The sequence below is a fragment of the Agarivorans gilvus genome (genome assembly GCF_001420915.1).
GTDB classification, from domain to species: Bacteria; Pseudomonadota; Gammaproteobacteria; order Enterobacterales; family Celerinatantimonadaceae; genus Agarivorans; species Agarivorans gilvus.
Map to the genome: position 1 here is coordinate 3271075 of NZ_CP013021.1, position 57120 is coordinate 3328194.

Annotated in this window: 55 protein-coding genes and 5 pseudogenes (2 of these 60 cut by a window edge); 19 read left to right on the top strand and 41 right to left on the bottom strand. The window is 45.7% G+C overall.

The window, feature by feature from the left end; genetic code table 11:
• Window positions 1-24: the end of a Crp/Fnr family transcriptional regulator gene (locus AR383_RS15480; protein WP_055733948.1), read on the top strand. The gene continues 570 nt to the left of window position 1, outside the view; only the last 24 of its 594 coding nucleotides appear in the window; its start codon lies beyond the left edge, outside the window; its stop codon occupies window positions 22-24.
• A gap of 52 nt (window positions 25-76) precedes the next feature.
• On the opposite strand, the gene AR383_RS15485 is transcribed toward AR383_RS15480, so the two are convergent.
• From AR383_RS15485 to AR383_RS15525, 7 genes and pseudogenes are all read right to left on the bottom strand, one after another.
• Complete coding sequence (locus AR383_RS15485; RefSeq protein WP_198150255.1) at window positions 77-823, bottom strand: phosphatase; 747 nt, start codon at window positions 821-823, stop codon at window positions 77-79.
• 166 nt (window positions 824-989) lie between these two features.
• Window positions 990-1537, bottom strand: a pseudogene (locus AR383_RS22175) (GGDEF domain-containing protein).
• Window positions 1522-1944 (bottom strand): hypothetical protein, encoded by a 423-nt coding sequence (locus AR383_RS15500; RefSeq protein WP_055733952.1) that lies wholly within the window; start codon window positions 1942-1944, stop codon window positions 1522-1524. The pseudogene AR383_RS22175 and the gene AR383_RS15500 overlap by 16 nt, the downstream one beginning before the upstream one ends.
• A gap of 112 nt (window positions 1945-2056) precedes the next feature.
• A complete protein-coding gene (locus tag AR383_RS15505; protein WP_055733953.1) occupies window positions 2057-2575 on the bottom strand; it encodes a hypothetical protein in 519 nt (172 codons plus the stop codon).
• Between the two features lies 1 nt (window position 2576).
• Window positions 2577-3059, bottom strand: a complete 483-nt coding sequence (locus tag AR383_RS15510; protein ID WP_157051756.1) for a hypothetical protein — start codon at window positions 3057-3059, stop codon at window positions 2577-2579.
• 158 nt (window positions 3060-3217) lie between these two features.
• A protein-coding gene (locus tag AR383_RS15515) for an IS3 family transposase (RefSeq protein ID WP_157051611.1) occupies window positions 3218-4326 on the bottom strand; the annotation gives its coding sequence in 2 pieces (ribosomal slippage) (window positions 3218-4077 and window positions 4077-4326; 1110 coding nt in all).
• Between the two features lie 412 nt (window positions 4327-4738).
• Window positions 4739-5311, bottom strand: a pseudogene (locus tag AR383_RS15525) (PHP domain-containing protein); the annotation flags it as partial.
• 222 nt (window positions 5312-5533) lie between these two features.
• Between AR383_RS15525 and AR383_RS15530 the strand changes: the two are divergent.
• Window positions 5534-6450: pseudogene (locus AR383_RS15530) on the top strand (IS5 family transposase).
• Between the two features lie 217 nt (window positions 6451-6667).
• Here the strand turns inward: AR383_RS15530 and AR383_RS15540 are convergent.
• Window positions 6668-8770, bottom strand: a complete 2103-nt coding sequence (locus tag AR383_RS15540; RefSeq protein ID WP_055733958.1) for an immunoglobulin-like domain-containing protein — start codon at window positions 8768-8770, stop codon at window positions 6668-6670.
• 629 nt (window positions 8771-9399) lie between these two features.
• On the opposite strand from AR383_RS15540, the gene AR383_RS15545 reads away from it, so the two are divergent.
• Window positions 9400-9606 (top strand): Arm DNA-binding domain-containing protein, encoded by a 207-nt coding sequence (locus AR383_RS15545; RefSeq protein WP_157051757.1) that lies wholly within the window; start codon window positions 9400-9402, stop codon window positions 9604-9606.
• Between the two features lie 45 nt (window positions 9607-9651).
• Here AR383_RS15545 and AR383_RS15550 read toward each other — a convergent pair whose 3' ends face one another.
• Window positions 9652-10569 carry an IS5 family transposase gene (locus tag AR383_RS15550; RefSeq protein ID WP_055733960.1) on the bottom strand — a complete coding sequence of 306 codons (918 nt, stop codon included), beginning with the start codon at window positions 10567-10569 and terminating at the stop codon, window positions 9652-9654.
• A gap of 211 nt (window positions 10570-10780) precedes the next feature.
• On the opposite strand from AR383_RS15550, the gene AR383_RS15555 reads away from it, so the two are divergent.
• Both AR383_RS15555 and AR383_RS15560 read left to right on the top strand, forming a co-directional pair.
• Complete coding sequence (locus AR383_RS15555; protein WP_055733961.1) at window positions 10781-11692, top strand: tyrosine-type recombinase/integrase; 912 nt, start codon at window positions 10781-10783, stop codon at window positions 11690-11692.
• A complete protein-coding gene (locus tag AR383_RS15560) occupies window positions 11692-12114 on the top strand; it encodes a hypothetical protein (RefSeq protein ID WP_055733962.1) in 423 nt (140 codons plus the stop codon). The genes AR383_RS15555 and AR383_RS15560 overlap by 1 nt, the downstream gene beginning before the upstream one ends.
• A gap of 16 nt (window positions 12115-12130) precedes the next feature.
• On the opposite strand, the gene AR383_RS15565 is transcribed toward AR383_RS15560, so the two are convergent.
• The 3 genes from AR383_RS15565 to AR383_RS15575 all read right to left on the bottom strand — a co-directional run bounded on the left by AR383_RS15565 (window position 12131) and on the right by AR383_RS15575 (window position 13835).
• On the bottom strand, window positions 12131-12625 hold the full coding sequence (locus tag AR383_RS15565) for a hypothetical protein (protein ID WP_055733963.1): 495 nt from the start codon (window positions 12623-12625) through the stop codon (window positions 12131-12133).
• A gap of 320 nt (window positions 12626-12945) precedes the next feature.
• Window positions 12946-13404, bottom strand: coding sequence for a hypothetical protein (locus tag AR383_RS15570; protein ID WP_055733964.1), 459 nt, complete (start codon window positions 13402-13404; stop codon window positions 12946-12948).
• A complete protein-coding gene (locus AR383_RS15575; protein ID WP_055733965.1) occupies window positions 13401-13835 on the bottom strand; it encodes a hypothetical protein in 435 nt (144 codons plus the stop codon). The genes AR383_RS15570 and AR383_RS15575 overlap by 4 nt, the downstream gene beginning before the upstream one ends.
• A gap of 178 nt (window positions 13836-14013) precedes the next feature.
• Between AR383_RS15575 and AR383_RS15580 the strand changes: the two genes are divergently transcribed.
• Window positions 14014-14478, top strand: coding sequence for a hypothetical protein (locus AR383_RS15580; RefSeq protein WP_055733966.1), 465 nt, complete (start codon window positions 14014-14016; stop codon window positions 14476-14478).
• Here the strand turns inward: AR383_RS15580 and AR383_RS15585 are convergent.
• Window positions 14461-15569, bottom strand: a protein-coding gene (locus tag AR383_RS15585; RefSeq protein WP_157051611.1) for an IS3 family transposase whose coding sequence is annotated in 2 segments (ribosomal slippage) — window positions 14461-15320 and window positions 15320-15569 — 1110 coding nt in all. Because the reading frame shifts where the segments join, the coding sequence is not laid out codon by codon here. The genes AR383_RS15580 and AR383_RS15585 overlap by 18 nt on opposite strands.
• Before the next feature lie 90 nt (window positions 15570-15659).
• Here AR383_RS15585 and AR383_RS15595 point away from each other — a divergent pair.
• From AR383_RS15595 to AR383_RS15605, 3 genes are all read left to right on the top strand, one after another.
• On the top strand, window positions 15660-15947 hold the full coding sequence (locus AR383_RS15595) for a hypothetical protein (RefSeq protein WP_055733967.1): 288 nt from the start codon (window positions 15660-15662) through the stop codon (window positions 15945-15947).
• 13 nt (window positions 15948-15960) lie between these two features.
• Complete coding sequence (locus AR383_RS21590; RefSeq protein WP_157051758.1) at window positions 15961-16128, top strand: hypothetical protein; 168 nt, start codon at window positions 15961-15963, stop codon at window positions 16126-16128.
• A gap of 43 nt (window positions 16129-16171) precedes the next feature.
• Window positions 16172-17349, top strand: a protein-coding gene (locus AR383_RS15605; protein ID WP_157051634.1) for an IS3 family transposase whose coding sequence is annotated in 2 segments (ribosomal slippage) — window positions 16172-16442 and window positions 16442-17349 — 1179 coding nt in all. Because the reading frame shifts where the segments join, the coding sequence is not laid out codon by codon here.
• A gap of 3 nt (window positions 17350-17352) precedes the next feature.
• Here AR383_RS15605 and AR383_RS15610 read toward each other — a convergent pair.
• The 10 genes from AR383_RS15610 to AR383_RS15655 all read right to left on the bottom strand — a co-directional run bounded on the left by AR383_RS15610 (window position 17353) and on the right by AR383_RS15655 (window position 26472).
• Window positions 17353-18075 carry a competence protein CoiA family protein gene (locus tag AR383_RS15610; RefSeq protein WP_055733968.1) on the bottom strand — a complete coding sequence of 241 codons (723 nt, stop codon included), beginning with the start codon at window positions 18073-18075 and terminating at the stop codon, window positions 17353-17355.
• 241 nt (window positions 18076-18316) lie between these two features.
• Window positions 18317-18616 carry a DNA-binding transcriptional regulator Fis gene (fis, locus tag AR383_RS15615; RefSeq protein ID WP_055733969.1) on the bottom strand — a complete coding sequence of 100 codons (300 nt, stop codon included), beginning with the start codon at window positions 18614-18616 and terminating at the stop codon, window positions 18317-18319.
• A gap of 37 nt (window positions 18617-18653) precedes the next feature.
• The gene (gene dusB / locus AR383_RS15620) at window positions 18654-19610 is read right to left on the bottom strand and encodes a tRNA dihydrouridine synthase DusB (protein WP_055733970.1); all 957 of its coding nucleotides are present in this window, start codon (window positions 19608-19610) and stop codon (window positions 18654-18656) included.
• A gap of 164 nt (window positions 19611-19774) precedes the next feature.
• Window positions 19775-20653: a 50S ribosomal protein L11 methyltransferase gene (gene prmA / locus AR383_RS15625; RefSeq protein WP_055733971.1), complete on the bottom strand. Its 879-nt coding sequence runs from the start codon at window positions 20651-20653 to the stop codon at window positions 19775-19777.
• Window positions 20654-20838: 185 nt separating this feature from the next.
• On the bottom strand, window positions 20839-21249 hold the full coding sequence (locus tag AR383_RS15630) for a hypothetical protein (RefSeq protein WP_055733972.1): 411 nt from the start codon (window positions 21247-21249) through the stop codon (window positions 20839-20841).
• Between the two features lie 212 nt (window positions 21250-21461).
• Window positions 21462-22490 (bottom strand): acyltransferase, encoded by a 1029-nt coding sequence (locus AR383_RS15635; protein WP_055735068.1) that lies wholly within the window; start codon window positions 22488-22490, stop codon window positions 21462-21464.
• A 152-nt stretch (window positions 22491-22642) separates the two neighbouring features.
• The gene (accC, locus tag AR383_RS15640) at window positions 22643-23986 is read right to left on the bottom strand and encodes an acetyl-CoA carboxylase biotin carboxylase subunit (protein WP_055733973.1); all 1344 of its coding nucleotides are present in this window, start codon (window positions 23984-23986) and stop codon (window positions 22643-22645) included.
• A 12-nt stretch (window positions 23987-23998) separates the two neighbouring features.
• The gene (gene accB, locus AR383_RS15645; RefSeq protein WP_055733974.1) at window positions 23999-24460 is read right to left on the bottom strand and encodes an acetyl-CoA carboxylase biotin carboxyl carrier protein; all 462 of its coding nucleotides are present in this window, start codon (window positions 24458-24460) and stop codon (window positions 23999-24001) included.
• Between the two features lie 33 nt (window positions 24461-24493).
• Entirely contained in the window at window positions 24494-24943 is a 450-nt protein-coding gene (aroQ, locus tag AR383_RS15650) for a type II 3-dehydroquinate dehydratase (protein WP_055733975.1), read from the bottom strand.
• Between the two features lie 143 nt (window positions 24944-25086).
• The gene (locus AR383_RS15655) at window positions 25087-26472 is read right to left on the bottom strand and encodes an MATE family efflux transporter (protein ID WP_055733976.1); all 1386 of its coding nucleotides are present in this window, start codon (window positions 26470-26472) and stop codon (window positions 25087-25089) included.
• 141 nt (window positions 26473-26613) lie between these two features.
• Here AR383_RS15655 and AR383_RS15660 point away from each other — a divergent pair, with 141 nt between their 5' ends.
• Window positions 26614-27465: a helix-turn-helix domain-containing protein gene (locus AR383_RS15660; RefSeq protein WP_055733977.1), complete on the top strand. Its 852-nt coding sequence runs from the start codon at window positions 26614-26616 to the stop codon at window positions 27463-27465.
• 9 nt (window positions 27466-27474) lie between these two features.
• Here AR383_RS15660 and AR383_RS15665 read toward each other — a convergent pair whose 3' ends face one another.
• The 5 genes from AR383_RS15665 to AR383_RS15685 all read right to left on the bottom strand — a co-directional run bounded on the left by AR383_RS15665 (window position 27475) and on the right by AR383_RS15685 (window position 33927).
• On the bottom strand, window positions 27475-27831 hold the full coding sequence (locus tag AR383_RS15665; RefSeq protein WP_055733978.1) for a rhodanese-like domain-containing protein: 357 nt from the start codon (window positions 27829-27831) through the stop codon (window positions 27475-27477).
• A gap of 144 nt (window positions 27832-27975) precedes the next feature.
• Window positions 27976-29928 (bottom strand): acetate--CoA ligase, encoded by a 1953-nt coding sequence (gene acs / locus AR383_RS15670; protein ID WP_055733979.1) that lies wholly within the window; start codon window positions 29926-29928, stop codon window positions 27976-27978.
• Window positions 29929-30218: 290 nt separating this feature from the next.
• Complete coding sequence (locus AR383_RS15675) at window positions 30219-31022, bottom strand: family 16 glycosylhydrolase (protein WP_055733980.1); 804 nt, start codon at window positions 31020-31022, stop codon at window positions 30219-30221.
• A gap of 464 nt (window positions 31023-31486) precedes the next feature.
• The gene (locus AR383_RS15680) at window positions 31487-32119 is read right to left on the bottom strand and encodes a 3'-5' exonuclease (protein WP_055733981.1); all 633 of its coding nucleotides are present in this window, start codon (window positions 32117-32119) and stop codon (window positions 31487-31489) included.
• Window positions 32120-32127: 8 nt separating this feature from the next.
• Entirely contained in the window at window positions 32128-33927 is a 1800-nt protein-coding gene (locus tag AR383_RS15685; protein ID WP_055733982.1) for a DUF294 nucleotidyltransferase-like domain-containing protein, read from the bottom strand.
• Between the two features lie 209 nt (window positions 33928-34136).
• On the opposite strand from AR383_RS15685, the gene AR383_RS15690 reads away from it, so the two are divergent.
• On the top strand, window positions 34137-37658 hold the full coding sequence (locus AR383_RS15690) for a hybrid sensor histidine kinase/response regulator (RefSeq protein WP_083481641.1): 3522 nt from the start codon (window positions 34137-34139) through the stop codon (window positions 37656-37658).
• 36 nt (window positions 37659-37694) lie between these two features.
• The gene (locus AR383_RS15695) at window positions 37695-38171 is read left to right on the top strand and encodes a P-loop nucleotide/nucleoside kinase family protein (protein ID WP_055733983.1); all 477 of its coding nucleotides are present in this window, start codon (window positions 37695-37697) and stop codon (window positions 38169-38171) included.
• 60 nt (window positions 38172-38231) lie between these two features.
• On the opposite strand, the gene AR383_RS15700 is transcribed toward AR383_RS15695, so the two are convergent.
• Both AR383_RS15700 and AR383_RS15705 read right to left on the bottom strand, forming a co-directional pair.
• Window positions 38232-39566: a methyl-accepting chemotaxis protein gene (locus tag AR383_RS15700; RefSeq protein WP_055733984.1), complete on the bottom strand. Its 1335-nt coding sequence runs from the start codon at window positions 39564-39566 to the stop codon at window positions 38232-38234.
• A 248-nt stretch (window positions 39567-39814) separates the two neighbouring features.
• Window positions 39815-40090 (bottom strand): annotated as a pseudogene (locus AR383_RS15705) (LysR substrate-binding domain-containing protein); the annotation flags it as partial.
• 210 nt (window positions 40091-40300) lie between these two features.
• Between AR383_RS15705 and AR383_RS15710 the strand changes: the two are divergent.
• Window positions 40301-40638, top strand: a pseudogene (locus AR383_RS15710) (VOC family protein).
• 46 nt (window positions 40639-40684) lie between these two features.
• Here the strand turns inward: AR383_RS15710 and AR383_RS15715 are convergent.
• The 5 genes from AR383_RS15715 to AR383_RS15735 all read right to left on the bottom strand — a co-directional run bounded on the left by AR383_RS15715 (window position 40685) and on the right by AR383_RS15735 (window position 44568).
• On the bottom strand, window positions 40685-41347 hold the full coding sequence (locus AR383_RS15715; protein WP_373869501.1) for a response regulator: 663 nt from the start codon (window positions 41345-41347) through the stop codon (window positions 40685-40687).
• Between the two features lie 180 nt (window positions 41348-41527).
• On the bottom strand, window positions 41528-42019 hold the full coding sequence (locus tag AR383_RS15720; RefSeq protein ID WP_055733987.1) for a LysE family translocator: 492 nt from the start codon (window positions 42017-42019) through the stop codon (window positions 41528-41530).
• A 277-nt stretch (window positions 42020-42296) separates the two neighbouring features.
• A complete protein-coding gene (locus AR383_RS15725; protein WP_055733988.1) occupies window positions 42297-43064 on the bottom strand; it encodes a substrate-binding periplasmic protein in 768 nt (255 codons plus the stop codon).
• Window positions 43065-43207: 143 nt separating this feature from the next.
• Window positions 43208-43594, bottom strand: coding sequence for a DUF5522 domain-containing protein (locus tag AR383_RS21805; RefSeq protein ID WP_229711257.1), 387 nt, complete (start codon window positions 43592-43594; stop codon window positions 43208-43210).
• A 77-nt stretch (window positions 43595-43671) separates the two neighbouring features.
• Window positions 43672-44568 carry a LysR family transcriptional regulator gene (locus tag AR383_RS15735; RefSeq protein WP_055733989.1) on the bottom strand — a complete coding sequence of 299 codons (897 nt, stop codon included), beginning with the start codon at window positions 44566-44568 and terminating at the stop codon, window positions 43672-43674.
• Between the two features lie 310 nt (window positions 44569-44878).
• On the opposite strand from AR383_RS15735, the gene AR383_RS15740 reads away from it, so the two are divergent.
• Window positions 44879-46909 carry a methyl-accepting chemotaxis protein gene (locus AR383_RS15740; protein ID WP_055733990.1) on the top strand — a complete coding sequence of 677 codons (2031 nt, stop codon included), beginning with the start codon at window positions 44879-44881 and terminating at the stop codon, window positions 46907-46909.
• A 56-nt stretch (window positions 46910-46965) separates the two neighbouring features.
• Here the strand turns inward: AR383_RS15740 and AR383_RS15745 are convergent, their stop codons facing one another.
• The gene (locus tag AR383_RS15745; RefSeq protein ID WP_055733991.1) at window positions 46966-48750 is read right to left on the bottom strand and encodes a protein-disulfide reductase DsbD; all 1785 of its coding nucleotides are present in this window, start codon (window positions 48748-48750) and stop codon (window positions 46966-46968) included.
• A complete protein-coding gene (cutA, locus tag AR383_RS15750; protein ID WP_055733992.1) occupies window positions 48726-49046 on the bottom strand; it encodes a divalent-cation tolerance protein CutA in 321 nt (106 codons plus the stop codon). Before cutA ends, AR383_RS15745 begins: the two co-directional genes overlap by 25 nt.
• Before the next feature lie 178 nt (window positions 49047-49224).
• On the opposite strand from cutA, the gene AR383_RS15755 reads away from it, so the two are divergent.
• A complete protein-coding gene (locus AR383_RS15755) occupies window positions 49225-49707 on the top strand; it encodes an FxsA family protein (RefSeq protein WP_055733993.1) in 483 nt (160 codons plus the stop codon).
• A 44-nt stretch (window positions 49708-49751) separates the two neighbouring features.
• On the opposite strand, the gene AR383_RS15760 is transcribed toward AR383_RS15755, so the two are convergent.
• Complete coding sequence (locus AR383_RS15760; protein WP_055733994.1) at window positions 49752-49934, bottom strand: hypothetical protein; 183 nt, start codon at window positions 49932-49934, stop codon at window positions 49752-49754.
• A 332-nt stretch (window positions 49935-50266) separates the two neighbouring features.
• Between AR383_RS15760 and AR383_RS15765 the strand changes: the two genes are divergently transcribed.
• Window positions 50267-50557, top strand: a complete 291-nt coding sequence (locus AR383_RS15765; RefSeq protein WP_055733995.1) for a co-chaperone GroES — start codon at window positions 50267-50269, stop codon at window positions 50555-50557.
• 51 nt (window positions 50558-50608) lie between these two features.
• Complete coding sequence (gene groL, locus AR383_RS15770) at window positions 50609-52261, top strand: chaperonin GroEL (protein ID WP_055733996.1); 1653 nt, start codon at window positions 50609-50611, stop codon at window positions 52259-52261.
• Window positions 52262-52398: 137 nt separating this feature from the next.
• On the opposite strand, the gene AR383_RS15775 is transcribed toward groL, so the two are convergent.
• On the bottom strand, window positions 52399-53154 hold the full coding sequence (locus AR383_RS15775; protein ID WP_157051759.1) for an outer membrane beta-barrel protein: 756 nt from the start codon (window positions 53152-53154) through the stop codon (window positions 52399-52401).
• 404 nt (window positions 53155-53558) lie between these two features.
• On the opposite strand from AR383_RS15775, the gene AR383_RS15780 reads away from it, so the two are divergent.
• Complete coding sequence (locus AR383_RS15780; protein ID WP_055733998.1) at window positions 53559-54050, top strand: putative pterin-binding protein; 492 nt, start codon at window positions 53559-53561, stop codon at window positions 54048-54050.
• A 66-nt stretch (window positions 54051-54116) separates the two neighbouring features.
• On the top strand, window positions 54117-55967 hold the full coding sequence (locus AR383_RS15785) for a putative bifunctional diguanylate cyclase/phosphodiesterase (protein WP_188407552.1): 1851 nt from the start codon (window positions 54117-54119) through the stop codon (window positions 55965-55967).
• Here AR383_RS15785 and AR383_RS15790 read toward each other — a convergent pair.
• Window positions 55964-56278 carry a primosomal replication protein PriC gene (locus AR383_RS15790; protein ID WP_055734000.1) on the bottom strand — a complete coding sequence of 105 codons (315 nt, stop codon included), beginning with the start codon at window positions 56276-56278 and terminating at the stop codon, window positions 55964-55966. The two genes, AR383_RS15785 and AR383_RS15790, sit on opposite strands and share 4 nt — an antisense overlap.
• Window positions 56279-56357: 79 nt before the next feature.
• A protein-coding gene (epmB, locus tag AR383_RS15795) for an EF-P beta-lysylation protein EpmB (protein ID WP_055734001.1) crosses the window boundary here: on the bottom strand, window positions 56358-57120 show its 3' portion. It continues 260 nt past the right edge of the window; 763 of the gene's 1023 nt are visible here — the last part of the coding sequence; its start codon lies beyond the right edge, outside the window; the stop codon is at window positions 56358-56360.

The window sequence follows — 57120 nt, forward strand, 5'->3', positions numbered from 1 at the left end:
AAACTGAAAAATACCATGGGTTAGAGTGAATCCATTTATCGGGCTTGGCTTATGTTGCTGGGTAAAGTTGCCTCATTCAGCTAAGTAACTCGGAAAATTCTTGATGCAGCGCCTTACCTTTGTCGGCTAAATGATCCAGTAACGAGAGCATACTGCAATTGATGATTCGCTCTGGGGGGAAGTCGTTGGCTTCTAGTAGGGCTAAGGCTTTATCGAAACGTCCTATGTCGTAGGCGATGTGCGCATCTGAACCAATGCTTAGAGGGGCGTCGTGCAGTTTGGCCAGTTGCACGATCCGCTCACAATTGGCTTCGCTGCCCTTGCGTGAGTGAATAAACGAACTGTTGTTGATCTCCAAAGCAACGTTATATTGCGCGGCCGCTTTAACGATGGTTTCAGCATCGATGGGAAAAGCGGGGTTGCCGGGGTGGGTTATCACATTCACCAGCCCACTTTTGATGGTATTAAGCATGGCCTCGGTATTGATGTGTATCGACTGCGGTGGAAATACTTCCTGATGAAATCCGCAGAGAATAATGTCTAATTGAGCTCTCATCCGCTGATTGCAGTCAATCTCTCCCGCTGGCGATTTGATGTTGGCCTCGATGCCGCGAAGAATGCCAATGCCCTGATCAACCCGAGGAAATAAGGCGCTATTAATAAAGTGCCACTCGTGCGGAGCGTCTGTCATATCTGGCCCGTGGTCGCTTACCGCAAACATCTTAATGCCATTTTGCTTGGCGTAATGAACATAGTCGTGCAGGGTGCTATAGGCATGGGTGCTGGCGATGGTATGTAAATGCAGATCGACTTCGGGTTTGATTTTCATAAGAGCCTCTACGCAAACGAGTGCAAGGGAAGGAGCATGTTTATTGTCGCCAAGATAGAGCTATTCAACAAGCGCAAAACTGACAAAGGAACTTATTTAGTTCGGCGGCATCAATGAATAGAGCTTGTTTACCATCACTTGTGCTTAGTAGAGAGTTTGCTTAGACGCTGGGTGAATAAATGATGGTTTGATTTCGACCTTGGTGCTTAGCCTGATATAGCGCGTCATCAGCCTGTTTGATTAACTGATCTAAGGATTCATCTTGATGATGTAAGGGAACAATGCCAAAACTAGCGCTGAGATGAATAGTAAAATCGAACACCGGAAACGGTATATTGCTTATCTGCTCACGTAAGCGCTCAACTAACACAAAAGCGGTTGCTTGATCGGTTTCGGGTAATGGCATCGCAAATTCTTCGCCACCTAATCTCGCCTAGATTGTTGGTTGAGTAAGTTTGCCAATTTAACCAGTACGGCATCACCCACCGCGTGACCAAAGCTGTCGTTGATGCTTTCAAAGTGATCGATATCCAGCATGACGATAGAGAGTGAGCGATGATAGCGCTGGGCCTCTATTAAGTGCTGCTGGGCTATTTCATAAAATGCCCTGCGATTATAGATATTAGTAAGTAGGTCGATACGTGCGCTTATTTCTGCCGCATTCTTAGCCTGTTCTAATTCAAAGCGAAGAGCTAGGTAGCTATCCAATTTTTATGCTGTTCTAAGCTAATCATCGATAAAAAAGCAAAGATGAACAGCAACATGCTGGCCATTATTGGGTTGTTCTGAGAATGAGGTAATAAGTAGTAAGCCATTTGGGGGACTAACGCGCTAGCGATAAATACCGGAGGAGCCCATTTTAGCTGGTGGTAAGCGGTAACGGCACCAGCGGAGTAGCCTACAGACACTAATATAAGATAAAGCATGGCGCTGTCGACATGTTCAAGCTCCAGATAAAAGAAGATCGCATTAAACAGCCAGGCTAATAAAACGAGTTGCAGGTAAAAACTCACCGCCCATTTAGTGATTTTGGCATCGCTGATGTTGGAGCGATTAAAGTGACGGCAAATGAGATAGTTTACTAAGATGTAGACCCAAAGTAGGGCGACAAGCATTAAGGGTTGCTTGAGTGTTGTCGTTTTTGAGACGATAAACAGCAGCATAATAGAAGAGACTAACAGCGAAAAAAGACCGGAGATACGGTTCTTATAAACTACGCGCACGCACTCAGCAAAAATGCGTATATTGGCTTAGTAGTTGCTTTATTTCGATTAAAACTGGGTCTGGGTCTGGGTCTTTCAATATCAGTGTGTTTACTAACTCTAGTGATGACTCAACGCTCGCACCATTTCGAAGTAAAAACTTCAGGTTATTGACATTCTTTGCTATTACATTGAGCTGTAGTGGGGTTAAAGCATTGTAAGGTGAGGGTAAGTAGCTATTTCCAGCATTTACCTTAAGGCCATTATTGATAAAAGCTTGAGCTATATCGTACTTCATATTGCTATCAAGGTTGAGAATAGGGTCTAAGCCACCTTCGGCTAAGTCATTCGCACCTTGTTCGTTATATCTAAATTGTTTCAGGTGTGCGTTGCATATAAATTCAGGATAATAAAATCCCTGCTCACCAGTAGAGCACATTATTAGTTGGAAAGTACTCATGGCCGATAGCGAGTAAACGGTTAGAGCTATTGAACTTGCGACTACGGTTGACGTTAAAACGACTAATTTTGATTTTATAGACATGTTAACTCCAAACCCTTGGTAAATGGTTAGCTGGAACTTTGTAGTCTAAAAATGCAGTTAACGGAAGGTTCTTTTCGTTTGTATCTATCTTTTTTACTAAGTAAATGGCGAGAATGTTTTTAAATCTTCTTGCTAGTTTGTTTATGACCACACCGTAGATCTTTATGCTTAGTAAATCACTGGCAGTAGCATGTTTATACCAATACTTCTTTGAAGATTTAGCAAATTTTCTCATTACGCTGAATGCCTTAGCTGAAGGGTTCGCTGTACTTCTAAACAAAGCCTCTACATACCCAATTGAGTATGAAGCATCAATCGCCTCAACTAATAAACCTTCAGCTAGATTTAGTTCTCTATGATTCATTGGAAGCTGGTCAATGGTAGGGTGCTCGGAAGGCTTAAAAATAAATTTGAGTATCAGTCTGGCCTCATCCGCAGTGATGAGTATTTCACTTGGGCTGAAATTTTTTAACTGTTTTCGCACCTTCATTTCCTGAATTATTAATGATAACAAAATCAGTATATTGTTGGGGATGCTTAGGTTCAAGATATTGCTTTATAAAGAAGCTGGAGTTTGATTAATTGAGTCTGCTAATCATATAGATATCTAAGAATATTCTGGAGGATTTGTCCACTTCCCCATTAATGAGACAGTTCTAAAGTAGAGTTTTCCAGTTTTGCTCGGTAAGCAGCCGGTGGCAAATTACCGAGACTTTCATGGGTTCGTTCTTCGTTGTAATCCAAACGCCAGAACCAAGCCATTTCTCGGACTTGTTCTAGCGATTCAAATAAATACGCATCCAAAAATTCTCGACGGAACGAGCCATTGAAACGTTCCACAAATCCGTTTTGCTGAGGCTTACCTGGCTGGATATAAACCAGTTGAATATGGTGCTGTTCACACCAATCTGTCAGCCTTGCCGAGATAAGCTCAGGCCCGTTATCGACTCGTAATTGAACCGGTAGACTACGCTCAGCTTTAATTTGCTCAAGTACGCGTACAACGCGCTCTGCTGGCAATGAACTATCTACCTCAATGGCAAGGCATTCCCGCGTACCTTCATCTACTACATTAAGTGTGCGGAAGCGTTTCCCGCAATAAAGTCCGTCATGCATAAAATCTAAGGCCCATTGATAGTTGGCTTTCGCTTCAACCTGTAATGGTTGCGCAATTCGCTTCGGTAATACTCGTTTAACCCGCCGTTTAAGGTTGAGTCCCATTTGGCAATACACGCGATAAACGCGCTTATGATTGAATGGATACCCTTTGTAACGCAGTCGGCCAAAGCACTTCCAAAAGCCCGCTCTGGGGGACTTCTTAAGCTCAGAATTCAACGCATCAATGACAGCAGCATCCCTTTGACGCCAATCGACTAATGGCCGGTAATAACTTGAACGGCTGATGTCAGCCAAGGTACAGGCTTTCAGAATGCTCAAGCCGGCACCGACCAATAATTGGGCACAGCTCCGTTTTTCTGCTGTCACCAGCCCTTTTTTGCGAAGAGTTCCTTCATCGCATGGTTTTCCAAACTGACTTCGGCAAATAACTTTTTCAGCTTCGAATTTTCCTCTTCCAACTCTTTGACTCGCTTGAGTTCAGAAGCATCCATGCCACCGTACTTAGATTTCCACTTATAGTACGTGGCGTTACTCATTCCGTGTTTACGACAGATATCTTCGACCTTCATCCCCGCGTCAGCTTCTTTGAGAATGTTGACGATCTGCGTTTCGGTAAAGCGTGATTTTTTCATGGCGTTCTCCTACGTTAATGAGTGTAGAAAACTCCATTTAAATTTGTGTCATTTTAGGGGAAGTGGACAGATTAATTATGTTTTCACATACTTTTCCGCGTGTGACAAATACAAAAATGTATGGTCCGCCTCGTTATTGCAATGATAAATTTCGATAACGGGGTTGGTTATGCGCTAATGTATTCGGAGTCTAATTGGGCCCTCTCGCCACCTGCTCCATGATGAGTTCCGCGCTGGATTATCCTCAAAAAAGCCGAAAGCTTTTATAAGCTGTTTTTTGTGTCAGGTTTTAATCCAGTGGTTCTACCGTTTTCGTCATCTCTATTCTCATTGCAAACCCGGTGCTAACGCCTTACTGTTAAATGCTTGTTTCGTCTTCATGACTGCCCAAGTTATTCGGGCAAGCTTGTTAGCCAATGCTTAAAGGGGCGTCGTGCAGTTTGGCCAGTTGCACGATCCGCTCACAATTGGCTTCGCTGCCCTTGCGTGAGTGAATAAACGAGCTGTTGTTGATCTCTAAAGCTACGTTGTATTGCGCCGCCGCTTTAACGATGGTTTCAGCATCGATGGGAAAAGCGGGGTTGCCGGGGTGGGTTATCACATTCACCAGCCCACTTTTGATGGTATTAAGCATGGCCTCGGTATTGATGTGTATCGACTGCGGTGGAAATACTTCCTGATGAAAACCGCAGAGAATGATGTCTAACTGAGCTCTCATCCGCTGATTGCAGTCAATCTCTCCCGCTGGCGATTTGATATTGGCCTCGATGCCGCGAAGAATGCCAATGCCCTGATCAACCCGAGGAAATAAGGCGCTATTAATAAAGTGCCACTCGTGCGGAGCGTCTGTCATATCTGGCCCGTGGTCGCTTACCGCAAACATCTTAATGCCATTTTGCTTGGCGTAATGAACATAGTCGTGCAGGGTGCTATAGGCATGGGTGCTGGCGATGGTATGTAAATGCAGATCGACTTCGGGTTTGATTTTCATAACGGCCTCTAAGGTATGAAAGGGGGATTAGCCAATTCATTGTGGCTAAGATCTGCTCTGCCAACAAGTGTTCAGCTGGAATAGGCTCAGTTAGGGTTAAATTAGGCGTTTTAAACAACACTTTTGGATGGTGTTAGGCGTTGTTTCCTAAATCAGATTGAACTAACTCAGCAGTCGCGGATCTGATCTGTATCTATATCTGTCGGGTCACCAAACATGGGTAAAGCGAAAGGCAACATCACCAACTGGAAGCTGTACAACAGTGCACTGAAGCAACGCGGCTCATTGACCTTCTGGATGGATGAGAAAGCCATAGAACTATGGAATAACACTGAGCGCAGTGGTCGTCGAGGGCGCAGCCAAACTTACAGTGACACCGCTATCGCAACTGCGCTGATGATTAAAGGCGTATTCAAGTTACCACTGCGTGCTCTTGAAGGCTTCATCAACTCATTGTTTCGCCTGCTCAAGGTCGACTTAAAATCTCCCGATTACAGTTGTATAAGTAAGCGAGCAAAGACTGTTGAAGTCAACTATCGCCTACCTAGCCAAGGTCAAGCGGCTCACCTCGTTATCGATGCTACAGGTCTTAAGGTGTTTGGCGAAGGAGAGTGGAAGGTGCGTAAACACGGCGCTGAAAAGCGTCGAGTCTGGCGAAAACTGCATATGGCAGTAGATGCCCAGAGCCATCAGATAGTGAGTGCTGAGGTCTCGATGGACTGGGTTCACGATAGTGAAGTGTTACCCACCTTGTTGAGACCGCTGCGGCGCAAAGTGAAAGCAGTAAGCGCTGATGGTGCCTATGACACACGGCAGAGCTATCAAGAAGTACAACGTAAGAAGGCTGTTGCACTAATCCCCCACGCAAGAATGCAGGTATGTGGGAAGCGGGTCACCCACGGAACGTTGCAGTAAAAGCCTTGAAGCAAGGTGAGTTGGAAAACTGGAAACGGGACAATGCTTACCATCTTCGTTCACTATCGGAGACGGCGATGTATCGTTTCAAACAACTGCTTAGCGACAAGTTGAGTCTACGTTGTTACAACGCCCAAGTCGGCGAAATCATGGCCGGAGTGTGCGCGTTGAACAAAATGAGCAGGCTAGGTATGCCTGCTCGTCAGCTAGCTGAATAAAGAGGAAAACGCCTTGGGGTTACTGCATTCTTGGCTCTGAATTGATCAACAAGGCCATGGTGCTATAGAAACCTAGAGGGAGTTTGCTGTTAATGCTATTGCGGTAACAGAGTGCGGCTCAATAATGTTTGGGCCATTGGCAAATCATTTAGATAAAAGAACAGAGCCTACAATTAGGCTCTGTTAGGTTTAAAGGGCTATCTGCTAATGCGACAATTTATTTTGCGTAGTATTTTTTATCGATCTGTTCTTGCAAGATACCTTTGCTAGCCACTTTACTGGAGCGGCTCATGCTCGTGGCGCTCGGTGTATTATATTCTCTGGCCGAGCAATAGGCATTGCTTTCCCATGTCCCTGTTGGCTCAATAGTGACGCCACCGTTTGCATCAACCACAAAGTCGAACACTGCCCAGCATACCGTTGGCTCGCCAGCTGGCGGAGAAAATACTTGAGTGCGCCCGGCGTAGTTAAGCTCTACACGTGAAGGAGAGGCGGCGATATCGCTCGTGCCAGCGTAGTGTTTTACTGCATAGCTATAACGACCAGCGTAGGGGAAGGAACCAATAGTGGTAATTTCTGGGCCATAGCTGTTGACATCATCCACATCAAGCCAGATGCTGCTATTTTCTAAGGTCACTTGTTTGTTAGCAAAATAGACAAGGAAGGCTGTATCGCCTGTGGCAGATTCTGGACCAAAGAACTGGGTGTCTAAATCTCGAGGATTTTCCCCCCAGCTAAGCGTTACTGTGGCTGAAGCTTCCTCTAGACTTAAGCATTCTCCTAAATCAAGATCGCTCGTGCCAGTTGTTAGTGTTAGGGTTCGGCCATTACTACCGCTGGTATTGGCTTGCAGGTAGACGGTAGAGCTAGATTTAGCCGCAACACTAAAGCGGCCTGTACTGTCGGTGGTAGCGTTGGCTTGGCCAGAGTAGCTTGCACCTTGGGTAATGATTCGCGCCGAAGTAATCGGGTTGCCGTCACTGTCTTCTACACAACCGGTTATTTGTACAGACTGGTAGATTTGGTCGGCGTTCCAAGTGGTAAAGTGTTCAACACTACCGAGATAGTAGGGGGTACCATCATTGGTCACTAAGCTAGCGCTGCCTTCTTCTACCCAGTAACCGCTGTCTTCATCAAAGTAGTATAGCGGAATAGTATCGGGTGCTGAATTAGCGTCTGAAGCTAAAGGAATTCTGATTGTGGCTGTTTGGCCCGTCGCTAGATTGTAGTCATTCCCTTCGCTATCGGAAAAGGTCACACTTATTGCCCCAAAACTTTCAATTTGGCTCACTTGGTTGTTAGCTGTATCAATGGTTTCAAAGTTACCAGGCATTAAGTCAGGGTCTACGCTTGGATCAATTACAGTGATGGCCGCGCTGAGCTCTGCGCTGGCAGGATTACCATTTTCATCAACTAAGGAATTGGGCGCTAAATCAACAACGTTAAGCCCTGCGACGTTCAGGTTAGCGGTTTGCGTAGGAGTGAAGGTAAGGTTGGCATTAATCGGTTGTAGGAACATAAACACAGTTTGATCGGTAGCCGTTGTCACTGAGCTATATTCACCGTAGCCAGCAATATCACTACTGATAACAACTCGCTCTGCATCGCTGCTGACAATAATAGTGGCTTCGCCGTTACTATCGGTTACTCCGCTGCGTGTAACTCTGGTTCCGTTTTGTATGGAGTTAACGGTGACTTCAACACCCTCAATGGCTTCACCATCAAAATAGTCGCTGGTTTGTATGCTCAACATCGAGCTTGGCATCACCAGTACGGTTCGTGTTAGCTCGCTGCTGTTACCCGAAGTATCAGCTGCGCTGTAGGTTAGGGTATAGGTCCCAGCGGTGCTGGCATCAACCGAACCGTTGGTTGATACAGTTATAGAACCTTCATAAGCGTCTGTTGCACTGGCGCCTGCGTCGGTATAGCTTTCTCCTGCGAGCAGTGAAACATTTGCGTTGCCTGTTAGGGTAATCACTGGAGCGGTGGTATCTACAACCGCGATGGTGCGAGTTGCGGTACTGGTATTACCTGCGGCATCAGTTGCAGAATAGGTAATGGTGTAAGAGCCTAGAGTGGACGTGTCTACCGTTCCTGAGCTGAGAACATTAACCGTGGTATCCACATTGTCTGTGGCGTTGGCTCCCGCGTCGGTATAATTGGAACCCACTTCTATGTTAATACTCTGGGCACCAACCAATGCGATGCTTGGTGCTGTTGTATCCTCTCCTGAGTTATTGCTGGTGTCATCTCCCCCACCGCCACCACAGCCTGAAATAAGCAACGAAGTGCTTACGAGCAACGCTCCGATTTTTTTCATAGTTAATATCCCTTATAGATGAAATGTAATTACATTTAAGTCAAAAAAAATGATGCCAAGCGCAAGTTAGCAGAATGCTATGTAAGGGGTAAAGTATTTTTTTATTTAAATCAATGAGATAAGTTTTTTGTAATATGATAAATCTCTACGGTTTTTCGTAAGTAGATTTAAATATGGGGTTTTCGTTTGAACGAGGTTTATTTTTTCATTCGTTGAGGGGATTATTGTTAATTTTTGGTTTGATGTGCTTAATTTTAAGAAAACCTAGAAGAAATAATTGTATTTTTCTTTCCTGTCAATTTATACATCTGTGTACTGATTAGATAACAAGAATATTAAGTTTTCTTTTAAAGTTATTTACATGTGTTAAGCCGTTTACAATGTCGATATTTGTAAAAAAGCCAAAGTAAAATTAACTACTTTGGCTTTTTAATCAATAGCTTATGAACAGGGGTTTAGTTCATGCCGTATTATAAAAACAGTGTTTTCTGCTGTTCACTGAAATTCATAGGTGTTATTGTAAGTTGCTGATTTTAAATAACTTTGCTACATTTTGATTCATAGGTGTTCATTGCCGGATATCGTCAAGCAATGAAATGTGTGTAGCAGCGTGTGTAGCAAATATTGATATGTCAGCCATAAATAAGCTCTCGGACAAGTTCTTAAAATCGGTCAACGGCAAGCCCTATGACGGTCAAAAAGTGGTGGCCGATGGCGCTGGTTTATCGTCCAGAATTTCGGCAAATGGGAAAATATCTTGGGTGTATCGCTATCGCTTAGGTGGGCGACAATCTAATCCTAAGTGGGTGACTTTAGGCTCCTACCGGCCTTGTTGATCAATTCAGTGCAACGAACGCAGTAACCTCAAGGCGTTTTCCTCTTTATTCAGCTAGCTGACGAGCAGGCATACCTAGCCTGCTCATTTTGTTCAACGCGCACACTCCGGCCATGATTTCACCGACTTGGGCGTTGTAACAACGTAGACTCAACTTGTCGCTAAGCAGTTGTTTGAAACGATACATCGCCGTCTCCGATAGTGAACGAAGATGGTAAGCATTGTCCCGTTTCCAGTTTTCCAACTCACCTTGCTTCAAGGCTTTTACTGCAACGTTCCGTGGGTGACCCGCTTCCCCCATACCTGCATTCTTGCGTGGAGGGATTAGTGCAACAGCCTTCTTACGTTGTACTTCTTGATAGCTCTGCCGTGTGTCATAGGCACCATCAGCGCTTACTGCTTTCACTTTGCGCCGCAGCGGTCTCAACAAGGTGGGTAACACTTCACTATCGTGAACCCAGTCCATCGAGACCTCAGCACTCACTATCTGATGGCTCTGGGCATCTACTGCCATATGCAGTTTTCGCCAGACTCGACGCTTTTCAGCGCCGTGTTTACGCACCTTCCACTCTCCTTCGCCAAACACCTTAAGACCTGTAGCATCGATAACGAGGTGAGCCGCTTGACCTTGGCTAGGTAGGCGATAGTTGACTTCAACAGTCTTTGCTCGCTTGCTTATACAACTGTAATCGGGAGATTTTAAGTCGACCTTGAGCAGGCGAAACAATGAGTTGATGAAGCCTTCAAGAGCACGCAGTGGTAACTTGAATACGCCTTTAATCATCAGCGTAGTTGCGATAGCGGTGTCACTGTAAGTTTGGCTGCGCCCTCGACGACCACTGCGCTCAGTGTTATTCCATAGTTCTATGGCTTTCTCATCCATCCAGAAGGTCAATGAGCCGCGTTGCTTCAGTGCACTGTTGTACAGCTTCCAGTTGGTGATGTTGCCTTTCGCTTTACCCATGTTTGGTGACCCGACAGATATAGATACTGATCAGATCCGCGACTGCTGAGTTAGTTCAATCTGATTTAGGAAACAACGCCGCTCCTACCCAGACACCTCAATTAAGCAAGCGCGAGAGAAGCGAGATGAGTGTCGAGAATGGCTAAACAATAACGCCGACCCTGCCATTGAAATTCAGCTAGCTAAAGAGAAGCGCGAAAAGCCGATCACCGTGGAAGATGCACTCGAATACTGGCTAGTGGAATACGCCGAAGAACACCGCAAAAACTACGAGAAGCATCGCGCCCAATTTAAACGTCATATCTATCCGTATATTGGTTCTCTACCTGTTGAAATGGTATCGACTGCGATGTGGTGTTCTTGCTTTGACCGGATCAGAAAGGGACAGGGTAAGCGCAAGCCTGCGCCTGTTGCTGCGGGGTTGGTTTTCCAAGGTTGTAAACAATCTTTGGTGTTTTGCCGCAAGCGCGGGTTTGTTGAAAGTCATGCTCTGGATGATTTAATCATTTCCGATGTGGGTAAGAAGCAAGCCAAAAAGGACAGGGTGCTTACAGAAGATGAGCTGTTTAGCCTTATCGAACATACCAAATCAGATAAGTTTCCCGACTACTACCGCAACTTGATTCTGCTGTTAGTGATTTTTGGTGCGCGAACTCAAGAAGTGAGAATGTCGACGTGGGATGAATGGGATTTCGATAACTTGGTGTGGACAGTCCCCAAAGCCAATAGCAAAACCGCTGAGAAGATAATGCGGCCTATCCCTCAAGCATTGCTGCCTTGGTTACTAGAACTTAAATTCTCTACGCAACGAACAGGCTATGTGCTAGGTGGATTAAAGCGCTCAGAACCAGTCAGTCAGTTTGGTCGCAAGCAATGGAAGCAACTAGGGCATAAAGAGCCATGGACTTTGCACGATTTACGCCGAACTATGGCAACCAAGTTGAATGATTTAGGTGTGCATCCACATATTGCCGACCATTTACTCGGCCACACGATTTCTGGTGTGAGTGGTATCTACAACCGAAGCCAATACTTTCCAGAGAAAATCGAAGCTTTAGATAAGTGGTTAAGCTATTTGAATATGGTGGACAGGTTGAAACGCGATGTGAAGGTGAATGAGTAATGCGAACATTGTTAATGTTATTGCTGAGTGTATGGATGATCTCATCGTGTAGCCAAGCACCGATTGAAAAGCACACCTATGTTTTACCTTACAAATCATTTGGTACACCTTCTATGAGCGGAAAATTGCTGGGGGTTGAATGGTTTCAGTGGAATGCTCATGGTGATTCTCGGCCAATAGCATACCCAGTAAACATTGTGGTGTATCGAGGTATAACACTTAAAGAAGCCGAAGCTACCTATCCAGTAAACCCAGAAGCTGAAATGGATTATCGATATGTCGAGTACTCAGATGCACTGAGTTACTTTGATAAAAACATAGTTGAGGTGAATGAAATGGCGGAAGAGGGCTACCCAATGGGGCGCTTAGCTGAACAGCTTGAAGATACGCGCTCTTTGATTATTGACGCTTTCGCTAACTGATATCGCATAGGCTAGGTTATCTTAATTTCAGCCATTGGATTACGTTCAGGTAATGCTTTTTACTACCGATAATTGTTATCTGGTGAGCTTGTGTATCTTCGACTAAGAAAGCATACCCCGTAGTTTCATCTGAGTTATAAACAGCATAAATGGTTGCGGTACCCAGTGCTTTCTCAATTGCTTTGTTACTCGATAAACCCAAAGATTCAGCTTGCTCAGTAGCCAGTGTGGATAGCCAATCGGGTTGTTTATCTCTTAATTCGGGCACAAAAATAGACTGAATGAAATCAAGCTCTATACCCGTTAAATCGATTGCAGCATACATAGTCTCAGGGTTAATAGCTGAGTGAGAAAAAGTCCAATTAGGGTATTTCAGTATGAGTGTGTCAGAGCTATGAAAAATTAGCTCGGGTTCTGGATAGGTGATTTTAATGTCTGACGAAATGATCAGCTCGCTAGCAAGGGTGCGAACTGACAGCAAAACACAAAAAACGAAAACAAAGAGTCTCATTGTCTCAACCTTTACTAGAGAGTGGTCCACGTCTATTACGCAGTGACACCCAGTAGAAGATTAACGCTGTAATTATTGCTGATGCAATATAGGCCGGTAATGTTGTATACAGTGACAACATTGCACTATCAACTCTTTGCTCTTCATGTAAGAAAGGAGTGGCTTGAGCAACAAACGAATAATTAAAAATAGCGAGGTTGGTAATAGCGTTAAAAATAGCTACAACGGTGTAAATGAGAGCTGTTTTCATAAGAATGTTAACTTTAGGGAATGTGGACATTGACGCTAAAGAAAAAGCTTAGCTGCGCCAATTATTTTGCTTACTCACCATCAAGCGAATTGGCCCAAGCTTCATTTACTTTTTCGGGATCACAAATAGCCTCGGTTAGGAACCTTGGTTCACCTTCGAAGTAGTAATGAAGCCTGAAATCATCAACGATCCAATTTTCTCCCTGTTTGGCATATTGAACAGAGTAGTCAGCAATTTCGTAGGGTGGTCTGTCAAGGTTTCCCATAACAACTAAGCAACCCTTATCGCCAGTGATCTTTTCCAAGTAAGGCTGCTCATTTAATTTGAGTCCATTTGGGAAAGAAACAATATCTTGCATGACTTGCTCGTCAGGATATTTTTCAGCCTCAGCAATAATCTTTTGGGCGTTCTCGCTAACTAGCGCTTGATTGCCCTTGCTACCTAATAGTGATTCAAATGCTTGCTGCAATTCGCCTGTATGAGCTGAAAAGCTAGAAACTAGCCCTAATATTATTAGTAGCTTTTTCATTGTGAAACTCCGTGGGCTTTTAAGCTAGCATCAACTTTTGAAAATGGGTTCTTTAAAAGTCTCGCTGCGATACAAAGTAAACCAGAACATCTTAGAATTAACTCTTCAATATTAAGTGAGCTAGAAATAGAAATACTAGCGTAGTCTTTGAAGCCAACAGAGCCGGTATAGCGAATGTCGCCGTTATTTCTGGGGGCGAAGTACAAAGAAGCGTAACGAAAGTCTAGACCCATATCAGACATTTCTTTTGATACGTTCATTTTTACGGCACCAGCCTTCCCTGAGAGTGTCATAACTCCGGTATCATCAACTGCTAGAGAAAATCGACCTGAACTCGCTAGTAGCTTTCCGGTTAACCCATCATTCTTGCTGTATGCAATTTCTATCAACTTAATGATTTGAATTTTAATTTCTGTTTTTATTTCAGACACATCTAAACTCCATCTTAGTCACTAGACTCTAAATGATAGTTAGGTCATTATCAAGGCTAAAGGTAGCGAAAATAGCTGCTGTAGCTAGTTTTGGTTTTGCTTTATTTGTAATTGCATCAACACCTTATCATGATTTAGTATTGTGTTTGTTAATAGCTTTCAAGTGGTAAGGTTGTGCATGGAGCAAGAAGATAAGGACGTTGAGAAGCCAGAAAGCCGTTTATTGAGGTTCATTTCTTCAAATGGCTTAATCACAGCTACCACAGTATGTGTGCCAGTTCTCTATCTACTGGGGTACTTCTATCACATTGGGTTTTTAGATAAGTTTGGCGTAAGTACGGAATTTTTCCCTCAGTCAGTACAGCAGTATTTAGTTGTTAGTTTCTTCTTCGTATTCTCCATCGCCATGAAAGTATTAGGGTTTATTGGTGCTAACCCTTGGCTTGTTGGGGTTTATGTAGCTGTCGTGTTTGGAATAGTTTTGGGAGGCAGATACTTTTATCGACATCCTTTAAACCTTAGGTTTTTACCTAAACGCCAATTTTATAAATCAACTTGGCTTCGTTGTTATTTGTTTCAACCTTTTAAATCGACCTGCTATGCACTGATTCTGTCCACTTCCCCATTAATGAGACAGTTCTAAAGTAGAGTTTTCCAGTTTTGCTCGGTAAGCAGCCGGTGGCAAATTACCGAGACTTTCATGGGTTCGTTCTTCGTTGTAATCCAAACGCCAGAACCAAGCCATTTCTCGGACTTGTTCTAGCGATTCAAATAAATACGCATCCAAAAATTCTCGACGGAACGAGCCATTGAAACGTTCCACAAATCCGTTTTGCTGAGGCTTACCTGGCTGGATATAAACCAGTTGAATATGGTGCTGTTCACACCAATCTGTCAGCCTTGCCGAGATAAGCTCAGGCCCGTTATCGACTCGTAATTGAACCGGTAGACTACGCTCAGCTTTAATTTGCTCAAGTACGCGTACAACGCGCTCTGCTGGCAATGAACTATCTACCTCAATGGCAAGGCATTCCCGCGTACCTTCATCTACTACATTAAGTGTGCGGAAGCGTTTCCCGCAATAAAGTCCGTCATGCATAAAATCTAAGGCCCATTGATAGTTGGCTTTCGCTTCAACCTGTAATGGTTGCGCAATTCGCTTCGGTAATACTCGTTTAACCCGCCGTTTAAGGTTGAGTCCCATTTGGCAATACACGCGATAAACGCGCTTATGATTGAATGGATACCCTTTGTAACGCAGTCGGCCAAAGCACTTCCAAAAGCCCGCTCTGGGGGACTTCTTAAGCTCAGAATTCAACGCATCAATGACAGCAGCATCCCTTTGACGCCAATCGACTAATGGCCGGTAATAACTTGAACGGCTGATGTCAGCCAAGGTACAGGCTTTCAGAATGCTCAAGCCGGCACCGACCAATAATTGGGCACAGCTCCGTTTTTCTGCTGTCACCAGCCCTTTTTTGCGAAGAGTTCCTTCATCGCATGGTTTTCCAAACTGACTTCGGCAAATAACTTTTTCAGCTTCGAATTTTCCTCTTCCAACTCTTTGACTCGCTTGAGTTCAGAAGCATCCATGCCACCGTACTTAGATTTCCACTTATAGTACGTGGCGTTACTCATTCCGTGTTTACGACAGATATCTTCGACCTTCATCCCCGCGTCAGCTTCTTTGAGAATGTTGACGATCTGCGTTTCGGTAAAGCGTGATTTTTTCATGGCGTTCTCCTACGTTAATGAGTGTAGAAAACTCCATTTAAATTTGTGTCATTTTAGGGGAAGTGGACAATTCCACCTTATTTAGTCCTATTGGTATTAACAATTTTTGTTGTTTTCCCAGCTTTGGGCTTATGGATTGGTGGAGGATCCGCGGAAAAGCAAATAAGCAGTTTTAACAATTGTGAACTTTCGAGCTTAAGTAATAAAAAGAAGTGTGTTTTTCTCTTTGAAGACAAAGGCTCACTTGCAGCTGGCTTACTTATTGCCAAGTCTGAAACCCATATAGCTATTTGGAATGGGGAGTTTACGGAAATCTTCCCAACCGATGGGCTTAGATATGAAGTCCGTTTCGGAACTAAACCAGATGAAGAAGACTAACAAAGGAGTTGTTTTGGAAAAGTTTGTGTTGTTGTCGGAAGTGGGGCGTTTTTCCAAGTTAACCGAGTCTGATGTTTCCCTACATACCAATCCAAGTGAGCTTGAGTTTGCGTGTTATACAAAGGCCACTAAAAGCATTATTGGTGCTGTGTGTAGTGGCATAGTGAATTTGGCCACCTGATTAGAGGTGATAGACTCACCTCAGAGACAAAACAGGTGAACTAATGACAAAACCAAGAAGACCTAACTTTAGCCCCGAATTTCGCCTAGAAGCTGCCCAGCTTGTTGTAGACCAAAATTACAGCGTTCGTGAGGCCGCTGAAGCCATGGGCGTGGGTAACTCAACGATGGATAAATGGGTGCGACAACTTCGCTCAGAGCGCCGTGGTGAATCACCTAAGGCGACACCCATGACGGATGAGCAACGCCGTATTCGTGAGCTAGAAAAGCAGGTCAAACGCCTTGAAATGGAAAAAGACATTTTAAAAAAGGCTTCCGCTCTCTTGATGTCGGACGAGCTGAAAGGTTTGCGTTAATTCATCGGCTTCAAGAGAGCTTTCCCGCTAATCATTTATGTCAGCTATTCAGTGTTCATCGAAGTAGTTACAAATATTGGCGTGATGAAGCGGTCGGCGAAACACCGAATCGCATTGTGCTTAAAGAGAAAGTTCGAGAAGCATTTGAAGTGAGTGAAGGTTCTGCGGGAGCTCGCACTATTGCAGCAATGGTTACGCAAACAGGTACACCCTTAAGCCGTTATGTCGCTAGCAACTTGATGCGTGAACTTGCGTTGTTTAGCTGCCAACAACCAAAGCATCGCTATAAACGAGCGACACACGAGCATCCTGTTGCACCCAATGTTCTTGCTCGCCAGTTTACGGTGGATGCGCCTAACCAAGTTTGGTGTGGTGATATCACGTATGTCTGGACTGGGAATCGTTGGGCTTATTTAGCGGTTGTACTGGATTTATATGCAAGGAAACCTGTTGGTTGGGCAATGTCTTTGAGCCCTGACAGTAAACTTATTAGCAAGGCGCTGATGATGGCTTATGAACTGAGAGGTAAGCCTCAAGGACTAATGTTTCACTCAGACCAAGGCAGCCAATATACGAGTGTTAAATATCGACAGTTGCTATGGCGATATCAAATCAAACAGAGCATGAGTCGCCGTGGTAATTGTTGGGATAATGCGCCGATGGAGCGTTTCTTTAGAAGTTTGAAGACAGAATGGATGCCAGAGCTAGGCTACCGAACTTTTTTAGAAGCCAAGCACGCCATAACGGATTATATCGTAGGGTATTTCAGCCAAGTCAGGCCACATCAGCACAACAAGATGTTGCCACCGAATCAGGCTGAAGAGTTGTACTGGAAAAACTATAAAACCGTGGCCAGTTTTACTTGACCACTACAGAGGGCAATAAATGCATTCCCTCATAAAATTAACATTCGATTGACTTTGCCATTTACGTGAACGAACTGGGCAACAATGAACATGTGTTGTTCTAATTTGACGCTCGAGTGTTTGGGATAATATTTTTTTGTACTCTTCATTTACTCGTTCGTTGTTAATCCAAGTTTTATTCTCACACTGGTTTACTATCAGTTCTTCCAGCTCTTCTAAAGGCATATTTCTTGGCGCTTTACTTAGGTCTATCTCAAGGGCAGATAATTTGCTGTCTATGATTTTTTGCTGTTTTTGCTCATCAACTTTGTGAGTGACAAAGACTTCGATTAATAGCTCTCGACCCCTAACTTTCGCAATCAAGTCGGGAACGAAGCCTGAGATACCTTGCTCTATTTTTAGCGATTCAATGGAACAGGTTTTTTCTTCAGATATCTTTAAATGTCCTCTATTTGAGTTAAAGGTGATGAAAGCCTCCGGAAGACAGATTTTCCTATGACGGTCTAATACTTCTTTTGCTGCGTAGTGTAAGGCCGTTTCTACAGCATGCTCGCAGGAGTCCCCAGCTTTGTGCGCGAAATGGTGCTCCCTCTTAATTCCCTTCTTCGCCACCAAAGCCTTGTTGCAAGCTGGACAGGTGCATCCATGGCTCCCCCCTGATTCAACCTGTGAGATATGTACAAGCTCACTATCACGTAGAGCGTACTTTAGTTTTAAGTGTTTCATCTCTGCCCTTACAGTTGAAGTCGGAAAGTTGTTTGAGTGAAATGTTCGAGATTAGTTCCTTCCTTTGTTACTTGGCTGAAGATACTTTCTAGGTTAGGAAGTAGACATCTAAGAACTTTTTTGAGGTTTAATGATGTTTTTACACATTTTTTCGTGTGTAGCAGTGTGTGTAGCAAACACAAAAAAGCCAAAGTAAAACTAACCACTTTGGCTTTTTATTCAATAGGTTATGGACTAGCGTTTAGTTCATGCCGTATTTTTTTAGCTTCTTACGTAGAGTACCACGGTTGATACCTAACATGATTGAAGCGCGGGTTTGGTTACCGCGAGTGTATTGCATAACTACGTCAAGCAACGGGGCTTCAACTTCAGATAGTACTAATTCGTACAATTCAGACACATCTTCGCCATTAAGTTGGGCGAAGTAGTTGCGCAAGGCTTGCTCAACTGAATCGCGCAATGGACGTTCTTTCACTTCAGTGCTGGTAGCACTGCTGGTCATAGTAGAAAGTGTGTTTGTGGTGTTATTTGAATCAAACATACTTGACGCTCTTTTTAATTAAATTTAATGATCACAACTATTCGAAAAACTGCTCAATCGCGGACGTTTGGGCCAGGGCTGATTCAAGCTGGTTAAACTGGCCTCGAAACTCGTCCGTGTCCGCTATTTGCTTCAGGTACCAGCCCACATGTTTGCGTGCGATACGAACCCCTTGATACTCCCCGTAGTGTGAGTACAGGTTGTCTAAGTGGTGAAGCATAACTTCCTTCACTTCTTTAGCACTGGGAGGCGCTAAACGCTCACCGCTGTCTAAGAAATGATTAATTTCTCGGAAAAGCCAAGGATTACCTTGGGCTCCCCTACCAATCATGATGGCGTCAGCTCCGGTGTAGTCCAATACATGTTTGGCCTGCTCCGGTGTGGTGATGTCGCCATTTGCCACAATCGGTATTGATACTGCTTGTTTTACTGCTTTTATGGTGTCGTATTCGGCCATTCCCTTATACATACATGCTCGCGTCCGACCATGAATGGCTAAGGATTGAATCCCCGAATCTTCTGCCAGCTTGGCAATCTGTAAGGCATTGCGATGTTCTGGCGACCAACCGGTTCGGATTTTTAAGGTCACTGGAACATCCACTGCTGATACCACAGCATCAAGAATTTTTTCGACTAATTCGGGTTGCTGTAACAAAGCCGAACCAGCTAATTTTTTGTTTACCTTTTTCGCCGGGCAGCCCATATTGATGTCGATAATTTGCGCGCCATTTGCCACATTGTGTTGGGCAGCTAGCGCCATCAATTCTGGGTCGGAACCTGCTATCTGAACACTGCGTATGCCACATTCATCTAGGTGAACCATTCGGTCTAGAGATTTTTTGCTGTTCCACACCCTAGGGTTGCTGGACACCATCTCCGATACCGTAAGCCCCGCGCCTAATCGCCAGCATAAGCGACGAAAGGGTTGATCGGTAATGCCAGCCATTGGGGCAAGTATCACCGGATTGTCCAGCTGGTAACTGCCTATGTTCATGACTGCCGTTCTTCTCAATCTCAGGGCGGCGTAGTTTACGACTTTTTAAGCACGCTGAAAAGGCTATAAATTGAACATTTTTCAAAAAAAAAGCTGGATTTTTAGTAGCGGAATGTGGCAGCAAACCTAGGTTAATAAAGGTTTGCCGCAAATCGTGATTAAGCTTAGCGTTTGCGGCCGCTTAACCGACACCATTCTTGATCGAGAACAAGTGGGTCCATGTCGCAGTGTGTTTGATAAGCGCTCAGTACCGCGTCACTTTGCTCTTCTAAAATGCCTGACAAGGCGATAAGGCCTTGAGGTTTGAGGTAGGCGAGGATCACTTCTGACAGCTCTTTAAGTGGTCCGGCTAAAATATTGGCTACAACTACATCGGCTTGAAAGCCCTTCGGTTGATCTTTAGGCAAGTACAACTCTAGTTGTTCGGCTACCCCATTGCGCTCGGCATTGTCGCGGCTGGCTAAGATGGCTTGAGGGTCAATATCAATACCCACCACTCGTTCCGCTCCGAGTTTAATGGCGGCAATGGCTAAAATGCCGCTACCGCAACCAAAATCGACCACGGTTTTACCTGTTAAATCGAGCTGGTCTAGCCATTTTAAACATAGTGCGGTGGTGGGGTGGGTGCCTGTGCCAAAAGCGAGGCCAGGGTCAAGCATGACGTTTACTGCGTTTGGATCGGGAACGTCAGTCCAGCTTGGGCAGATCCATAAGCGCTCGCCAAACTGCATTGGGTGGAAGTCTTTCATCCACTCACGTTCCCAGTCTTTGTCTTCAAGCTGGTCTAGCTTGTAGTTATCATCTTCGATGATGCGGGCTTCGCGCAGAAAATTGAGGATTGGCGCCATATCGGTGCTGGCATCGTACAGGCCCTGAACATCGGTATCGCCCCAGAGCGGTGTTTCGCCTAGCAGTGGTTCAAATACGGGGGTGTCGTGGCGGTCTAAGAAGGTGACGGCCTGACAGCCGGTTTCCATTAAGATGTCACCAATGGTTTCGGCAGTATCTTTAGTGGCGTTTATTTTTAATTGGATCCAAGGCATTGTCCGCTCCTCTCTGATTTTAGCCGGCAAGTGTACTGTGTTAGTAGCAGCTTAGCATCTAAAAGTTGGTCGGGCTTGGCATCCTAAGATGCTCACCCAATAAGCTTAACCAGCAGAATGAATTCTGCTGGTTAAGGTGAGAGGGAAAGTATGGCGCGTTATATAGTTCGGCTTAACCTGAGGGTCTATCGGTTGGCGTGAGCAGAGGAGCGTGCTTTTCTTTTGGTGCTGTTATCCCAAGCAAAATTACGGTGGCGATGTCTTAGGTATAACAGTTGCGTCCCACGATATAAGCAAACCGCTGCCACTATATAGATAGGTAGCTGGCTGAACTGCGACAGTAAACTCAAGCCAAGCCCGATGAATAAGAAAGGCACAAATTCATAGAGTGTTTCGGGTAGAGTGAAAGACTTACTGGGAAGTTTATGCTCATCGGTACGGCGATAGTTAGAGCGCATCACCCAAATGACTGCGCCCAATATAAATAATAAGGCACCACCCAATAGGCCTAGTGAATTATCGTTCCATATTACGCTGCTAGAGCCCAGCATGAGGTAAACGCTGGGGAGGATCTCATAGATAGATTTGCTAATCATACGGCGTTTACCCTCCTTAAAATTATTTCATGCCGCATTCTTGCAGATTATTAGATTACGGCTCGTTAACTAATTGTAAGTGATTTGTTGCTTTTTGCTAGATGTTTTTAATCTAACAGCAATTTGTACTTGTCATGAAGGGCTGACAGTTTTAGGTGAAAGGCGGCCAATGCTTAGCCAGTGCAGGGAGAGACTGGCTAAGTGCTGGGGATCTATCGAAACAGTATGTGATTTAGTCGGGTTTGCTGAATACCTTTGATCAGCATGACGCTAAGTACCAGGGTGCCTAACACTATCATTAAATCTTTGCTTAGCCCGCTTAATTGCAAGCTCTCAGCGATGTTGAACATAACGATCGCTACCAACAAGTGCAAGATGTAGAAAGGTAATACCATTTGCGCAGTGTCAATCAGCTGCGGGTGTTGTCCCCAATTAGGTCTAGCCATTAGCATTAAAAATACACCAATACCCCAAACCACTGTGGAAAATACAAAATCATGATCCGGGAAAGGTACTTGATAGTAGCTCTTGAGCAGGGCTGCTTCGCCAAAGTGGCCGGCCATGCCTAGCAGGGCTAGCAGTAAAGCAGGAGCAAAAGCCAGTTGAATTTGACGCTGGCGAATAAGGTAACCGCTGGCTACCAACAAGGTACTGAAGAACGGGCCATTACGGGTAAATATTGGTGCTTCTAAGCCGCTCACTTGCTGGTAGCTGCCGGCTAGTACACCGTAGATATAAAGTGTTAGGGCTAGCGGCAGGATCGCTTTATCCAAGCCAAAATGTAGGCAGGCTGCCAAAATGGCCAGCGCGCATACCAGACCGGGAATAAACCAAAGGTGTACCAAGCCGCCTTCAAATAGGCTATTCAAGGGTTGGGCGAGCAGAGTGTCCCAATAGGGTAAACGCTCATGTAAGTAACCTTGTTGAAAGGCCTCACCAAAGTTGAAGGGCATCAATAGTGAAATTAGGCTCCAGATTAACCAGATCCGCACTAAGGGGCGGGCATAGGCCTTTAATGTGGCTAAGGGCGCGCGCTGTAATTTGTCGGCAATGAAGTAGCCAGCAATGATGAAAAATAAGGGCACGGCAAAGCGGCTAATTTGGTTAATAATAAAGCCTAGCCAAGGTTCGCCGTTAATCTCGGCATAGTGCATGGCCACCTGACAATGCATGAGTAGGATGGTGATAATTGCTACGATTCGACCGAGCTCTAGGCTGGCAATTTTGGAAGATGAAGACATATTGTAGTTATTCATGAAAAAATTTCGGCAGAATATACTGGTTATAATGGCTTGGATCTTTGAACTGTGCTGGTTTTTTTGTGTTTGGTGGCTTTAGTCACTAATTGGGGGGCGAAAAAAAAGCCCTTTGTAGGGCTTTTTATGTCTCGCTGTTAGGACAGACCGAGTTTTTTCTCTAGGTAGTGAATATTGGCACCACCAAATTGGAAGTTCTCGTCTTGCATGATTTTTTGTTGCAGCGGAACGTTGGTTTTAATGCCGTCAATTACCAGCTCAGATAAGGCGTTTTTCATGCGAGCAATCGCAATGTCACGGTTCTCACCATAGGTAATAAGCTTACCGATCATAGAGTCGTAGTAAGGCGGTACTGAATAACCAGCATAAACATGAGAGTCCCAGCGAATGCCCATGCCACCTGGCGGGTGGAAACGGTTAATTCGGCCCGGAGATGGAATAAAGCTCTCAGGATCTTCAGCGTTAATACGGCACTCAATGGCGTGGCCAGTGATTTTGACCTGATCTTGACTGAATGACAAAGGCTGACCAGCGGCAATCCGCAGCTGTTCTTTGATTAAGTCGATACCGGTGACCATCTCAGTAACGGGATGCTCCACCTGAATACGGGTATTCATTTCAATGAAGTAGAACTCACCGTTTTCATAGAGGAACTCAAAGGTGCCTGCACCGCGGTAGTTGATCTCAATACAAGCTCGAGTACAACGTTCACCAATATAACGGCGCATATCTTCGGTAATACCCGGTGCAGGTGCTTCTTCAACCACTTTTTGGTGGCGACGTTGCATTGAACAATCGCGCTCACCAAGGTGAATGGCGCCACCTTGACCATCAGAAAGTACTTGAACCTCTACGTGACGAGGGTTTTCCAAGTATTTTTCCATGTATACGATGTCGTTATTAAAGGCCGCGCCGGCTTCTGCTTTAGTCATGGCGATGCTTTGAATGAGTTCACTTTCTTTGCGAACCACTCGCATACCACGACCACCACCGCCGCCAGCAGCTTTAATGATAACTGGGTAACCAATGCGCTTAGCAATTTGAATGTTTTTCTGCTCATCTTCGCCAAGTGGGCCATCAGAACCCGGCACGCAAGGTACGCCAGCTTTTTTCATCGCTTTAATCGCTTCAACTTTATCGCCCATCATACGGATGGTGTCGGCTTTAGGGCCGATGAAGATGAAACCACTTTTTTCAACGATTTCAGAAAACTCAGCATTTTCTGATAAAAAGCCATAACCAGGGTGAATGGCTACGGCGTCAGTCACTTCGGCAGCGGCAATAATCCGTGGAATGTCGAGGTAACTGTCGGTAGCGGCGGGCTTGCCAATACAGATTGATTCATCGGCTAACAGGACATGTTTTAAGTCTCGGTCGGCAGTTGAATGCACCGCTACTGTTTTAATCCCTAGCTCTTTACAAGCGCGCAAAATGCGTAAGGCAATTTCACCGCGGTTAGCAATAACTACTTTATCTAGCATACAAATGCCTCTTTATTCGATGATGAATAGCGGTTCATCAAATTCAACAGCTTCGCCGTCGTTGACTAAGATGGCTTTCACTACACCGGCTTTGTCAGCTTCAATCTGGTTCATCATCTTCATGGCTTCGATGATGCAAAGTGTATCGCCTACGTTTACTTGTTGGCCTTCTTGTACAAAAGGTGCCGCTTCTGGAGAAGAAGAACGGTAGAAGGTGCCAACCATTGGCGATAATAATTGATGACCGCTTGGGGCTTCGCTAGCTGCTGGAGCGGCTGCTGGTGCAGCGGGGGCAGGCGCTGGCGCTGGCGCTGCAACGGGTGCGGCATGTGCTACAGGTGCATGTACAGCATGGGTCGCACCGCTGAAGTTACGGCTGATGCGAACCGATTCTTCACCTTCGGTGATTTCTAGTTCGGCAACGCCTGATTCTTCAACTAATTCGATTAATTTTTTAATCTTGCGAATATCCATAAGGGCTCTCTTTATCGTATATGGTTAATTACATTACTGTTGCTGCAGCTTATTTACCGCTGCAGTTAAAGCAAACTGATATCCTTGACTACCTAGGCCGCAAATCACGCCTTCAGCTTTATCGGCAAGATAAGAATGATGACGGAAGGGCTCTCGTGCGTGCACGTTAGATAGGTGGATTTCTATAAAAGGAATGTTAACACCCAGTAAAGCATCTCTAAGTGCTACACTGGTGTGAGTGAATGCCGCGGGGTTGATGATGATAAAATCTACTTCACCCATGGCTTGGTGAATGCGCTCAATGAGCTCACCTTCAATATTGGATTGGAAATCAGCAAGGCTAACTCCCAAGTCGCTGGCTTGAGCTTGTAGCTGTTCAACAATGTCGTTTAAGGTTTGATGGCCATAAACTTCAGGCTCGCGTTTACCTAATAAGTTTAAATTAGGGCCATTAAGTAACAAAATCGAGAATTTATTAGTCATTTTCGTTGAAAAGCCAGCTTAAATTGGAAAACATGTCGATGAGTTGAGATTAGCACATTTTTTTTAGATGAATGTGCTAAGTCATCGACATTTTTCGCAATTATAGGGATTTCGCAGAAAATGGCAGCATTTTTCTGGTCTAATCAGTTAGTTTCGACCATTGGTTCTGTAGTTAAGTTACGCAACCATTTTTTCTGATGCATCCGCCAAAAACACAACATTGCCTTAAATACTTCCTCGCTAAGCGCAATGCAGTATGCGGTGATAAGGCTTACGTCGAACACCATAATGGCGATAGTGGTGAGCATTAATCCTACCCCCCATTGGCTAAAGGTATCTGACATCAGGCAGAAACTATTATCGCCACCACTTCGAAGAATGCCGTTAATCAATACCATGTTAAAGATGCGCAGCCAGGTAGACGCAGCCAAGATTAACACCATAGTTTTCGCCAAAGTTAGTGTTTCGGCTTCGAGCGCGCCAAACAAATTGAGTAAGGGATAGCTTAATAACCAAATCGCTACGCCTATACCGAGGGCGGCAATCGGGCTGACTAATAATGACAGACGTGCGTCAATCCAGGCTTGGCAAAAATTATTGGCGCCAAGTTTGTTACCCACCATGATCGAACAGGCGCTAGAGAAGCCAATGAAGCAAGAAATAGCGATACCTTCAATTGGGCTAATTAAACTCATTGCTGCCAAAGCGTTGGTACCTAGTTGGCCATATAAGGTAGCAAACATAAATACGCCACTCGACCAAATAGCAAAGTTGATAATTAACGGCGCAGCGAGTTTGCTGTATTTCACCAGTTCGGTACGCTTAAATTGCCAAAAACCAACCAAACATGCCTTGACGAGAGGGTGAGACTGCCACCATAAGCTTAACCACAATACGCTGATCTGCAGCGCGCGTGCGATGACCGTTGCCACACCAGCGCCCACAATGCCCATGGCCGGAATCGGACCAAAGCCAAAGATCAGTAGTTGGTTAAGTGCCACGTTGGCAATAACGGCGAAAATACTAATGTATAGGGGTAATTTAGTATTACCGCTAGCCCGCAGCGCCGACTCTAGTACGATGACCGGTAGAGTAAACAAAATCATTAATGCGGTAGCATGAATGTAATCACTGCCTAGGGAAATTAGCAGAGGGTCACTGCTGCCCCAATGCATGATCACTTCGGCCTGACTATACATAAAGGCTAAAGTTATAAGGGTAAACACTAAACCGGTGTAAAACGACAAGGCTACCGTGCGACCAATGGCCTGCCAGTTTTTATTACCCCAATGCTGAGCACTTAAGATGGCGCAAGCTGTAGAGAAACCATTCAAAATGATAATCGCCACAAAAAAGGCGCGGCCAGCATAACCTACGGCTGCTACTTCGGCATCGCCTAAGGTAGCTACCATTAATACATCCACTAAAGCTAACAGGCTTAGCAATACGGCTTGTAAAGAAATGGGCCAAGCAAGACGCCAGAATTGCTCAAGCCAAGGGCGATTTAACGATGTAGGAACTGTATGCATAGCAACCTCAAAACGTGACCTTCATCAGGTAAAAACTATCTTAGGTTAAAAAACAACCTAACAAACTTGGGCGCAATGCTATCTTATATTCTGGGTATACCACATAATCGAATCTATCAGGAATATGTTCAAAACTATCATATGGAAAAAGTAGACTGGCATGAACGCTTCGACATAGGCCCCGCCTGTGTTGAGCACTTTTTAACCCGAGAGCGTTTCTCCAAGCTCAGCACCTTACAGGTGAATCTGGCGGGGGTTTCTTATATTCGAGGTGAGTATTTAGTCTGTCGCCGGGCGCCACAAGAGCATACGGTGTTGATCTCGATGGCAGGTGAAGGCAATTTGCATACGCCAGAATTACGCCATCGAATCACCGCTAACGAGTTGGTTATTCTGCCCGCTGGCACCCACTATTCCTTGAGTTTAGCCAGTCATTTCTGGCGGCATAATTGGTTTCAATTCTCCGCCGATGTGCGTTGGTATCGTTTCCCTAAAAAGGCCAAAGTCATAAAGATTAACAGCAGTCAAAACATTGATAAGTGCTTAAAGATGTTGTTGGAAGAAGAGCGCTCAGCCCATGTAGACCCACTGATAGAGTCGCATTTAACTCAGCTACTTAAACGCTATTTACTGCAACTGCTTAAACCCTTAAAGCAGGGTGAAGCCAGCCCTTTACATAATTTGGAACAACAACTGCGTGCTAGTTTGCACTATCCGTGGACGGTCAGCCAGATGGCACAACGTTTGTCGGTATCGGAAGCGCATTGCTATCGTTTATTTCAACGAGAATTTAACTGTAGTCCAAAGCAGTATTTAAGCCGCTTACGTTTGGAGCATGGTAGCTACCTATTACGCGAAAGTCGTTGGTCGATAGAGGTGATCGCCAGTCAGTTAGGTTATCAAGACGGCTTTGCCTTTGCCCATCGCTTCAAGAAGAGTTTTGGCGTATCGCCGGGGCGCTATCGTAGTCAGCACCAATCCGCTCCGAAGTAGTACTTAGCCCTACTGGGCAGCTTGCATCTCGTTTAAGCCGCCGCCGTTGAGCACATGCTTATAGCCCATGGCCTCCAAGACCTGTAGGGCATAGGAAGAGCGATTACCAGAGCGACAGTAAACCACAATGGCTTGTTCTTTATCCTTAGTAAGGTGATTTATTTGCTGAGCGACTTGGGTGTGCGGGATGTTGTGCGCTCCTGCTAAATGGCCTTGCTGAAACTCTGCTTGACTGCGCACATCTAAGATTAAAGCTTGTTGCTGTTGTATGGCATTCCAAGCTTGTTCGGCACGCTCTGTCGCATGGCCTAAGGCACTATAACTCAATAGCAGCGCAAGGCCGATGATCTTGGCTAGACTCTTCATGTTCATTCCCTTTCTATGAAGTGTAATAGTAATTAAGAAGGAACATTATAACCCGAGCTAATTTCTATGCATCGGTTTTGTTGTTTGTGGGGCAGGACGAAGGAGAGAAATTGGCCAGCCGCCAGAAGGCGACTGGCCAGAGGCTTAGGCTGCGTTCGATTTTTCTTGGATTAATTTATCTACCACCGATGGATCGGCGAGGGTTGAGGTATCACCCAAGGAGTCGGTCTCATTGGTGGCGATCTTACGCAGAATACGGCGCATGATTTTACCCGAGCGGGTTTTGGGTAGGGCTTCAGCCCAATGCAATATGTCGGGAGTGGCAATGGGGCCAATCTCTTTACGTACCCATGCTTTCACTTCTTTATGTAGTTCGGCGCTGGGCTCTTCACCTGCATTAAGTGTGATATAAGCGTAAATTCCTTGGCCTTTAATTTCATGAGGTACGCCCACGACGGCCGCTTCAGAAATTTTGGGATGGGCCACTAAGGCACTTTCAATTTCTGCAGTGCCCATTCGGTGACCACTCACATTAAGTACGTCGTCTACGCGGCCGGTGATCCAGTAATAACCGTCTTCGTCGCGGCGCGCTCCGTCTCCAGTGGTATAGGTGCCGGGAAAGGTTGAGAAATAGGTTTGCTCAAAGCGCTCATGGTCACCATAAACGGTGCGCATTTGCCCTGGCCAACTGTCTTTTATAATTAAGTTACCTTCGGCAGCACCTTCTAATTCATTCCCTTCGTTATCTACTAAGGCGGGTTGCACACCAAAGAAGGGGCGAGTCGCTGAACCCGGTTTCAAGGCGGTGGCGCCGGGTAGTGGGGTAATTAATATACCGCCAGTTTCGGTTTGCCACCAAGTGTCGACAATCGGACAGCGCTCATCACCGATGGTGCGGTAGTACCATTCCCACGCTTCTGGGTTGATTGGCTCTCCCACCGACCCCATGATTCTCAGGCTACTGCGTTTAGTACCTTGAATCGCCGCGTCGCCTTGTGCCATTAGCGCGCGAATTGCGGTTGGGGCAGTATACAAAATAGTGACTTGGTGTTTATCACAGACTTCACTCATGCGAGCCGAAGTGGGATAGTTCGGCACCCCTTCAAATAAAATGGTGGTGGCGCCATTAGCGAGTGGGCCATATACCAAGTAACTGTGTCCGGTAATCCATCCCACATCTGCAGTACACCAATAGATGTCGCCAGGGTGGTAATCAAACACATATTTAAAGGTCATAGTGGCATAAAGGAGATAACCGCCAGTGGTATGTAATACCCCTTTAGGTTTGCCGGTTGAGCCCGAAGTATAAAGAATAAACAGCGGATCTTCCGCGTTCATCGGCTCGGGTGGACATTCTTCGGCTTGGTTTTCGGTGACCTCGTGCCACCACACATCGCGCTCACTATTCCACTCAACCTCACAGCCTGTGCGCTTAAGCACTACCACACTTTGCACGAAGCTACATTCTGGGTGAGTCAAGGCTTGGTCTACATTGGCTTTTAGTGGCACGCTGCGCCCGCCACGAACACCTTCATCGGCGGTAATCACGTATTTCGAGTTGGAGTCGATGATGCGTCCCGCTAGGGCTTCTGGAGAAAAACCACCAAATACGATGGAGTGCACGGCACCAATACGAGTACAAGCGAGCATGGCTACGGCAGCTTCAGGCACCATTGGCATGTATAAACAAACCACTTCACCTTTTTTCACCCCTTGGGCTTTCAGTGCGTTAGAGAACTGGCACACTTGTTTATACAGTTGTTTGTAGGTGAGTTTACTGTCTTCGTCGGGGCTATCGCCTTCCCAAATAATTGCCACTTCATCGCCACGTTCTTGTAGGTGACGGTCAATGCAGTTGGCACTAACGTTGAGTAGGCCATCTTCAAACCATTTAATACTCACGTGGCCAGGGTCATAAGAGGTATTTTTTACCGTGTTGAAGGGTTTGATCCAGTCGAGTAACTCGCTACCGTGTTTTCCCCAAAATTGTTCAGGCTGGGTGATCGACTCTTGATACATCTCTAAGTACTGCTGGTCGTTTAGCAAGCAGCTTTCTGCAATATTTGGCTTAACCGGGTACAGCTTCTGTTCACTCATATTCCTCTCCTTGCTTCCTCGTGATGAGGCGGGACATCGTCTTTGACGTTTTGGATGTGCCTAAGACTGGCACTGACCAAGGTTGTCGACAATTAGACTTTTGGTTAATTATTTGTGAAGAATTGTAAAATACCTTATTAATCAAAATTATCTTTTATGTTGCGAGCTTAAAGTGAGAGGCTGCTCACGGCTTGCGAAGGTCTTGACTGAGAGGACGCTGGTCGGAGTAGTTAAGATAAGGAGGACAAAGTAGCCGCCAGGCTGAAGCAGGGCGGCTAGAGGAGGACGTTTTATTTAGCGCTGGCGTCTTCAGCTGTCAGACTAAGTATCAGTTTGCCGTCAACAATCTTGGCATTCTTAGGTGAAAAGGTAACGAGGTTGGACTCAAAACCCCAGTCGCCTTTACCCCAACGTTTTTCATCGAAGCTGTTAAAGTCGTCACGCCAAGCTAGACTGAACTCACCATTATCTTTGTATTCGTAATATTCCATCCAATCGATTTTTTGATGCAGTGGCAGGCTTTGGGGATTGAATTTACCTACCCAATCGGCGGCGGCAGAAATCCATATGTTACTGCGGTAGCTTTGCGGCGTATTACGCATGTCGCGAACTTGTTTAGAGTTTTCTGCCGTATCATGACGCACTGTTTCGCCGTTTACCTGCCAAATGATGTCATTCGGGGTCCAGATTAGCGTGTACTCCACAAACTCGTTAACTTGAGGTAGCTTATGGATCTTTTCTGAATGGATCCGTTTATTGAGTTTGCCAGTGATCATATTGGTTTGCAGTTGTTCGGGATGTTTGCCAATTACCTCAAAATCAATTTCTCGCCATGGCCGTCCTTCTCCCTGCCAAGATTCGTCGTCATAGGTAAAAAATGAGGACACCACTCCCGGTGCTGAAACTAGCTTCATGCGAGTGACAAATTTGCCGTAAAGTACCTTATCTAAACTAAATACTTCGGCACCAAATAAAGCTTTATCACTGCGGTTTAAAGAGCCAGTTTGGGCAAGAGTATCTTGGTTGGCTGGCTCTGCTATTGCGTTGAAGCATAGCGCGCTACTGAGTACCACAAGTAGGCAGGTTTTTTTCATTACAACATCCGTTAGCTGATTGAGAAGGAGCTCTAATTTAGCTAGCAATGAAAGTGCTTGCTAGTGCTGATAGTGAGTGTTTGCCACTTCTGTGATTTTCCACTAGTTAGCTGAATAGTCCATGAAATGTTTATCGAACTTGCTCTGCGAAATGCTGAATTGTTAAGCGGAGATCTCAGCGGGTATGGCACTAGTGGGGCGCGGGCCAAAGCGTAAACGCAGCTAAATCATGGCGGCGGTAGGTGATAGCACATCAATGACTTGAGCTTGTCTTGAAGACGTCTCGTTAGCGGAATAGATAGGTGGGGTAAAGTTAGGCATAGATCGCTTTAGGTAGAGCAGTTGTGGGGCTCGGGCCAAAGCGCAAACGCAGCTAAATCATGGCGGCGGTAGGTGATAGCACATCAATGACTTGAGCTTGTCTTGATGATGCCTCGATAGCGAAATAGATAGGTGAGGTTAAGCTAGGCAGAGATCGCTTTAGGTAGCGCAGTTGTGGGGCGCGGGCCAAAGCGCAGCCGCAGGTAAATCATGGCGGCAGTAATCGCATCATCAATCGCTTGATGGCGTCCCGATAGTGGAATAGATAGGCTGCGGCAAATATGAGTGAGATCTTGATTGGGGCTGATCCCTACATGATCAACATGCACTTTATCGGCAAACATGCGGCCTACATCAATGAGCGGGTTTAGCAGCCTAAAACCATAGAGTTGTTTGCAATGGCGGTTGATTATTCGTTGGTCGTAGGCAATGTTGTAGCCAACAATGGGGCGGGGGCCAATAAACTGCAGCAGCCGCGGCAACGCTTGTTCGATGGGGCAGCCTTCTTGTAAGTCACTGTGGCGTAAGCGGTGCACTTTAATTGAGTCACCGGCTAGCTTGTGGGTTGGCAGTACTTTTAATTCGAAACTCTGGCTGGCGAGGATCCGGTTTTCCCGAATAAGCACCGCTCCCATTGAAACAATGTCGGCTTGCTTGGTATTTAGGCTGGTGGTTTCTAAATCTAGCGCGACGTATTCCTTTCCTCGATAGGCTTTAAACAGTGGGGCAAACTCACTGTAGCGAAATTTTTGCTGATAGTACAAACGTTGCAGCATTCGCGCCTCTAGTAATCTCGAATGTTGAAATGCAAGGCGAGTAGTTGTTTGAATTTTTTCACTACGTGCAAGCCGTGGCGCAGTAAGTCACGTTGGCTGTGATTGAGCTGGTCGACTTTTAATACATGATAATCTTGTTCGGATTCGGCAGGAAATAGCTGCTGAATACGCAGTTTAAAAAACAATAGCAGCGCTTCGGTGAGGTTGGCCGCAGTATCTTCGTCAAGTACCTTGAGTTTGGCCAGTTGCTCAATACGTTCTAGGGTATTGGTGGGGCTAATGGCTTGCTCTAGTGCCAGCGCACGTATGCCATGAACAATCGGAAAGATGCCGCCTTTTTTAATGTCTAAACCGGCCTGTTTGGATTTAATATTGCCAAATAGCGTCAGCGGCGTATGAAACTTAAGCGCGGGTTGGGCAAAAAAAGCTAGAGTGACACTGCGGTTGGCCATTTGTGCCATGAGATCTTTGCGTAACCTACGTAATAGACTTTTGTTGCCGGCAATGGCGTGGGCATCAAGCACAATGGCGAGATTCATCATGGCATCGCCATGGCCAGTTTCTATCCAGTCGGCAATGGTCTCACTCCACTGACTTTGTTGTTGAACCCATTGAGGATTGTTCACCATGATATTACCGGGGCAGGGTGGGTAACCTAGTTGCAGCAAGTACTGGCTAAATTGCTCTAGTTGTTGTTGTTTTTCTGGCCAGTCGTAGCCATCTTCAATGACTAAGCCATTGTCTTGGTCGGTCTTAACGATCTGTTCGCCGCGTCCTTCACTGCCCATCACCATCAAGCAAATATGGTTGTGGTGCTGGTGAGGAATGCTGAGTTGAAACACTCGGCTGATGATTTGCTCGTTCATGGTGGCTAACAGCTTCATGATGAACAGCGTGCGAATGCCATTGTTACAGAGGTTTTCTACTAATTTATTGAGGGTATGAGCGGCTTCACTGAGTTCTTCGATGGTGGTGGCTCGGGCGATGCGTAACGCCAGCACGTGAGAGTGAGTGGAAAACAGACTTAGCACATGGGCCATTTCTAAAATGCCGATAATCTTTTGCTGTTCCTTCACCACCACTCGTTCAATGTTATTGCGGGTCATTAATAACATGGCGTTAAATAGAAACTCACCTTTATTAACGCTGATTAAATTAAAGTTAGCCAGTTGGCTCACCGGGGTGTCTAAGGACTGCTGTACTAGAACTGCCGCATGCAATAAGTCGGTGCCAGTTAACATGCCAAAGCAGCCATCGTGGTTCACCAGTAATGATTCGAGTTTTTGTTCTCGCATAATCACCGTGGCCTGTTGCAAGGAGGTTTCTCCTTCGATGACGACCGCAGGTTGCACATTTTTTTCGTCGATGGTGGTAAGAATAAATTCGGCTAGGTTTTTGTTGCCCTCACGAGATTCTACTAACTGATGGCGAGTCGCCAAGTCACGTTGAAAGTAGTCACCAAAGTCACTGTTTTCACTGACCAACTGGCGAAAAACTTTGCTGGGAAGGGCATAACATAGGGTTTCTTCTAGCGCTACGTAGTCATGTTTTGCGTAACCGCCAAATTGCGAGCGTACATCAAACCAATCTTCTACAGTGTAATGGGCAAATACTTCGGCATTGTTGTCGGCGCGCTCTTCAACTTGGCCTTTAATCACAATAAATAGATAACTGGCCTGTTCGCCAGCTGTGACGATTTTCTGTTGGCTTTGAAAGTAATGAATATCGAGATTAGTCGAGACCTGTTGACGTTGCTTGGGGTCTAGTTGATCGAACGGTGGGTGCTGAAAATTAAAATCTGTGCTCATCGCGCTACCATCTATGTAAGTGTGTCATTTACCCCTATTTCTCGCGCTATTTTATTTTTGTGTAGTGCGTACTTTTCAAATTGGGTGGATAGATTAGTCACAGTTAAGCATGTTCTTTTTTGCTACCGTAACCTAGACGACTTTAGTCTAAATGGTGCTCTAGCGCCTGTTTATTACGGTAGTGTGGATCACAAGGAAATAAATTCGGAATGCAAATGGTGAGTGAAGGTTGGTTCGTCATCCCTTTGTCTTTAGCTTATTTGGGGCTGTTATTTGTTATTGCTTATTATACCGACCAAAACCTGACAAAACGGCTACGTTGGCAGCCGCTTTTCTATAGTTTATCGATAGCTGTTTACTGTACCTCATGGACATTTTACGGCACCGTTGGCCAAGCCAGTGCTAATTTCTTGTCGTTCATTCCCATTTACCTTGGCCCCATCCTATTGTTTATTTTTGCTTGGCGCTTATTGGCGCGAGTGGTGTTGATTGCCAAGCGAGAACACATTACCAGCATCGCCGACTTTATCGCCGCCCGTTACGGTAAATCCCAGACCCTGGCGGTGGTCATTTCGCTGATCTGCATTGTTGGCATTTTGCCTTATATTGCTCTGCAACTACGCGCCATTGTGATGGGCTTGGACCTATTTGGTGGTGAGGCGATGCGCCAAGCTGTGGGTAAGGGTAGCAGTTCGCAAATCGCCTTGTTTGTGAGCATTGCGCTGGCCATTTTCACCATGTTGTTTGGTACTCGACATATTGACGCCACCGAACATCACCGTGGAGTGATTGTGGCTATCGCCTTTGAGTCGTTGGTTAAGCTGGTGGCGTTTGTTTGTGTGGGCTTATTGGCGGTGGGGTTGTTATGGGATTTGCCGCAGCCAGCCCAGCTTAATGTTCAGCAATCTTTGGTTAGCAAATGGCAAGGGATCAGTCTTGCCGATATTAGTGATTTAGTCGTGGCTACCTTGTTGGCGATGTCGGCGGTATTGTGTTTGCCTCGGCAGTTTCACGTGACGGTAGTGGAAAACAATCAAGTCAACGATCTTAAAGCTGCCCGTTGGCTGTTTCCTGCTTACTTATTGTTATTGGCGATGTTTGTATTGCCGATTGCCTTAGTGGGGGACGCTTTGTTGCCAAGCAATACGCCGGCCGATCACTACGTGATTCAGCTCCCCTTAGCGGTTGGCCAAGAGTGGTTAGGTATGGTGGCCTTTCTGGGGGGGACTTCGGCGGCCAGTGGCATGGTGGTGGTCTCAACCATTGCCTTAGCGATTATGGTGAGTAATGACTTGGTGCTGCCCTTGCTATTGAAGCAAGGCGGCTTAAGTCGGCGTAACTTCGCCCAATTTAGCGAGCTGTTGCTGAATGTACGCCGTACCACTATTTTGGTGATCTTGCTGTTGGCTTGGGGCACCTTTTTGATGTTGGGGCAAATCAATAATTTGGCCGACATTGGTTTCCTTTCTTTTGCCGCGATAGCGCAACTGGCGGTGCCTTTAGTGTTGGGCTTGTATTGGCGCGAAGGTAATCGCACCGGGGTATATGCCGGCTTAGCGGTGGGCATGAGCCTGTGGTTATTTAACCTTATGAATATGACCGATAGCTTGAGTCCGTTGCTGGGCAGTGCTTGGTTAACGGATTGGTTAACCGCGCCTGAGCTGGCTGGACAAAAACTGATCTCCGATGGCAACTGGGGCATTTTGTTGAGCTTGTTAGGTAATCTTACGGCCTACCTATTAGGGTCTAAATTGTCTAGCCCGGCGGTGTCTGAGTGGCTGCAAGCCAGTAACTTTATTGGCCAGAGTAGTAAAAATGACGATGCCGCCGCCCTGTATCATTCTAAGGTGAGTGTAGAAGAGTTACACATGCTGGCTTCGCGCTTCTTAGGCACGCAGCGCATCGGCGAAGCATTCACCAAATACGCGCAATCGCGCGACCTACAACTTAGCCCTAACCAGCAGGCGCCAGTGGCGCTGATTGCCGAAACCGAACGGATGCTGGGCGGGGTATTTGGGGCCTCTTCGGCGCGTTTGGTATTAGGCTCGGCGCTGCAGGGCAAGCAAGTTCAATTGGAAGAGTTTGCCTCGATTGCCGAAGAAGCTTCGGAATTATTGCAGTTTAATAAGCATTTGCTGCAAGGCGCTATTGAACACATCGATCAGGGGATCGCGATAGTCGACCGTGAGTTAAAACTGGTGTCGTGGAACCGCCGCTATACCGAGTTATTTGAATTCCCCAAAGGTTTGATCGTAGTTGGACGCCCCATTGAAGAGGTGATCCGCCATAATGCGGTGAATGGTTTATGTGGCCCCGGCGATATCGACGAGCTGGTGGCTCGTCGGGTTGAGCATCTGCATCGCGGTAATAGCCATACCTCATCAAGGATCCGCCGTGATGGTCGGGTGATTCAAGTGCAGGGTAACCCCATGCCCAACGGTGGTTATGTGATGACTTTCAGTGACATTACCACCTTCCGCCAAGCTGAAGACATGTTAAAACAAGCTAATGAAATCCTTGAAGCGAGAGTGGCTCAGCGAACCCAGCAATTGTCGTCGATTAACCAGCAATTGGTGCAGGCCACTCACGCGGCTGAGCAGGCTAACCAGTCTAAAACTCGCTTCTTAGCGGCGGTAAGCCACGATTTAATGCAGCCCTTAAATGCGGCCAAGTTATTTACCGGTTCGTTATTGGAAATTAATTTGGATAAAGAGGCGAAGTTCCTCGCCTCTAGCATTGACCAATCGTTGTTTTCTGCAGAAGAAATTATCAGTGATTTGCTGGATATTTCACGGCTTGAATCTGGCCGAGTGGTGGTGAGCAACGAGCAGTTTGAGATAGGCCATCTACTGGATCATATTCATGCAGAGTTTATCCCCTTGGCTCAACAGCAAAAGGTGGAGTTAAAGCTATATACCAGTAAATATACGGTGCGCAGTGACAGCAAATTGCTACGGCGTATTTTGCAGAATTTCCTCACCAATGCTTTGCGTTACAACCCAAATGGCAAGGTTTTGTTGGGCAGTCGTCGTCGTGGTAATAGCTTACGTTTGGAAGTGTGGGACAATGGTCCTGGCATTGAAGAGAGCAAACAGCAGCAAATCTTCGAAGAGTTTCAGCAATTACATAAATCGGGGCGAGCGCGTGAAGAGGGGCTAGGGCTAGGTTTAGCCATTGCTCAGGGCTTTGCCGAGCTGCTAGAACTGCCGATAGGTGTTGAGTCTACGGTGGGCAAAGGCTCGGTATTTTATGTCACGGTGCCGATTGTGGAAGCCAGCAAAGTGCAGCGAACTAAAGCCAAAGAAGGCATCGAGATTAGCACGACCCAAGGGGCCAAAGTGCTGTGTATCGACAACGAACCGGCGATCCTTTCAGGAATGGAGCAGCTATTAAGCCGTTGGGGCTATGAAGTGATTTGTTGTGAAGACGCCGATACCGCTGAAGAAGTAGTAGATGGTGGCTGGATACCGGAGTTGATTTTAAGTGACTACCACTTGGACTACGATAAAACCGGCTTAGATGCACTGCAAAGTTTGATTCATCGGCGTAAACTTCGCTGCCATGGCATTGTGATTAGCGCCGACAGACAAGCCGATTTAATTGATAAGGTGAGGGCGCAGGGCTTTGCTTATTTAAGTAAGCCACTACGACCGTTGCGCTTGAAAAAGCTATGCCAGCAATTGTTGAATAGCCATAAAGGGGCGAATGACTGGTTGAAGGCCAGCTCATAGTGTGTGATTCATCGTATTTTAAATAATAGAGGTCTAATGACGAAGATTTATGGAATTTGTGGTTTTATTGGGGCAGGGAAAACCACCTATGCTAAACAGCTCGCCGACACCACCGCGGCTTTTGTTTGGTCACCCGATGAATGGATGATACCGTTATTTGGTGAGCATATGCCTCGGGAGCTGTTCGATCAGCGCTTAAACTCTGTGACGGATTTATTTAAGCAAGCTACCTTGCAGCTGAGTGCGATTGGTGTGCCGGTTATCTTTGATTTTGGTTTTTGGCAGAAAGCCAAACGAGATGAATTTCGCCAATGGGCGCTGGCACATCAACTAGACTTAGAGATGCATTATTTAAATGTGCCTTATTCGGTATGCAAGCAGCGCGCTCTACAACGTAATGCGGAAATTACTGGGCAGCAAGCCTACCAAATGACTGAGGACATGCTTGAGTTATTTTGGTCTAGGTTTGAGGTGCCAAAAGTTGAAGAGCAACTGCTTTGGGTTGAGCCTTAGCCTTGCTAGGCGACTGCAGCAAATAAGCTGTAGTCACCAATTTAACTGGGCTTGTTGTGATTAACCGAAGCGCGAATTATGCTCGTGCAGTTTATTTAACTCATCAATAGTTTCAGCTACTTGAGTCGCTCCTTGTTCAATGGTTTGCATTAATTGCCCAGCTTCAGTGGATAGCTCTAAGGCTTTACTGGCTTGAGCTTGGCATTTAGCAATTAAGTTTACCGCCACATTGGTACCGCCAGCGTTGTCGGCGACCACCCGGCTAACTTCATCGGTGGTGCGGTTGGTACGAGCAGAGAGTTCTCTTACTTCATCGGCGACGACGGCAAACCCTCGACCCTGTTCCCCAGCCCGCGCGGCCTCAATCGCGGCATTCAAAGCCAATAGGTTGGTTTGTTCGGCAATGCCGCTAATGCTATTGAGTAGCGCACTGATTTTTTGTGAGTTTTCATCTAAGGAGGCGATAGCATTAGTCGCCTCTTGCATTTGCTCTGCCAGAGTTTGCATGGTTTCGATGGTGTTATCGATAATCTGGCCACCTTGATTGGTCTGCTCGCGAGTTTGGTTAGATACTCCATAGGCTACGTCTGCTGCGCTGGACACGGCTTGTTCTTGGTCGACTTTATCGGTGATGTTAGTGGCAAACTTCACGACTTTATACAGTTCACCGCGATCATTATGTACTGGGTTATAAGAGGCTTCTAACCAAATGGTATGGCCGTGTTTGTCTATGCGCTTGAAACGGTCACTGACATATTGGCCTCTGGCTAATTGCTGCCAAAATTGTTGGTATTCTGGTGAAGAGCTTTCCGCCTCTTCACAAAATATGCGGTGATGTTGGCCAACAATTTCATCCAGCTTATAGCCCATGACTCTCAGAAAGTTATCATTGGCCTTTAGGATGATTCCTTCTAGGGTAAATTCAATGGTGGCAGTTGAACGCACCAAGGCCTTCATCATATCTTCGTGTTCGCGAGAGGATTGAATGGTGCGAGTCAGCTCAGAAGCAAATACCGTGTAGTGTAATAACTGGCTGTTAATATCGAAAATAGGCTGAATAATCGCGCGTAGCCATGCTACTGAGCCATCCCCTTTTACCAGCTCAAAGGCGCCATTCCAGTGTTTGGCGTGGGCAATGGTATCTTTCATGCGCAGAAAGTGGTTGGTATTTCTAGCTTTTTCTGGCACCAGCTGAGTAATATGTTTGGCTTGAACGTCGGTGAGACTTAGGCCAAGTTCTTGCTCAAAAATCAGGTTTACGGATGAGACTTTGGCTTGAGCGTCTAGGGTCATTCTTATCATGTCACTGTCTAAGCTATCTCTGGCTTGTCGAAGAGTATGTAGCTCTTCTTGTAAGCGTTGGTTTTCTTGTTTTAATGACTTCGATAAGAACATGGGCTCTCCTGAACATAGGGTTGTCAGTATTTAAACTGTAGACGAATATGGCTTGCTTAGTGAACTCGCTCAGCTTTAACCGCAGAGTTTGTGAACTCGCTTAAGTAGAATCTTTATGAGCGCAGCTTACATTTTTGTTTCAAAATCTTAGGATGGTTTTTCAAAGCTCGAGTTAACTACGTTGCTTGGCGCTGTTTCGATCTCATCTTTTATGAGTTTATGCCTGTTAGTTATCGGCGAATATCTTGTCATTGGCCGCTACTAAAGAATGCCACGAGATGATCAATCAAGGCTCGCACTGCCGGTGGTTGGTATTTACGCGAAGAATATAGCGCATAAATGTTCATGGTTTTGGCTTGCCATTGGGGTAATAGCTGGACCAGCTCTCCTCGTTGTAAGATTTCACTCACTAAGTAGGTGGGCTGCAAAGCCACTCCCATTCCTTGTAAGGCTGCGCTCAGTAGCACCGTCGCCTCATTCGCGCTAAAGGCGCAGTTTTCCGCCACCGAACGATGTTGTTGTTGGTAAGTGAAATGCCAAACATGTTGTTAAAAGTTTTTATAGCCTAAGCATTGCTGGCGGCTCAAATCGGCCAGTTTGGTAATGGCGGGTGCCTTGGCTAAATAACTGGGTGAGGCAACCAGAACTGAATCACATTGGGCAATTTCGCTTAGCTAAAGGCTCGTTGTGGGTTGCTAAATCGTTGGCTTGCAGTCTCTGAGATACTAGCGTCCATGCGTTTCTACGATGCCATTATGGCGGTATTAGGTCATGCCGAAGGGCTAGTAGATGAAAAGGGGCGTTGTTTATATCTGATTGAAAATGGGGTATTGGTTTAACCAAGCCTATAAATGGTGAAGCCGCGACTCATGGCAATGGCATGATCATTGGCTTTAAGGTGAGTAGTCCAGAGTTGGTAGATGCCTGGCACGCCGCAGGGCTCGTGCATGGCGGAACGGCTTATAAAGAGCCGCCGGGAATTCGAGCCAGTGCGAGTCGAAGCCTTTATTTAGCTTACTTAAGAGCTCCTGCCGGTAACAAACTTTGCGCCACTCACTTTGTTACCAATTAAGTGAGCGACAAATAAACAGCCCACCAGGGTGGGCTTTGTTGTTGGCCTAGATTTCGTGATCTTCTGGGCTGGGTTCTAGCTCTAATTGTTGCAGTGCAATAACCGCTTGAGTGCGGTTTTTAACGTTTAGTTTACGGAAGATGGCGGTGACATGCGCCTTAATAGTGGCTTCAGACACATTCAGTTCATAGGCGATTTGCTTGTTGAGCAAACCTTCGTTGAGCATCACTAGCACTTTATATTGCTGCGGGGTTAGGCTAGCTAGGCGCTCAGCTAAAGGATCTTCCCCGACTTGCTGGCTAAAGCTAATGCCTTCTGGAAACCAGTCATCCCCCTCAATGATGTGCTGAATGGCCGCCACCAGTTTTTGTAAAGGGGTGGACTTGGGGATGAACCCGGTGGCGCCAAGTTGCTTGGCCTTTTGTACCACGGTGGCTTCTTCGCTGGCCGAAATAACCACGATAGGCAGTTCTGGATATTGGCCATGTAAGTGGGTAAATGCCGAGAAGCCATTGGCTCCCGGCATTTTCAGATCCAGTAGCAGCAAATCCGGTTCGCGCTGCTGTTCTAAAAGTTGTAGTAGGTCGTTAACATTCTCGGCTTCTTGCAGCTGAGCATCGGGTACGGCTGTATGAACAGCCTGCTGAAGAGCACTACGAAACAAGGGGTGGTCATCAGCAATAATGATCTTGTAGGAGTCTTCCATAATGCGGTTATTCTGCCTTTTTTTTGAACATAGCACCAAGCACCGCTGGATTCAATTTAGTTAATTGTTAACTGTGAAGGCCGAGCAAAGTTCCCATTCCCAGTAAGCTAGTACCACTGAATCGATTGACCCATTGTTGGTAGTGTTGCAGCTTAACTTGTACTCGGTGGTGAGATAAAACCTTCAGCAAAACCCCCATAGTATTGCGGTTTCTAGCAATAGTGCCGCCGCCAAAATAAGCTTCTCGCTGAGCAGGGTTTCTTGGCCAATAAACTGACTAAATACACTCACCACAAAGACTAAAATTTTGGGATTAAGTAGATTGCAGGCAAGCCCGCTTAACACCACGTTCTTACCGCGCTTGGGCTGACTTTGAGCGCCAAATTCAATCGTGCGAGCGCCTGAGAATAGGGTTTTTAAACCGATAAAAATGAGGAAGCCAGCGCCACTCCAACGGAGTAATTCAAATAACAAGGGGGATTGTTTGAGCAGTAAAGATAAACCGCCCACCGCAAAGCTAATATGCAGGCTAAAGCCCAGTAATACGCCGAGCACACATAGAGCCGCCTGACGCGAATTATTGCTGGCATGGCGTAGTACCAGCACCATATCGGGGCCGGGACTTAACATGCCCAATAAGTTAATTAATAGCAGTGCGCTTAATGCTTCTAACACTGTTTATTCCTTGTATGTAAATCAAGAACCAAAGCGGCGCTAGTGTAGGAGTAATTGAGAAACGGTTAAATGGAATTTAAGTTGTTTTAAGTATTCCAAATTGGAATTACTTGTTTGTAATTGGATTCAAAAAAGAGCCTTGCCAATCCAGCTAAATATATTGATATGGTTTAATTATCTAGAAATGTCAGAGGCTTAGACTGTTGGTTAAAAAGTGGCGTGGGCTCAGGTCATATAATACTTAGAGTTTGGCTTATCTGATGAGCTACACAATGGGCTAAGGATTTAAGTACTTGTCGAGGAGTTTTTGGTGGTCACCATTGCTTTTAAGTCTGTCTAAGGCTGCTTGCCAACGTTGAACTTCGTCGTCGGGTAAGCTTTTGTTAGCAGCAAGGTACAGTTCAGACTTAAATATCAACAGTGGGATTTTTTCTAAGGTAGAGCTATCGATATTCAGTTTATCGAGGTTATACATTACGCCTAAGTCGCTGTCGCTGATGGCAACATCGAATCTGCCGATACTTAGCATTTTGTAAATTTGCATGCTGCTGGTGGCGGTACTGTCTAAGTTGTTAAATCCGAGTTTGCGCAACCGCTGAACAATGATGCCTGCATGCCGAGTTCCTACGCGGTCTAAGCGTTTTAAGTCCTCTAGAGTATCGGTTTTTATGTTGCTGTCTTTTCGCTTATAAAAATATACTTCGGTTTCCACCAGAGGGCCTATCCACTTATATTTATCTTCCCTGTCTGGAGTTCTAAATAACGAGAACATCAAGGTATTTGGGCGGGAGGCTAGCACCCGGGTGGTGCGCATGCTGGGTAGTATGTTGATGGGATAGTTGCTATTCATTACCGCCATCATTTGCTGGACTAGTTCAACGGAGAAGCCTTTTAGTTGGCCGTCTTCTTGGTAGTTAAAAGGAGGCCATTGTTCGGTTACCAACAAGATATTTTGTTGGGGTGGGGAGGCAAGGCTGAGGGCGCTAGAGCAAACCAAGATTATTGGTAACAGCAATAGGCGTATTATCGCGACAATTATTTTCATAGTCATGGCTTATTGTTTATCTACTTTAACATTTAGTCAAACTACCAAATTAATTATAAGCAAAGTTGTCATTGATGCGAGTCTCAGAATGTTTGGCTAAGCGCAAAGACTAGTAATATAGCTGTCTGGTGGGCTAATTCAGTTTAGTCTTGGTCAACAGGGTAGGGACAATGTTGACAATTGTTGTTGCAGCAGTAGCCGCGTTTAAGGTGATACCAAGCGGTTAATTGTTCGCTCTTTGGGTGGTAGTCGATGTATTCCAGCAAACCTTGCTTGGCTGAACTTTGCGTGCGGTACAAGGCCGCCTTAGCGAGAACTTCTGTATGCGGTTTGCTGGCAATTAATCGTTCTAGTTGAGCCGCCACTCGTTTGCTTAAACAGCGTTGGCAATAACAAGCCCCACTATTTGAGCTCGAATCCAGTGGTAACAGTGCAGGCATGTCCATGCACCAGCATTGCCGGTTGGCGCTGCAGCTAAAAGTTATACCGCATTCTGGACAAGTGCGAGAGTGTTGTTGATTGTCTGTCATTACTGTTGCCTAAGGAGGAGCGGGTTTGGCTCTAGCTTAAGTGATATTGGACCAAGCTGCCAACGAGCCGAATAAGCTTAGGTCATCGCTTGATGAATTTGTTGGCGAAACCAACTGTGGGCCGGATCGTGATGATTACGATGGTGCCAAATTAGCGAATATTCAAAGGTTTCGCTATTAAAGGGCAGTTCAACAATGGCTAAGGGGCGTTGTTGTACCAATAACTGAGCAATCTTCTTTGGCAAGGTCAGAATAAAACGTGTTTCACACAGCACTTGAATGGTGGCGTGATAGGACGAGGATTTAAATTGGATCTGACGCTGTAAACCTTGGCTGTGTAGGTAGTGGTCTATCTGTGAGTTTTTATCTGCCCCTGTTGTGACAATGGCGTGGGGATAGCGACAATAGTCTATGGCACTCGCCTGGCTGTTGATTAAATACGGATGTTGTTGGTGCATCAAACATACCAGTTTGTCGGTGCCTAAAGCGCTGGCATGTAGCTCGGTACTGTCTTTGGGAGGCAAGGTCATGCCTAAATCTACTTCGCCACTATGCAGCAATCGATAAGTGGTGTGATCCCAGTTGCATAGCTCAATGTTTAGTTGAGGTGCTTGTTGGTAAATGTCGCCAATCACCTTAGGCAGTAGGTGTTCACTCACGTAGTCGGAAGTAGCAATGGTAAAGGTGCGCTGACAAAGGCTGGGTTCAAAACTTTGTTGATGTAATAGACTTTCTACAGCATCCAATAATGGAGCAACTTGGGCTTTCAACTCTAGGCCTTTGGGGGTGGCTTGCAAGCTACCTTGAACTCTTACCAATAGCGGATCACCAAATACTTCGCGCAATTTGGCTAGGTGTTTGCTCATGGCCGATTGGCTTAAATGCATTTTTTCAGCGGCCCGAGTAACGTTTTGCTCCTGCAATAAATAGTAGAGGGCGCTGAGTAGATTTAGGTTGATTTTTCCCAGTTGCATAATGTGCTCGTGTGTAGACTTGTGCTTAGCTTACTTGGCTGTGAGCGCGCTGTATAGTTTGAATATCTCCGCTATTGATAAGTGTATGATTTAAATTTGCTTTATGGGCATTTATAACGTTTTCTCGTGGCCAAATGTAGATATTTCTTCATCTTGATTCATCCGCTTTTGATAAGTTTCGCTTAGCTCTCGAAAGTGAATTTTGGTAATGGTAAAACAAAAAAAAGTAATCTTTTGCTAATTTGCTGTGCCGCTATGATGAAATCGCTTACACAAGGTTTAATCAAGATGGACTTAAGGCGAAATAGCAATGCTTTCATATAAAAAATTATCTATTACTCAATTGATATTCGGCACATTTTCCTTGTTATGTTTGGTATTGCTGGTGATGGGGTTAGTGGCGTGGAAGCAAATGCAGAAAGCCGAAGCCACCATGGCCGATGTGACCGAGCAAGCTTTTCCTTTAATGGAGCACGCTAGCCAGCTATCGCGCAGTTTAACCGCGGTGGAGCGAGTACTCAATAATGCGATTCAAGAGCGCGATTTGCAGCGAGTTGAAACTTGGCTTGCCAGTTATCAGCAACGAGTACAGGAATATCAACAAACCGAAGCCGAAATGGCCACCTGGTTAAGCAATAATGGCGTAAAAAGCGAGCGTTTTTCGCTAGTTCAGCAACAAAACCAGTTGTTATTTCAGGATGCAGAAAAGCTTTTAGATCTGCATCAACTGGTTTTAGAAAGCGACAAGGTTTTAGCCGAGCGTACTGCAAGCTTTCAAGGTATTTCTTTGCGAATTAACCTGTTGTTGGGGCAGCTATTTGATGAAGACGACCCTAGCGTACTTCGGCTAATGTTAGAGGCAGTGGGTAACGATTTATCGACTATGCAGGTTGCCACGATTAACGTACTTAATTCTAGCGATCCCAATCAAGTCGCCGACGTGATTAAGAGTAATCGCGAAATGAAAGAGTATGTCAATGAAGACTTTAGTGAGTTTGCTCAAGCTAAGGAATTAGTGGGAGGCAAAAATAGCAATAAGGGCGAGCATGAGCTGGTGGCTCAGGTTCCATGGTTAGTTAATGAAGTCACCAGTGATGGGGGCTTATTGGGGGAATACCAGCGTCATTTAACAACTTTGCAGCAATTAATGGCACTGAAGGAAGCGATTACCGAGCAATTGCAAACAGTGAATAATAACCTGAATCAACTGACCCAAGAGAGTCAACAGTCCACGGGGCAGCAAATTACCCAAGCTTCGGCTAGCATTTTGACGATGATCAGCAGCGGTGCAGTGGTGATTCCTCTTAGTATTATTTTTTGTTTCGTGATGGGCTTGAGCATTCAACGTTTGATTAAGGCGCCACTGAAACAGCTTATCATTACGTTAAAACGTTTGGCTGAAGGTGATTTAAGCCAACCTTGCCAATATCAAAGTGGTAACGAATTTGGCATGTTGAGCAAACAACTTAATCAGGTTATTGCCCAGCAACGCAATACTGTGACTATGTTGCGTAATAAGAGCGAAACCTTGGGGCAAGCCTCGTCGGTTAATCGCCAGCACGGTAAAGACATTATGAAGCAGTTGGACGAACAGCGTAGTCAATGTATTACGGTATCGGCAGCGATGACAGAGATGGAACAGGCGATTCAAGATGTAGCCCGTCGCGCCGAATCGGCCGCTCAAGGCATGCGTGATATAAGCAATACCACTCAAGATGGTGTGCAGTTGGCAGAGCAAGCACTTGCGAATAACCAAAGTCTTTCCGCCAACATTGCCAGCTCTACCGAGCGAGTGAAAAGTGTGAGTGAAAGTAGCAAGGCGATCTTTAGCATATTAGAAGTGATTGACGGCATTACTCAGCAAACTAACTTGCTGGCGTTAAATGCAGCCATTGAAGCGGCGCGAGCCGGTGAGCAGGGACGTGGTTTTGCGGTAGTAGCGGACGAAGTTCGCCAGTTGGCTCAGCGTACTGCATCATCCACCACAGAAATTCAAAATATGATTGGTGGCTTGCAACAAGACACCGAACTGGCAGTGAATGAGATTGAGCAGTGTAACCATAGCATGCAGTTGAACGCAGAAAATGTGCGCGCGATTAACCAGCAAATTGTTGAAATTAACCAGCACATCGAGCGCTTGTCTTTATTGAATGAAGAGATCAGCGTGGCAACCAGTCAACAGCAGACCACCAGTGAAGATGTTTCTTGCAGTATGGAGACCATATCTACTGCGGCGCAGAATAACTTAGCGGTGGTGACCGAGCTCAACCGATTAAGTGATGACTTAGAGTCGGTGGCTCAAGAGCAGGTTAACTTGGTTAACGGCTTTAAATTTGCCTAAAGCCTTGGTTAAATCGTACAACCATACAACGCCACCCTAGGGTGGCGTTGTTGCTGTTATAAACCGTTAAGCAGTAAATGAGCGTTAAAGGCTTCGGCATTCATAAAGCCGGTAATCCGCGCTTGCTGCAGTTCTTCACCTTGCTGGTCAAATAGCAGTAAGGTGGGCAGCCCTAATACCTGATAATGACTAAGCAACTTAATCGCGGTAGCGTTTGTTTGGGTGACATCGGCTTGAATCAGTACCATTTGTTGTAACTTAGCGGCCACTTCAGGTGCCTGAAAGGTTTCTTTTTCAAAGGCCTTACAAGCGGTACACCAATCTGCGTAGAAGTCGACTAAGGCGGGTTTCCCTTGGGCGGCAGCCAATGCCAATTGTTGTTGCATTTGCTCTAGGTTGGCGACTTGAATAAATTCTCCCTGAGCTTGCTGGGCCGGCGGATTTAACCACGGTAGCGCAGCCCAAGCCAAGCTTATAGCCATCACGGCAAGCAGTAGCAACTGGCGTAGCGTTTGCCATGCGCTTAATTGGCTGAGGCGGTTTTGGTGATAGTAGTAGCCAGCGCTGCCTAGGATTAAGGCTAGCCAAAGCAGGCGAATTACCGACTCGGCCAAGAAGCGCTCTAGCATCACAATGGCGACGGCCAATAACATTATCCCGAAAAAGCTTTTTATATGCACCATCCACATGCCAGCCTTGGGTAAGAGTTTGCCACCACTGGCACCTAGTATAAGTAAAGGAAGCCCCATGCCTAGACTGAGGCTGTATAAGGTTAGGCCGCCCAATGCTAGGTCGCCACTTTGCGCCACATAGATAAGCACCCCAGACAAGGGGGCTGCGGTGCAGGGCGAGGCCACTAGGCCGGAAATCATCCCCATAATGGCCGCACCAGAGACCGAGCCAGCTTGCTGGTTATTGCTCAAATTATTGAGTTTTTGCTGCAGGCTATTAGGGAGCTGTAGGTTATATAAGCCAAACATCGACAGGGCTAGGGCCACAAACAAGAGTGCTAAGCTGCCTAAAATTGCCGGATGCTGTAAGGCCGCCTGAAATTGTAAACCGGCACTAGCCACTACTAATCCCAAGGCGCTAAACGTCACTGCCATACCTTGCACATAGGCTAGAGATAAAGCAAACGCGCGTTTTCCGCTAAGTTGTTGGCCTGCTCCTACGATAATACCGGTGAGGATCGGGTACATGGGAAACACGCAGGGAGTAAATGCTAAACCCAGCCCTAGGACAAAAAATAGTAGTATGTTTAGCCATAGTTGATTATTGGTTAGCCGTTCGGCCAATACCCACTGCTGACTGCTGGGAATCGGCTGTTGCTGGGGCGCGAGTGTTGCTGGCTCTTCAGGCTCGGCGGCGGCTTGCTCTACTGTTGTACTAAGGTAGACCGGCTTTTGCTGAGGGGGATAACACAAACCCGCCTTGGCGCAACCTTGATAGCTGACTTGAATATCACTGGCCTGTGTGAGTTGTTGCAGCGGCACGCTAAACGACACATCTTGAGGATAGATTTGCACTTCACCAAAATAAGGGTCGTTGTAGCCAATGCTTGGCGGTAAATATTGGGTTAGCTCCAGCTCTTGGCCATCAAGCTTGAGTTGCATCTGTGCTTGATACAAATAGTAATCGGCTGCCACCCGCCAACTCAAATGCAAAGCACCATCTTGTTCAAGGAAGTTGAATTCGAAAGCCTGATCGACGGGTAAGAATTGCTCCGAATTGCTACTGGGTTGGTTGCTATTTAGTCCAGGCAATTGCTCCAATAGGTTGTTTGCAAATACCGACAGGCTCCAACTGAGCGCGAATACTACAGTAAAAAATCGTTTAGCCATTTCAGGTAGTCACTCGCTCCTTGTTCTATAGGTAGTGCGATAAATTCAGGGCAGTCATATGGGTGCTGCTGCTTAAAATCACATTGTAAAGCATGTAAATTGCGCAAATTGGTTTTAATTTGCAACTGTACCTCGTTGCAGGACTCTATTTTTCCTTGCCAACAATAGATAGACCTGAGCTGCGGCAAAATACTAACACAGGCCGCCAGTTTTTTAATCACTACTTGTTGGGCAAACTGTTCGGCAGAATCTAAATCACTAAAGGTGGTGAGGACTAAATAACAGGCGTTTTGCATGAGTATCTCCTTATTACTGCGGCTAGAGTTCAGTGTAGAAAGTCTGGCTAAAACTGCGAGCCAAAAGCTTTTTACCTATATTGACTAAGCCCTTTAAATTTGCACCCTGTGCCCCCATCTTTTAGGCTTAAGCGAGAAGCTGTACAGTTGCTTCTTCACGACCAAGAGGAACTACGCCTTGTTTTTATATATATTTTTGTTGTTTGCAGGCCTGTCGTACGCCGAGATCTATGTGTTGATCCAAGTTGGCAGCCAAGTCGGCGCACTAAGCGCGATTGCCCTAACGATTCTGACCGCATTAGTTGGCGCATCTTTAGTGCGCAGCCAGGGCTTGCAAACGGCCTTTGAAGCTCGCTCGGCAATGGAGCGGGGAGAAACACCGGCGCAGCAAATGATTGAAGGATTAATGCTAGTGGTGGCAGGAGCCATGCTGGTAATGCCGGGCTTTATTACCGACTTTTTCGGATTACTGATCTTACTGCCACCACTACGCGCCTTGCTGGCCGCAAAAGTGCTTAAGTCGCAGGCTTTAAAAATGCAATCGGTACGTTTTCAAACCCGTGGCCAAGGGCAAGTAAAAGATGCCAATCCGCCTAAACATGATGATGATACTCAGTCGGGTAAAACCATAGAAGGTGAGTTTGAAAGGAAAGATGATTAAAAAAGAAGGGCGTTTCGCCCTTCTTTTTTTCTTGGTATACGAGCTTAGTGCTTGTTAGTCACCACACGAGGATTAGACCCCAAGGTGGTGGATAAGAAAAGATCAAACTCTTCAGAATGAAGGTGTGCCTCTGCTTCTTCTACGCTGCCATTAAAAGGTAGGTAGACAGTTTTTTCTTTGCTTAAAAGACCGCTCAAACGCTCAAATGCAATATAAATTTGTTGCATGGTTTAATTCTCCCACTGTAACGCTAGACTGGCGCAGCTACTTGTTGCTTATATGTTGCAAGTTTGTTGCTATCTTCATCTAGTACGACCAGTGTTTGTGATCCTGCTCAAAATTTTGTCGCGTTTCAAGTGTTTTTTGTAAAATTTGCTACTGAAAATGTTTTCAAGTTGATGTGGGTGAAATTTTTGAGACAAAAAACCAAAAAAAAATGCCATTTAGCCCTTGTGTGAAGATTTAACGCCCCCATCTTATTTTCAACATTAAAGCTTTGTAGCCCTTGGCTACATATTTTCAGACAAAACACGATTGTTTTATTTAAGGAGAGATAGCAATGAACATCCGTCCGTTGCATGACCGCGTTATCATCAAACGTAAAGACCAAGAAAGCAAATCAGCTGGTGGCATCGTGCTAACTGGCTCAGCTGCTGAAAAATCGACTCGTGGCGAAGTGCTAGCCGTAGGTAAAGGTCGTCTACTTGACAATGGTGAAGTCCAAGCCCTAGACGTGAAAGTAGGTGACACCGTTGTATTCAACGAAGGTTACGGCGTTAAAACTGAAAAAGTTGATGGCGAAGAAGTACTGATTATGTCTGAGTCAGACATTCTCGCGATTGTAGAATAATCTCCCTTTTTTCTCGTTAAGAAAAAGCTGAACAAATTTAGGAAATAAATCATGGCAGCAAAAGACGTATTATTTGGAAATGATTCACGCAGCAAAATGCTTGCTGGTGTAAACGTATTAGCAGATGCAGTTAAAGTAACTTTAGGCCCTAAAGGTCGTAACGTTGTATTAGACAAATCATTTGGTGCACCTACCATCACTAAAGATGGTGTTTCTGTAGCGAAAGAAATCGAACTTGAAGACAAGTTCGAAAACATGGGCGCTCAAATGGTGAAAGAAGTAGCTTCTCAAGCCAACGACGCTGCAGGTGACGGTACTACTACTGCCACTGTACTTGCTCAAGCCATTGTAAACGAAGGCCTTAAAGCAGTTGCTGCAGGCATGAATCCAATGGATCTAAAACGCGGTATCGACAAAGCGGTTGTGGCTGCAGTAGAAGAGCTAAAAGGTTTATCTGCTCCTTGTGCCGACACTAAAGCGATTGCTCAAGTAGGTACAATTTCAGCCAATGCTGATGCCACTGTGGGCAACATCATCGCTGAAGCTATGGAAAAAGTAGGTAAAGAAGGCGTTATTACCGTTGAAGAAGGCCAAGCGCTAACTGACGAGCTAGACGTAGTTGAAGGCATGCAGTTTGACCGCGGTTACCTATCTCCTTACTTCATTAATAACCAAGAGAATGGCACGGTTGAATTAGACAATCCTTTCATCCTTTTGGCTGACAAAAAAATCTCTAACATTCGCGAATTGCTACCTTTACTAGAAGCACTAGCTAAAGCGGGTAAACCATTATTGATTATTGCTGAAGACGTTGAAGGCGAAGCCCTAGCAACATTAGTAGTAAACAACATGCGCGGTATTGTTAAAGTGTCTGCGGTTAAAGCGCCTGGTTTTGGTGACCGTCGTAAAGCGATGTTGCAAGACATTGCTATTTTGACCAACGGTACTGTTATTTCTGAAGAAGTAGGTTTAGAGCTAGAAAAAGCCACTCTAGAAGATCTAGGTAGCGCTAAGCGTGTTGTTATCTCTAAAGACAATACCACCATCATTGATGGCGTAGGTGAAGAAGCGGCAATTCAAGGTCGTGTTAGCCAAATCCGTCAACAAATCGAAGAAACTTCTTCTGATTATGACAAAGAAAAACTTCAAGAGCGCGTGGCTAAATTAGCTGGCGGTGTAGCGGTAATTAAAGTGGGTGCTGCTACTGAAGTTGAAATGAAAGAGAAAAAAGACCGCGTAGAAGATGCGCTACATGCAACTCGCGCCGCTGTTGAAGAAGGCGTAGTGGCCGGTGGTGGTGTTGCTCTAGTTCGCGCCGCGGCCAAAGTTGCTGAGCTAACCGGTGACAACGAAGATCAAAACGTAGGTATTCGCCTAGCTCTTCGCGCCATGGAAGCACCACTTCGCCAAATCGTAACTAACGCAGGTGATGAAGCCTCTGTTGTTGCTAACAAAGTGAAAGAAGGCGAAGGCAACTTCGGTTACAACGCTGGTACCGGTGTTTACGGTGATATGCTAGAGATGGGTATTCTTGACCCAACTAAAGTAACTCGTTCAGCCCTACAATTTGCTGGTTCTGTTGCCGGTCTAATGATTACTACCGAGTGTATGATCACAGACAAGCCAGAAGATAGCGCTGGTGCCCCTGATATGGGTGGCATGGGCGGAATGGGTGGCATGGGCGGTATGGGCGGCATGATGTAAGCCTCGCTCCTGCGATTCATAGAAACTCATACAGTTTCAATAAACCCGCAAAGCTTAGCTTTGCGGGTTTTTTTGTCGCTAAATTTTATATTGTTAGTACGGCATGGCCAGTTGAGCGTTTAGAATGAGAGGCTTAGTTAAAACGCGTATGAGAGTTTTAACATAGGTCCCCAGAAGCGATACACCACATCCAGTTCTGTGTGCTCTGTTTGGTAGTCTACGCCAATTTGGTAATAGCTGAATGAGCCGGTAAGTTTGAGTTGATCTATGAGTCTGTATTTGGCGCCAATTTCAAGTTCGGCCATCCAGCCGGTGATGTCATTTACTTTTAAATAGAAAGCATGGGCGTGGCTTTTTAGGGACAAGCGGTCGGTGAGCTGATGACTAACCTCTAAACCTACATTGGGGAGTGGCGCGGTTACCGCACTAAATACGCTTTCATTTGCGTAAGGTGGCTGTTCGGATGCTTCTATGGCTATTTCTCCAGCAAAACCTAAACCGAGTTTGGTGATATGAAAGCCAGCAAGAAAGTAGGCGTCGAATGAGCTGGAGTGATAAAAACGATAACCGTAACCCACTCTTACTATGTCAACATCTAAGCGAGTCTCTAGGCTAGCTCCGGCTTGAAGTTGGTAAGTTTGGCCGTCTATTTTTAGTGAAAAAGGTTGGCTTAAGGCTTGTTGAAGACCGTCGCGATGTAAACGCCGCCAATCGGTGTAAATCAGGTGCTTAGGTTTTACGTGGTATTCAAGATTAATATAGGGCAGCGTTTGGTTGGCTGGAAGGTTTAACTCTGATTCGAAATTTAAATCGAATTTATGGTTGCCATAGTTTTCATAAACGCTGATGTCGGTCGAAGTATCGGAAAAGAAAGCCCCACCTCTATTTCCCACTGCTGTGCTGACAGTTGCGGGCAACTGAACAGCCACAAACTGGCTAAAGCGAAGCTATTGACTACGCTTCGAGACAATACCCATCCCATGAGCTTTCCTTGATTCAACGGATACTTAGTATGCTAGTAGTTATGCTTATTGCTGCCAAGATAAAGTTAAATAGAGGGGGCGCGACACTGAACAGCGATGGCGACTTGGCTGATTATTTTTGAGCCCATGCTGGTGCCCTTATTCTTATGCGCTGTTCTGATATGGCTTGTGAATAGCATTTTCTAGACGGGGTGAATTGGAATATTCTTTTTTATTTGAAAAAGTTAACCCATACTCTGTAGTAAGGCATGTTACGGTTTTGTTGCTTAGCTGCGGGTCGAACGGGAGCGGTTTTACTATCTAGGAGGGACGCGATGCGACTATGTTTAGCGCTGTGTTTGTTGGTGTGCTCATTTACTAGCGTGGCAAATCTAGCTAAGCCACAAGGGCCAATAGTATTAACGGTGAGGGGCTTAATTGAAGAAACCAACAGGGGGAAAGATGCTGATTTTGATTTGGCCATGCTGCAGTCTCTGCCCCAGTACAATATAACCACACTTCATCCATGGATAGAGAGTCGGCATAGTTATAAAGGGCCGCGCTTGGCGGATGTGCTTAGTCAAGTAGGCGCTCACTCCCAGCAATTGACACTAGTGGCATTAAACGATTATCAAGTGGATTTGGATTTTGATGAGATTGCCAAGTTCAATCCGATATTGGCCTGGTCTGAAAACGATAGAGTGATGAAAGTGCGCGACAAAGGCCCGCTGTGGCTAATGCTGCCGATAGACGAGTATCCGGAGTTGCTACAGATACCATATAATGATTTTATGGTATGGCAATTACGCAGCATTATTGTGAAGTGAGTTTAAACACGGATGAATTGGCTTACGAAGCTTCCCCCAAAATATAAAAAGCTACTCATTTCACTAGTGATTTTACTCTTTGTGGTGAGTGCCATAATTAGTGTCTATCAGTTGAGGCAGATCATTCAACTGCTGGAGTCGCCTAAATCGACTACCTCTTGGTCGGTGGTGCAATTACAAATGGAGCATCGGCGTTTCATTAATAGCCTCGAGTTATACCGCTTAGGTGGCGTAGAAAAGAGTGAGGTGATGTTTCGTTACGACATTCTTTGGAGCCGTTTCCCGGTGCTATTAGAAGGGCAAGAAAATGCCGAGTTTCAAAAGATCAGTTCTGCCAAGCAATTAGTATATGAACTGTTTCATGAAGTGCAGCGTATAGAGCCTCTATTAGAAGCCTTACCCCCAAATCACGAGAAGTTTGAACTGTTAATCGAGCAGCTTAGTGTATACGCAGCGCCACTCAACTCCTTGGTGATCAGAGAGTTTCAGCGGAATAGCGAGTTTGATAAAAAAACCGATTTTAAGCTGTTGCAACTGCAATTATTCCTCTCATTTGCGATTGGCGCATTGCTCATTTGCGGCTCCATCTTGATTGTGATGATAGTGCGGGAAAATCACATTAATCGTTATTTGGCTAATCATGACGTGTTAACCGGCTTGCCTAATCGCGCCGGCCTGCGCGAATTTATTGCTAGTGTTGATGGCGAGCGCGGTGAATACGCAATTATGGTGCTGGACTTAAATGGTTTTAAGAATATTAATGACAGTTATGGCCATGATTATGGTGATCGTATTTTAAACGTGGTTGCTCAGCGTTTACAGGGGCAAATGCGTAGCTGTGACTTTTTAGTGCGCTTGGGAGGGGATGAGTTTGCCATTGTTCAAACTCAGGTGCGCTCTGCCGAAGATTGCTCTGGCTTTGCTCAGCGACTGATTAATATTGTCGAAAAACCTATGTCCTTAGAAGGTCGAGAATGCTTTGTTGGTACCAGTATTGGCATTAGCATGGCGTTGGATCAAGATAACGACTGGCTCACTATTTTGGGCCAGGCTGATACCGCTATGTATCAGGCCAAACAGGCCCGCGGCAGCGCTTGGCGCTTTTACGAAGGGAAAATGCAACGCTTAAAAGAGCGTGAGCAACTATTATTGAGCCAATTTAGAGAGGCCCTTGGCGAACACAAGCTGAGTCTGTTTTATCAGCCAATTGTTGATTTAGCCGATGATAAAGTGGTGGGGGCAGAGGTACAAGCGAGTTGGTTACATCCTGACTATGGTTGGGTTGAGCATGCTGAGTTGGTGGATATTGCCCATTCCTGTGGGGCCGTGGTTAACTTTGAATCCTGGGTATTGAGTAGCGCCGCTCAGCAATTGAAGCGCTGGCAGCATAGTGTGGCCACTGAGTTACGTTTAGTGGTGCCGATTTCATCTTCAACTTTGCATAGCGATTTTTTGGTTCTGGTGAATCGAGTCTTAATTGAAAGCCGTATTCTTCCGCAACGCTTAATCCTTAATATTATCGACAGTCATCAACCTTTGTTGTTAGATAGTGTTGATGCCATCTGTGAGCTGCGCCGAATTGGTGTTAGTTTGTCCTTAGATAACTTTGGCAGCGCCGAATGCCCATTAGAGTTGCTAAAACATATTCCCGTGCAGTATTTACGTGGGGCTAAAGGCTTAATGGCTGATTTAGTGGGAGCTAATGATAAGTGCCCTATGCTGATGGCGACGGTGTTGTTTGCCGAGCGCTTAGGCCTAAAATTGATGTTGGATGGCGTTGAAAATCAACAGCATTTAACGCAGCTAAAAGAGGTGTCAAAGCAGGTTTGGGTGCTGGGCTCGGCTGTTGCTGAATGGGCGCCAGCCGAGTCGTTCTCAAAGTATTTACAGCAGTCGTTTGAACAGCCTGCTAGCTAACGAGCAAGAGCTTTGAAGTCAACCAAGAGTTTGTGCATTTGCTCTAGCTTAGCCACGATGATTTTAAGTTGAGTGACGAAGTGCTCGTCATCTTGGCTTTCTTGTAATAACACTAAATCACTAGCCAGCTCCTCCACATAAGGTAAAAACTCGCGGTGCTGCTGCTTAAATAAGCTGTCTTTAAATAGGGCGCTAAATTTGGCATTCCCCTCTTGTTGTTGTTGCTTTAATACCGCGTCAGCATCAATGGCTTTGTGGTAAATATCTTTCAAGTTTGCTTGTATTTGCTCAATGAGCTTGGTTTTATCCATGAATGAGTCACTGTAGTTGGGTGAAGACTTTATACGATAAAGTGAACTTTACTGCGCTATTTCACCAGTTTGTTTTAGTTTAGCTCAAGCCAATATCAATTGGCGTTTTACTGTGTTCCCCTGCTTGCTCTCTGGCTAAACGGGGTACTAAAAAGCCGGGTAAGACCTTATACAGCTGGCGCATAATGGCCACTGCTTGTTGCTGCTCTAGGTCGAAATGGGCCGCACCGCTTACTTTATCGAGTAAGAATAAGTAATAGGGGAGGATGTTAGCAGAAAATAAGGCTTCGCTCAGCTGTGCTAAACATTCTGCATTGTCGTTAATGCCTTTTAGCAGCACACTCTGGTTGAGTAGAGTGATGCCCGCTTGTGATAGTTTGTTAAAGGCCTCGTTAAGCTCTGCATTAATTTCGTTGGGGTGGTTAATATGACTGACAACAATCACCTTTAAACGACGATTTGTCAGTAGCTGCACTAACTCATCGCTGACGCGATTGGGCAATACCACCGGTAAACGGGTGTGGATCCTTAAGCGGCTTAAGTGAGGGATCTGCTCGAGTTGCTCAATTAACCAAGTGAGTTGTTGATCGTTGGCCATGAGTGGGTCGCCACCACTGAAGATCACCTCGTTAATTTTGTTATCTCGCTGAATATAGTCCAAGGCTTGCTGCCAGCCTTGTTTAGAAGGACTGTTGTCTTGATAAGGGAAGTGGCGACGAAAGCAGTAGCGACAGTTTACCGCGCAGCCTGCTCTAACAATAAATAGTACTCGGCTTTGGTATTTGTGTAATAGGCCTGGTACTGCGGCTTGATGCTCTTGCAGGGGATCTTCGCTAAATCCG

What these genes read in the sequence shown, in the direction of transcription:
- AR383_RS15500 (WP_055733952.1), bottom strand. Translation starts at nt 1,944, where the DNA reads ATGCTTGTCGCCCTACTTTGGGTCTACATCTTAGTAAACTATCTCATT.
- AR383_RS15505 (WP_055733953.1), bottom strand. Translation starts at nt 2,575, where the DNA reads ATGTCTATAAAATCAAAATTAGTCGTTTTAACGTCAACCGTAGTCGCA.
- AR383_RS15540 (WP_055733958.1), bottom strand. Translation starts at nt 8,770, where the DNA reads ATGAAAAAAATCGGAGCGTTGCTCGTAAGCACTTCGTTGCTTATTTCA.
- AR383_RS15545 (WP_157051757.1), top strand. Translation starts at nt 9,400, where the DNA reads ATGTCAGCCATAAATAAGCTCTCGGACAAGTTCTTAAAATCGGTCAAC.
- AR383_RS15550 (WP_055733960.1), bottom strand. Translation starts at nt 10,569, where the DNA reads ATGGGTAAAGCGAAAGGCAACATCACCAACTGGAAGCTGTACAACAGT.
- AR383_RS15560 (WP_055733962.1), top strand. Translation starts at nt 11,692, where the DNA reads ATGCGAACATTGTTAATGTTATTGCTGAGTGTATGGATGATCTCATCG.
- AR383_RS15565 (WP_055733963.1), bottom strand. Translation starts at nt 12,625, where the DNA reads ATGAGACTCTTTGTTTTCGTTTTTTGTGTTTTGCTGTCAGTTCGCACC.
- AR383_RS15570 (WP_055733964.1), bottom strand. Translation starts at nt 13,404, where the DNA reads ATGAAAAAGCTACTAATAATATTAGGGCTAGTTTCTAGCTTTTCAGCT.
- AR383_RS15580 (WP_055733966.1), top strand. Translation starts at nt 14,014, where the DNA reads ATGGAGCAAGAAGATAAGGACGTTGAGAAGCCAGAAAGCCGTTTATTG.
- AR383_RS15610 (WP_055733968.1), bottom strand. Translation starts at nt 18,075, where the DNA reads ATGAAACACTTAAAACTAAAGTACGCTCTACGTGATAGTGAGCTTGTA.
- fis (WP_055733969.1), bottom strand. Translation starts at nt 18,616, where the DNA reads ATGTTTGATTCAAATAACACCACAAACACACTTTCTACTATGACCAGC.
- dusB (WP_055733970.1), bottom strand. Translation starts at nt 19,610, where the DNA reads ATGAACATAGGCAGTTACCAGCTGGACAATCCGGTGATACTTGCCCCA.
- prmA (WP_055733971.1), bottom strand. Translation starts at nt 20,653, where the DNA reads ATGCCTTGGATCCAATTAAAAATAAACGCCACTAAAGATACTGCCGAA.
- AR383_RS15630 (WP_055733972.1), bottom strand. Translation starts at nt 21,249, where the DNA reads ATGATTAGCAAATCTATCTATGAGATCCTCCCCAGCGTTTACCTCATG.
- AR383_RS15635 (WP_055735068.1), bottom strand. Translation starts at nt 22,490, where the DNA reads ATGTCTTCATCTTCCAAAATTGCCAGCCTAGAGCTCGGTCGAATCGTA.
- accC (WP_055733973.1), bottom strand. Translation starts at nt 23,986, where the DNA reads ATGCTAGATAAAGTAGTTATTGCTAACCGCGGTGAAATTGCCTTACGC.
- accB (WP_055733974.1), bottom strand. Translation starts at nt 24,460, where the DNA reads ATGGATATTCGCAAGATTAAAAAATTAATCGAATTAGTTGAAGAATCA.
- aroQ (WP_055733975.1), bottom strand. Translation starts at nt 24,943, where the DNA reads ATGACTAATAAATTCTCGATTTTGTTACTTAATGGCCCTAATTTAAAC.
- AR383_RS15655 (WP_055733976.1), bottom strand. Translation starts at nt 26,472, where the DNA reads ATGCATACAGTTCCTACATCGTTAAATCGCCCTTGGCTTGAGCAATTC.
- AR383_RS15660 (WP_055733977.1), top strand. Translation starts at nt 26,614, where the DNA reads ATGGAAAAAGTAGACTGGCATGAACGCTTCGACATAGGCCCCGCCTGT.
- AR383_RS15665 (WP_055733978.1), bottom strand. Translation starts at nt 27,831, where the DNA reads ATGAAGAGTCTAGCCAAGATCATCGGCCTTGCGCTGCTATTGAGTTAT.
- acs (WP_055733979.1), bottom strand. Translation starts at nt 29,928, where the DNA reads ATGAGTGAACAGAAGCTGTACCCGGTTAAGCCAAATATTGCAGAAAGC.
- AR383_RS15675 (WP_055733980.1), bottom strand. Translation starts at nt 31,022, where the DNA reads ATGAAAAAAACCTGCCTACTTGTGGTACTCAGTAGCGCGCTATGCTTC.
- AR383_RS15680 (WP_055733981.1), bottom strand. Translation starts at nt 32,119, where the DNA reads ATGCTGCAACGTTTGTACTATCAGCAAAAATTTCGCTACAGTGAGTTT.
- AR383_RS15685 (WP_055733982.1), bottom strand. Translation starts at nt 33,927, where the DNA reads ATGAGCACAGATTTTAATTTTCAGCACCCACCGTTCGATCAACTAGAC.
- AR383_RS15690 (WP_083481641.1), top strand. Translation starts at nt 34,137, where the DNA reads ATGCAAATGGTGAGTGAAGGTTGGTTCGTCATCCCTTTGTCTTTAGCT.
- AR383_RS15695 (WP_055733983.1), top strand. Translation starts at nt 37,695, where the DNA reads ATGACGAAGATTTATGGAATTTGTGGTTTTATTGGGGCAGGGAAAACC.
- AR383_RS15700 (WP_055733984.1), bottom strand. Translation starts at nt 39,566, where the DNA reads ATGTTCTTATCGAAGTCATTAAAACAAGAAAACCAACGCTTACAAGAA.
- AR383_RS15725 (WP_055733988.1), bottom strand. Translation starts at nt 43,064, where the DNA reads ATGAAAATAATTGTCGCGATAATACGCCTATTGCTGTTACCAATAATC.
- AR383_RS21805 (WP_229711257.1), bottom strand. Translation starts at nt 43,594, where the DNA reads ATGACAGACAATCAACAACACTCTCGCACTTGTCCAGAATGCGGTATA.
- AR383_RS15735 (WP_055733989.1), bottom strand. Translation starts at nt 44,568, where the DNA reads ATGCAACTGGGAAAAATCAACCTAAATCTACTCAGCGCCCTCTACTAT.
- AR383_RS15740 (WP_055733990.1), top strand. Translation starts at nt 44,879, where the DNA reads ATGCTTTCATATAAAAAATTATCTATTACTCAATTGATATTCGGCACA.
- AR383_RS15745 (WP_055733991.1), bottom strand. Translation starts at nt 48,750, where the DNA reads ATGGCTAAACGATTTTTTACTGTAGTATTCGCGCTCAGTTGGAGCCTG.
- cutA (WP_055733992.1), bottom strand. Translation starts at nt 49,046, where the DNA reads ATGCAAAACGCCTGTTATTTAGTCCTCACCACCTTTAGTGATTTAGAT.
- AR383_RS15760 (WP_055733994.1), bottom strand. Translation starts at nt 49,934, where the DNA reads ATGCAACAAATTTATATTGCATTTGAGCGTTTGAGCGGTCTTTTAAGC.
- AR383_RS15765 (WP_055733995.1), top strand. Translation starts at nt 50,267, where the DNA reads ATGAACATCCGTCCGTTGCATGACCGCGTTATCATCAAACGTAAAGAC.
- groL (WP_055733996.1), top strand. Translation starts at nt 50,609, where the DNA reads ATGGCAGCAAAAGACGTATTATTTGGAAATGATTCACGCAGCAAAATG.
- AR383_RS15780 (WP_055733998.1), top strand. Translation starts at nt 53,559, where the DNA reads ATGCGACTATGTTTAGCGCTGTGTTTGTTGGTGTGCTCATTTACTAGC.
- AR383_RS15790 (WP_055734000.1), bottom strand. Translation starts at nt 56,278, where the DNA reads ATGGATAAAACCAAGCTCATTGAGCAAATACAAGCAAACTTGAAAGAT.